The sequence below is a fragment of the Bradyrhizobium septentrionale genome (genome assembly GCF_011516645.4).
GTDB lineage: Bacteria > Pseudomonadota > Alphaproteobacteria > Rhizobiales > Xanthobacteraceae > Bradyrhizobium > Bradyrhizobium septentrionale.
In genome coordinates this window covers 5,970,219-6,026,944 of sequence record NZ_CP088285.1, presented here as the reverse complement: position 1 = coordinate 6,026,944, position 56,726 = coordinate 5,970,219, and the positions used below count along the sequence as shown (strand labels likewise).

Below are 56,726 nucleotides of genomic sequence, written 5' to 3'. Positions count from 1 at the left end.
GAGCACAGCGAGCTGCTTGTTCCTGAGATCGGTCACCAGCATCAGGCCCGGCGAATGCGTGATCGCGAACGGCAGCTTCGCACTTGCGATCACCGATTGCGGGGTCACGCCGCAGGCCCAGAACACCGGGATCTCGTCGTCGGCCACCGGCACCGCATCGCCATAGTCGGGCTTGGCGATATCCTTGATGCCGATCGCATGCGGATGACCGAGATGGACCGGCGCGCCATGCACCGACGGGAAGCGCGAGGTGATCTGCACCGCGCGGATCGCATCTGCCGGCTTGAACGGGCGCATCGACACCACCATGGGTCCCGCGAACGGCCCCGACGGGCTGCAGGCGATGTTGGTCCGGTACATTGGCACACGCAGATTGCGTTCGATATGACGGATCGGCAGTCCCTCATCGAGCAGCGCCTCTTCGAACGAGTACGAACAGCCGAGCACGAAGGTGACGAGATCGTCGCGCCAGTATTTCGTGATGTCGGTGGGCTCGTCGGCCACCTCGCCGTCGCGCCAGACCCGGTAGCGCGGCACGTCGGTGCGGATGTCGAGGTCGAGGCCGAGCGCGGGGATACGGGGATCGCCGACATCGGACATGCCGATGATCGGGCACGGTTTCGGATTGAGCTGGCAGAACCGGTGGAAGGCGCCGGCGAGCTTTTCCGGCAGGATCGCGAGATTGCCCTGGACGAACCCGTTGGCGAGACCGGCTGTCGTGGCCGAGGCCACACCGTCACGGCAGGCGCGCCGCGCCTCGACGCTTGCCGGCACCGGTTCACCCTGAGATCGCTGCACTGCCGCAAAAACAGTCATGGGAGCCTCCTGCCCATAATCTCGACAAGGACAAACCAACACCAAGCGTGATATAATGTCTAATCGTCCTTTCTAATCAAAATCGATAAGTCGAATTTATCGATCGGGGATATGCTTCTAATGACGGACTTCCGCTCGATCGAAACCTTCCTCTGGGTCGTCAAGCTCGGCAGCTTCCGCGGCGCCGCCCAGCGGCTCAACACCACCCAGCCGGCGATCTCCCAGCGCATTGCCCAGCTCGAGCGCGAGATGGGCGTCAAGCTGTTGAACCGCGACCATCGCGTGGCCTCGCCGACGCCGAGCGGCCGGCTGATGATGACCTATGCCGAGAAGCTGATCGGCCTGCGCTCGGAGATGATGGCGGAGGTCGGCGACCGTTCGGCAATGCGCGGCGCGCTGCGGCTCGGTGTCGCGGAGACCATCGTGCACACCTGGCTGCCGCGGCTGGTCAAGAGCGTCAACGAAATCTATCCGAACCTGTCGCTGGAGATCGAGGTCGACATCACGCCGAACCTGACCCCGCGGCTGCTGGCGCAGGAGATCGAACTCGCCTTCGTGCTCGGACCGGTCTCGGCCTCCGGCGTGCATAACCATGTGCTGTGCGATTATCCGATCGGCTTCCTGGCCAGCCCGGCGCTCGGCCTCGGCGACGGCCCGGTGGCGCGGCAGGATCTGGCGCAGTTTCCGATCATCACCTTTCCGCGCAAGACCCAGCCCTATGAGACCGTGCGCGCATTGTTCAACGCCCCCGATCTGCCGCCGATCCGGCTGCATGCCTCGACCTCGCTCGCAACCGTGATCCATATGGCCAATGAAGGCCTTGGCATTGCGGTGATTCCATCGGCGATCGTCGAGAACGAGCTTGCCGACGGGCGGTTGCAACTGCTCGATACCGACCTCAAGCTGCCGCCCCTCACCTTCACCGCAAGCTGGCTCGCCTCCCCCGATGCGGTCGCCATCGAGCGCGTCGCTCATCTCGCCAGGCAGATCGCGCAGGCGAGCGTGGCGGTTGACGCGGTGGAAGCGGCGCGTCATTGAACAAGTGCCGGATAATCAAACGTCATTCCGGGGCGATGCGTCAGCATCGAACCCGGAATCTCGAGATTCCGGGTTCGGCTCTTCGAGCCACCCCGGAATGACAGCTGAAATGGACTGACGACATGAGCCGAGCCGCGACCAACCTGCAGATCGATTCCGCCCGCCTCTGGGGCAGCATCCACGAAACCGCGCAGTTCGGCGCAACACAGAAGGGCGGCGTGCGGCGCCTGACCCTGAGCGCCGAGGACAAGCAGGTGCGCGACTGGTTCCGCAAGGCGTGCGAGAACGCCGGCCTCGAAGTGCAGGTCGATGCGCTCGGCTCGATGTTCGGGTTGCGGAAAGGACGGGATATGTCGAAGCCACCGATCGGCGTCGGCTCGCATCTCGACACCCAGCCGACCGGCGGCAAATATGACGGCATCCTCGGCACGCTGGCCGGGCTCGAACTGGTGCGCACGCTCAACGATGCCGGCATCGAGACTGAGCTGCCGATCTGCATCTGCAACTGGACCAATGAGGAAGGCTCGCGCTTTGCGCCGGCGATGATGGCCTCGGCCGCCTATGTCGGCGATTTCACCACCGACGACATCCTGTCGCGCAAGGACGCCGAAGGCGTCACGGTGGCGCAGGCACTCGACTCGATTGGTTATCGCGGCGATGCCCCGGTCGGCCGCCAGAAATTCACCAGCTTTGTCGAGCTGCATATCGAGCAGGGCCCGATCCTGGAGGCCGAGGGCAAGACCATCGGCGTGGTCGATTCCGGCCAGGGCGTGTTGTGGTACGACGGCAAGATCACCGGCTTCGAGAGCCATGCCGGCTCGACCCCGATGCCGCTGCGCCGCGATGCGCTGGCGACGCTGTCGGAGATCGTGCTGGCGATGGAAAGCATCGCCAAAAAGCATGGCCCGAAGGCGGTTGGCACCATCGGCGAGGCGGTGATCGCTGCGCCCTCGCGCAACGTCATCCCCGGCGAGATCGCCTTCACGGTGGATTGCCGCAGCGCCGATGCCGCGATCATGGATGCGCTGGATCGCGACCTGCGGGCAGCGGTCACCGAGATCGCCGCGCGGCGCAAGGTCGAGGTTCAGCTCGATCTGGTCTGGCGCAAGGCGCCGACGCATTTCGATCCGAAGCTGGTCGACGCCGTGGAGAACGCGGCCAAGCAGCTCGGCTATTCGCATCGCCGCATCACCTCCGGCGCCGGCCACGACGCCTGCAACCTCAACACGGTGATGCCGGCAGCGATGGTGTTCGTGCCCTGCAAGGACGGCATCAGCCATAACGAGCTGGAAGACGCGACACAGACCGATTGCGCCGCCGGCGCCAACGTCCTGATGCATACGGTGCTGGCGCTCGCCGGCGTCGCGTCGTGATCCTCTGATCCCCTTTACCTGGAGGTGCGCATGCGCGCAGTTTTCGTCGACGCCAATGAATCGCTTGCGGTGATCACGGAGCGGCTGGAGAAACCAGGCGGTCCGAAGATGCGGATCAACCGCAACCCGGACATCAAGCCCGACGACTATCCGGCGGTGCTCGACGGCGCCGAGATCGCGGTCGTCGATCACACTGCATTACCGACTGACGTCGCCAAGAAGTGTGCCGGCCTGAAGCATGTCGTGTTCCTCGGCACCGGCGCGCGCAGCTACATGAACCCGGAGGAGCTCGCCGAGCTCGGCATCGCCGTGCACCTGATCAAGGGCTATGGCGACACCGCGGTCGCGGAGTCCGCGATCGCGCTGATGTGGTCCTCGGCGCGCGTGATCGCGCAGATGGATCGCGAGATGCGCGCCGGCAACTGGCTGCGCGAGGACGGCATGCAGCTGACCGACAAGACGCTCGGCCTGGTCGGCTTCGGCGGCATCGCCGCCGAGGTCGCGCGCATCGCGCTCGGCAGCGGCATGAAGGTGATCGCCTGGAACCGGTCGCCCAAGAGCCATCCGGACATCGAATTCGTCGATCTCGACACGGTGCTGGCGCAGAGCGACGTGGTCTCGATCCATCTCTTGCTGAACGACGAGACCCGCGGGATGATCACGCGCGACAGGATCGCGCAGATGAAGAAGGGCGTGGTGCTGATCAACACCGCCCGCGGCGCCATCGTCGACGAGCAGGCGATGATCGATGCGCTCAACTCGGGCCACATCCGCCACGCCGGCCTCGACGTCTACAACATCGAGCCGTTGCCGAAGGATCACCCGCTGACGAAGATCCCGAACGTGACGCTGTCGGCGCATTCCGCCTTCCGCACGCCCGAAGCGAGCGAGAATTTGATCCACGCGGCATGGGAGCATTGCCGAAGGATCGTGAAGTAATTTAATTATCGACGTCGTCCTGGACAAGCGAGCGTAGCGAGCGCGATCCAGGACCCATTACCACCGGCCTGTGTCATCGCGCAGGGCGGTGGTCAGGCCTATCAAGACAACAAGCACTCGGGGTAATGGGTCCTGGCTTTCGCCAGGACGACCCCGTGATTGACAGCGCAGCTTAATCCACCATCTCCGCGACGGCCTTGCCGCAGGCCGTGGTGTCGGCGTTGCCGCCGAGGTCGCGGGTGCGCAGCGTGCGTTCGCCGAGGGTGCGCTCGATCGCGCCGACGATGGCGTCCGCCGCCTGCTTCTCGCCGAGATGCTCCAGCATCATCGCGCCCGACCAGATCATGCCGATCGGGTTGGCGATGCCTTGGCCCGCAATATCAGGCGCCGAGCCGTGCACCGGCTCGAACACCGAGGGAAAATCGCCTTCAGGATTGATGTTGCCCGACGGCGCGATGCCGATCGTGCCGGTGCAGGCCGGGCCGAGGTCGGAGAGGATGTCCCCGAACAGATTGGAGCCGACCACGACGTCGAACCAGTCCGGATGCAGCACGAAGTTCGCGGTGAGGATGTCGATGTGGTACTTGTCCCACTTCACACCCGGATACTTCTTGGCCATCGCCTCCACGCGCTCGTCCCAATAGGGCATCGTGATGGAGATGCCGTTCGACTTGGTCGCCGAGGTCAGATGCTTCTTCGGCCGCGACTGCGCCAGATCGAACGCAAACTTCAGGATGCGGTCGACGCCGATGCGGGTCATCACCGTCTGCTGCGTGACGAATTCGCGGTCCGTGTCCGGGAACATGCGGCCTCCGACCGAGGAATACTCACCCTCGGTGTTCTCGCGCACCACCCAGAAATCGATGTCGCCGGGCTTGCGGTTCGCCAGCGGCGACGGCACGCCGGGCATCAGCCGCACCGGGCGCAGATTGACGTACTGGTCGAATTCGCGGCGGAATTTGATCAGCGAACCCCACAACGAAATATGGTCAGGTATTTTCGCCGGCCAGCCGACCGCGCCGAAATAGATCGCGTCATGCTTGCCGATCTTTTCCTTCCAGTCGGCCGGCATCATCTCGCCGTGCTTCTCGTAATAGTCGTAGGAGGCGAAGTCGAAATGGTCGAACTTCACGTCGACGCCGTGCTTCTTTGCCGCCGCCTCGATGACGCGCAGGCCCTCCGGCATCACTTCCTTGCCGATACCGTCGCCGGGAATGACCGCAATCCGATACTGCTTCTTGCTGCTCATCGAGAACACCCTTGTGATTTGCCCGGCCGGCAATGCCGCCTATCCTGATGGCCCTGCAATGGACCAAACTTCGCGCCAGCGCAACGCTGCAGTGCAGTGTTGACCGCGGCGCGACCCTGCCCCACCAAATTCGCCGATATCCGTTCCTCATAACAAGCGAGACATCCCATGGATCTGCATCTGCGCGGCAAACGTGTCCTGATCACCGGCGCCTCCAAGGGCATTGGCGCGGCCGCCGCCGAAGCCTTTGCCGAGGAAGGCGCCAACCTGCTGCTCGCCGCCCGCAACGGCGACCAGCTCAAGGCGCTGGCGGAGCGGCTGCGCTCCGCGCACCAGATCGACGCCGCGACCAGCGTGGTCGATCTGCGCAAATCGGAAGACCTGGCGCGGTTGGCAAAAGAGGCCGTCGACATCGACATCCTGGTCAACAATGCCGGCGACATCCCGGGCGGCTCGATCGACAAGATCGACGAGGCGACCTGGCGGCACGCCTGGGAGCTCAAGGTGTTCGGCTATGTCAATTTGACGCGCGCGATCTATGCCCAGATGAAGGCGCGCGGCGGCGGTGTGATCGTCAACGACATCGGCGCGGCCGGCGAGAAGTTCGACGCCAACTACATCTGCGGCAGCGCCGGCAATGCGGCACTGATGGCGTTCACCCGCGCGCTCGGCGGCAAGAGCCTCGCCGACAACATCCGCGTCGTCGGCATCAATCCCGGTCCGGTCGGCACCGACCGCCACGTCACCCTGCTCAAGACCCGCGCCAAGCATCAGTTCGGCGACGAGAACCGCTACAAGGAATTCCAGAAAGGCATGCCGCTCGGCCGTCCCGCGCATGCGCGCGAGATCGGCGATCTGATGGCGTTTTTGGCGTCCGACCGCGCCGGGTATACGTCGGGCGTGATCTACACGGTCGATGGGGGGCTTACGTCGGGGTGGGGCTAGTCCGAGATCGTGCCACTTGTTCCACCGTCATCCCCGCGCAATGGCTTCGCCATTGTCGCTGGAGGAGCCGCGAAGCGGCGTCTCGAAGGATGGGCCACGGGCTGCGTCATCCTTCGAGGCTCGCCGAAGAGGCTCGCACCTCAGGATGACGCGGTCCGCTCGAACAATTGCCGGATCAGCGTCGTGATCCGGCCCTGCGGCGCCTGCATCTGGTGCATGATCGAGAAATGATCGGCGCCGGGGATCTCTTCATAGGTCAGCGGCAAGCCGTAGTGGGCGCGATGGCCGGCGAAATCGGCGGTTTGCTTGCGCAGCAGCGGCAGCTCGGCGCTGCCGACCACCAGCGACAACGGCTTTGCCGTGCCGCCCTGCTGCATCATCGGCGAATTGCGCCGCGACATCGCCTCATCAAGTCGGAGCTTGTCGTTGAGGTAGGAGTACCTGATCGGCTCGAGGTCGTAGATGCCTGAGATCGCCATGCCGGCCCGGACATTGGGGTTCGACAGCGCCATCGAGGTTAGATGCCCGCCGGCCGACCAGCCGGAGACGACCATACCATCGGCAGCGGCACCGAGGCCCGGCAATTGCTGCGCAAGAAAATCGATCCCGGCATGAATCTCGGCGACGATCTCATCGACCATCGCATCCGGTGCCAGCGTGTAGCCGATCAGCGCGACATTGATGCCGTGCGCCATCGGCCCCTCCGCAAAGATCGTGAACACTTCCTTGGCACGGGTCTGCCAGTAGCCGCCGTGGATGAACAGCAGCGTCGGCGCGCCGTCGCGGACTTTGAGGAAGTCGATCCGGTTGCGCTCACGCGGGCCGTATCTGAGATCGAGATGGTCGGAATGCTGCTGCCGCAGTGCCGCCGAGCGCTGCTCCCAGCCGGCGGCGATCTCGGCGCTGCCCTTGACGGCAACGCCGTTGTTCAGGCCGAGGTCGCGCTCCTGCTGGCTCATCGCGCGCCAGTCCAGCGCGGAAAACAACGCTGCCATCTCTGCCCCTTCGGTTCTCGTCGCATTGCCACAACGGCAGGAAATGTTCTACAGCACAAGCAAACAGAACACATAGGAGCAACGGTGCATGGCTGATCAGGGCTTGGTGAAGGAAACGGCGTGTGCCGTCGTCGGGAAACTGAAGGCCGGTGACGTCACGCCGCTCGATCTGCTCGATGTGCTGGAAAAGCGCATCGCCGAGGTCGACGGCAAGGTCAACGCCCTGCCCACACTCTGCTTCGATCGCGCCCGCAGCCACGCCAAGGCCCTGATGCAGAAGCCGGTCAGCGAGCGCGGCCTGCTCGCCGGCCTTCCCGTTCCGATCAAGGATCTCACCGCCGTGTCAGGCGTGCTGACCACGCTGGGCTCGCCGATCTTCAAGGACAACATCCCGGCGAAGTCCGACATTCTGGTCGAGCGTCTCGAACAGAACGGCGGCGTGATCTACGCCAAGTCGAACACGCCGGAATTCGGCGCCGGCGCCAACACCTTCAACGAGGTGTTCGGCCCGACCCGCAATCCCTGGGACACGTCGCGCTCGGCCGCCGGCTCCTCCGGCGGCGCCGCGGCGGCACTGGCGAGCGGCACCGCGTGGCTCGCCCACGGCTCCGACATGGGCGGCAGCTTGCGCAACCCCGCAAGCTTCTGCGGCATCGTGGGCTTGCGGCCGTCAATCGGCCGCGTCGCGCACACGCCGAAATTCGGCGTCGACCGCACGCTCGGCGTGCAGGGACCGATGGCGCGCAATGTCGAAGACCTCGCGTTGCTGCTGGACGCAATGAGCGGCGAGCATGCCGCCGATCCGCTGTCGCTGCCCGCGCTGCCGACGTCGTTCCTCTCGGCGATACGCTCCGGCAGCAAGCCGAAGCGCATTGCCTATTCGCCCGATCTCGGCATCACGCCCGTTGATCCCGAGGTCAAGGCGGTGACCCGCAAGGCGGCGGAGCGCTTTGCCGAAGCCGGCGCGATCGTCGAGGAGGCGCATCCCGATTTGCGCGAGGCCCATGAATGCTTCCACGTGCTGCGCGCGTTCGATTTTGCGATCAGCAAGGCCGAATTGCTGCGCACCAAGCGCGACCTGCTCAAGCCCGAGGTGATCTGGAACATCGAGGAGGGCCTCAAGCTCACGGTCGAGAAGCTCGAGCGCGCTGAAGCGCAGCGCGTCGCGATGACCGCGCGTGCGCTCGAATTCTTCGAGACCTACGATCTGCTGCTGGCGCCCGCGACCATCGTGCCGCCATTCCCGGTCGAGAACCGCTATGTTGCCGAATGCGACGGCAAGACGTTCGACAACTACGTCGAATGGCTCGGCATCGTCTATGCGATCACGCTGGCCTGCTGTCCGGCGCTGTCGCTGCCCTGCGGCTTCACCGCGTCGGGTCTGCCGGTCGGCCTGCAGGTGGTCGCCAAACCGCGTGCCGAGGCGCAGCTTCTGGCCGGTGCGAAGGTGCTGGAGGATATTTTGGGCGTGCGCGGCACCACCCCGATCGATCCGCGGCCGCCGAGATAAAGCAGCCTAAAGCGCGATGAGATTGGGTTGAATCATCGCCGTGCTTTAGGTCTTTGTTTGAGCATGATCTTCTCGGAAAACCGCTTCGCACTTTTCCGGATCATGCTTTATGCCTTGTCTTCCGTCGCCTTGAGCGCGACGGTGAGTGCGAGCTTGGTCTGCTCGACGATCTCGTCCAACAGCTCCTCACGGCTGATCTGGGCGGACTCGCCGGTAAGCAGGCCCTGCTCGGCCAGCATCACGATACCGTGCAGCCCGGCCCAGATCTTCAGCGCCTGCCGCTCGCGCAACAGCCCGACGGCCGGCGCCTCGAACGACTCGATCAGCAGCGCGAGCGTTTCCATCGCTGCGGTGTGCAGCTCGCTGCCAACAGGCGCGCAGGCCATGGTGCGCGATGCGAACATCAGCCGGTAGATGCCGTGGCGCTGGAGCCCGAAGGCCAGTGCGGCCTGGGCAAACCGCGACAGTTTCGATCCCTTGCCCGGCTGCTCGATCGCCTCGCGCATGATCACGTTGAACTGCCGGAACGCTTCCGCGGTCACCGCCTCGAGCAGCGCCTCGCGGTCGGCGAAATGCCGGTACGGCGCCGGCTGCGAGACGCCGAGCTGCTTGGCCAGCGCCTTGATGCTGATCGCTTCGGGACCACCAAGCTCGACCTCGCGCAACGCGGCCTGAATCAGGGCTTCGCGGAGGTCGCCATGGTGGTAGGTTTTGAACGGCTTACGAACGATTTGTCCCATTGCGGCAATGATCGCTGAATTTTTGCTTGACGCGCAAGCGCGACGATAATGTAATATGCTATAACTTGGCGGTCAGGTTAAGAGGCCGGCCGCCCAAGCAAGCTAGAACTTGCGTAATCAAGACATGAGGAACCCGGCGCGCCCTGCGGTGCGCCAGAGCCGAGGGAGAGTGCTTGCATGTCCAAGCTCAGAATCCGCGTCGACCAGGACAAATGCCAGGGTCACGCCCGCTGCAAATCACTCGCCCCCGAACTGTTCGAGCTCGACGAATACGGCAATGCCCATGAGGCCGGCGACGGGACCGTTCCGGCCGGGCTCGAGGACAAGGCCTGGCTCGCACAGACCAATTGCCCGGAAATCGCGATCGAAGTCACCGAGGAATGACGGCCAAAAGGGGCGGCCGCGCGCCTCCCGTTGAGCCCAAGCGTTTGATCGAACGAGAAGGAACGAACTGATGTCCGATTCCCCGTCCGCAACCTATCTGCCCGAACATCCCCCGGTCACCGACTGGGTCCATGATTTCGACCACACCGACCCGGTCTGGACCGACGATCCGTTCCCGATCTGGGAGACGCTGCGCTCTGCCTCGCCGGTCGTGCATACCGAGCGCTTCCTCGGCTGCTACATGCCGACCACCTATCAGGCGGTGAAGGAAATCGCCTACGACACCGAACATTTCTCCTCGCGCCGCGTCATCGTGCGCGACGTGCGCCCCGAGATCACCGCCCGCGCGCCGCCGATCACCTCCGATCCGCCGGAGCACAAGCCCGCCAAGCAGGTGCTGCTGCCGCCGTTCACGCCGGACGCGATGGCGCGGCTCGAGCCGCGGGTGCGCGCGATCTGCAACGAGCTGATCGACGAATTCATCGCCGATGGTCGCTGCGACGCCGCAGCGCGCTACACCAAGCACATCCCGGTGCGCGCCATCGCCCACATGCTCGGCATCCCCGAGAAGGACGGCGACCTCTTCATCAAGTGGATCCACCAGATCCTCGAGCTCGGCATCAAGAACGAAGACGAGCTGATGAACGGCGTGCGCGAGATGACCGGCTACTTCATGGCCCATCTCGAGCAGCGCAAGCTTGCGCCCGGCGACGACCTGATCTCGCAGCTGCTGCGGGCCAAGGGCCCCGGCGGCCAGCCGCTGACCGACGAGCATGTGCTCGGCTCGCTGCGGCTGCTTTTGATCGCCGGCATCGACACCACCTGGAGCGCGATCGGCTCCTCGCTCTGGCACCTCGCCAAGACGCCGGCCGATCGCGAGCGGCTGATTGCGGAGCCGGCACTGATCCCGACTGCGATCGAGGAATTCCTGCGCGCCTATGCGCCGGTGACGATGGCGCGCGAGGTGATGAAGGAGACCACGATCTCCGGTTGCCCGGTGAAGGCAGGCAACATGGTGCTGCTGTCGTTCCCCGCCGCGAATCGCGACCCCGCCATGTTCCCCAACGCGGACAAGGTGGTGATCGACCGCAAGGAGAACCGCCACGCCGCCTTCGGCCTCGGCATTCACCGCTGCGTCGGTTCCAATCTGGCGCGGATGGAGATGCAGGTCGCGATCGAGGAATGGCTGAAGCGGATTCCGGATTTCCGGCTCGATCCGGCCGGCAAGGTCACCTGGTCCGAAGGCACGGTGCGCGGGCCGCGTCAACTGCCTGTTCTGTTCGGCAAGACCGCCTGAGCGGCCGGACACAGCAGTTACATCGCACCACCCAATGAGGTAGCTTGCCCCGGAATCGAACCGACGAGTCCGGGAGGCTAGCTTATGACCGATCAAACCGCTGAATCCGCGAGCGATCATCTCGACATCAAGGACGTCGAGCGGCGGGTGAAGGCGATCTTCATCGGCTCGGTCGGCAATCTCGTCGAGTGGTATGATTTCTACGCCTATACGGCGTTCGCGCTGTATTTCGCGCCGGCGTTCTTCCCACACAGCGATCCGGTGGTGCAGCAGCTCAATGCCGCCGTGCTGTTTGCCGCGACCTTCCTGATGCGCCCGCTCGGCGGCTGGCTGTTCGGCTACATCGCCGACCGCTACGGCCGGCGGCTATCGCTGACACTGTCCGTTGTCTGCATGTGCTTCGGCTCGCTGATCATCGCCGTGACGCCGACCTATGCCAGCATCGGCATCGCAGCGCCGGCGATCCTGGCGCTGGCCCGCATCATCGAGGGGTTGAGCCTCGGCGGCGAATATGGCGCCAGCGCCACCTATCTCAGCGAGGTCGCCGACCCCAAGCACCGCGGCTTCTATTCGAGCTTCCAATACGTCACCCTGATCGGCGGCCAGCTCACCGCGATCATCGTGCTCTTGCTGCTGCAGAAGGTATTCCTGACCTCGGACGAGTTGAAGGCCTGGGGCTGGCGGATCCCGTTCTTGATCGGCGCCGGGCTTGCGATCTTCGCGGCGGTGATGCGGCGCGGCCTGCACGAGACCGAGGCGTTCGAGGAGGCCAAGAAGGTCTCCAAGCCGACCGGCTCGATCGTCGGCCTGTTGAACTACCCGCGCGAATTGCTGCTGGTGGTCGGCCTCACCGCCGGCGGCACCGCGGCGTTCTACACTTTCACCACCTACATGCAGACCTTCGTCAAGCTGTCGGTTGGGCTGACCGAGGACCAGACCACCTTCGTGATCTTCGGCTCGCTGATCTTCGCGACCATCCTGCAACCGATCTATGGCGGCCTCTCCGACCGCATCGGCCGCAAGCCGCTTTTGATCTTCTTCGGTGTCGTCGGCACGATCTCGACGGTGCCGATTCTGACAGCGCTGAAGGACACCAAGTCGCCGTTCATCGCCTTCCTCTTGATCTGCGGCGCCTGGATCTTCGTCGCCGGCTACACCTCGATCAATGCGATCGTGAAGGCCGAGCTGTTCCCGACCAATGTCCGCGCACTTGGCGTCGGCCTGCCCTATGCCATCACGGTGTCGATCTTCGGCGGCACAGCGCCCGCGGTCGCGCTGTATTTCAAGAGCATCGGGCACGAGGACTGGTTCTACTACTATCTCAGCGGCATGATCTTCCTGTCGCTCCTGATCTACTCGACGATGCGCGACACCAAGCACGAATCCGCGATGCATCGCCACGAATGATGGCACCACGCCAATGACCGACGACCAGGAACCGCCCGAGAGCAAGCTGACGCGCAGCAAGCAGCGCTGGGCGCGCGAAGGCAAGTTCCTCACCGGCAAGATCACCCGGCCGGACGAGCAGCGCCTGCCGCCGGGCCAGCATCTGACGGCGGACTGGCCGGTGCTCGATCTCGGGCTGATGCCCAAGGTCTCGCAGGAGCGCTGGCGGCTCGACGTCTATGGCGCGGTGGAGCAGACGATCTACTGGAGCTGGCCGCAATTCATGGCGCAGCCGCAGACGCAATTCGTCTCCGACATCCACTGCGTCACGACCTGGTCGCGCTACGACAATCAGTGGGAGGGGCTCGCCACGCGCGACCTGCTCGCCGCCTGCCAGCCGCGCGAGGACGCGCGCTTCGTCGCGCTGCATTCCTATGACGGTTATACGACAAACCTGCCGCTCGAGGACTTTGCCGCCGAGGACGCGCTGCTCGCCCATAGCTGGTCGGGCAAGCCGCTCGAGCAGGAGCATGGCGGGCCGGTGCGACTCGTGGTGCCACATCTCTATTTCTGGAAGAGCGCCAAATGGCTGCAGCGCATCGAATTCCTGACCGAAGATGCGCCGGGCTTCTGGGAAGTGCGCGGCTATCACAATCGCGGTGATCCCTGGGCCGAACAGCGCTATTCTGGCGACTGACAACCACCAAGAAAAATGGAGCCTGCCCGTGCCGCACGAACGCTTTCAATTCACCGGTGTGGACGGCCATCAGCTGGCCGCAGCACTTGATACGCCGGACGGGCCGATCAAGGCCTATGCGCTGTTCGCGCATTGCTTCACCTGCGGCAAAGACGTGCTGGCGGCAAAGCGCATCGCGGTCGCGCTCGCCGCCAAGGCCATCGCCACGCTGCGGTTCGATTTCACCGGCCTCGGCTCCAGCGAGGGCGATTTCGCCAACTCGACCTTCTCGTCGAACGTCGCCGACCTCGTCCGCGCCGCCGACCATCTGCGCGAGACGCGCAAGGCGCCGGCAATCCTGATCGGCCACAGCCTGGGCGGCGCCGCGATCCTCGCGGCCGCCGGCCAGATCCCCGAGGCGAAGGCGGTCGCCACCATCGCCGCGCCCTCCGATCCCGCCCATGTCACGCATTTCTTCAAGGACCGCATCGAGGACATCCGCACCCAGGGCGAAGGCGAAGTGTCGCTCGCCGGCCGTCCCTTCCGCATCAAGCGCGAATTCCTCGACGACGTCGCCGAGCAGAATTTGATGGCGCAGGTCAAAACGCTGCACAAGGCGCTGCTGGTCATGCACTCGCCGACCGACGACACCGTCGGCATCGACAACGCCACCAATATCTTCATCGCCGCCAAGCATCCCAAGAGCTTCGTCTCGCTTGCGGGTGCCGACCATCTCCTGAGCGGCAAGCAGGATGCCGCCTATGTCGCCGACGTGATCGGCGCCTGGGCCGAGCGCTACATCGACCTCGCGCCGCAGCCGGCGGCCGACAGCGGCAGCGCGCCGCGCAACGTCGTGGTGCAGGAGACCCGCGCCAGCAAATTCCAGCAGACCGTCACCACGGGGCCGCACCGGCTTGTGGCCGACGAGCCGGTCGCGGTCGGCGGCCAGGATTCCGGGCCCGGCCCCTACGATTTCGTGCTGGCCGGGTTAGGTGCCTGCACCTCGATGACGATGCGGATGTATGCCGACCGCAAGTCGCTGCCGCTCGATCGCGTCACGGTGACGCTCACGCACAGCAAGATCTACGCGAAGGATTGCGAGGAGTGCGAGACGCGCGACGGCATGCTCGACCAGATCGACCGTGTCATCAGGATCGAGGGCGAACTCGACGCCGATCAGCGCAAGCGGCTGATGGAGATCGCCGACAAATGTCCGGTGCACAAGACGCTGACGTCGGAGGTACGCATCGTCACCAGGGCCGCGGAGTGAGCCTGCGACGCAGCGAGATGGGCCGAGCCGTAGCAGCATGTCAGCTGTATCCCCTCTCCGCTTGAAATATCGAAAACAACCCCATGCAAAGTAGCCGGCGACCGCCGGCGTTCGACAAGGCTACTTGACACGTCGGGCAACTCAGCGATATTCTTCTAGTATTCCGAAATCGTGCAAGTGCCTCTCGCCGTCTACCCGCGCGGCGCGCGCTTGCCGCCCAGGCAGTTCGCCATGATCCGGACCGCGGCGCCGATCTCGTTCTCGCGCCAGGCGGCAAAGCCGAGCAACAGGCCATAGTCGCGCGGCCGCTCCAGCGCGAGGCTCGACAGCGCGCGCACTTCGACACCGGCGGCGACCAGCCGCGTCACGGCGTTGCGGTCGTTGGCGCCATCCTTGAAACGGGCGATCAGCTGCATGCCGCCCGGCGGGACCTCGGCCGCGAGCACCTCGCCGAGCTGCCGCGCCAGCGCCGCGGCGAGGTGATCCCGCCGCGCGCGATAGATCCGCCGCATCCGCCTGACATGCGCCAGGAAATGCCCGTCGGCCATGAAACCAGCCAGCGCCTCCTGGACATGCACGGAGGCGTTCAGCCCGAGATGCCGCTGCGCGATCTCCATGGTCCGCGCCAGCTGTGGCGGCACCACCAGATAGCCGATGCGGATATCGGCGGTCATCGCCTTCGCGAACGTGCCGACATAAAGCACGCGCCCCTCGCGATCGAGCCCTTGCAGGGCCGGCATCGGGCGGCTGTCATAGTGAAATTCGCCGTCGTAATCGTCCTCGACAATCCAGGTCTTGCCGGGCTCGGCCGCGGCCAGCAGCTCAGTGCGCCGCGCAACCGGCATCACCCGTCCGGTCGGGTGCTGATGCGACGGCGTCGCGAAGATCAGCTTTGGCGCACGCGCGCATCATGCCCCATTGATCTAGCCTGACGCCGACGACGTCGGCGCCGGCCGCGCGAAACGCCGCCGCGGCGCCGGGATATCCGGGATCCTCGGTCCACACCGCATCGCCAGACACGATTGTGGTCGCCGCGACCAGCGTCAGCGCCGCCTGCGCCGTCGGCAGGATCAGGATCTGGTCGACCTCGGCGTGCACGCCGCGGTTGATTTCGAGGTAGTCGCGCAAGGCTTCGCGCAGCGCTGGCCGGTTGACCACGGTCTGGTCGTTGAAGCGGCGGCGCAGCGCGCTGCGGCGCAGGCAGCGCGCCCAGATCTCGTGCGGAAACTCGCGCGCGTCCGCAAACCCGGGACGGAGCGGCTGGAATTCGGCCTGGTAGGACAGCGGCCAATCGGCCTCGGAGAGCTGCAAGGCCCAGGGCGACAGCAGCGGCTTGCGGGCGGCGTCCCGCCGTGGCGCCGGCATAGCCTTGGCAAAGCGCGCCTCGATATCGTCGGTGACCACCGGCCGCCGCCGCGCGGCGACGCGCAGATAGCCCTCGGCCGCGAGCTGCTCATAAGCATGCGTCACCGTGTTGCGCGACACGTCGAGCTCGGCCGAAAGGCTACGGCTCGACGGCAGCATGGCGCCGCTCCTGATCCGGCCGCTTGCCATCAGCGCGCGCAGCTGCCCCGTCAGCTGCGCGGCTAGCCCGGCATCATCCGACCGCTTCAGCGCGAGCAATTCGGCGAGGATCAGTCTGGCTCCTCAAATCTATCTAATCTGGCCCTTTCGAGAGAGCCAGCATGATCCTATTCACAAGCGGTATCGCCTGCAAGGACGCTGCCGTGGATCAATCGCTGTCGCCGGCCAAAGCCGCCGGTTTGTTCGTCATCGTGGTGCTGGCGTGGGGCATCAATTGGTCGGTGACGAAATCGCTGGTCCAGGCGGTGCCGCTGCTGTGGACCGCATCGATCCGCAGCTGGGTCGCGCTGATCGCCCTGCTGGTGATCCTGCGCGCCAGCGGCAATCTGATCATTCCGCGAATCGCCGATGTCCCTGTCGTGCTCAGCGTCGCGCTGCTGCACATGACGTTCTTCTCGACACTGACCGCCGCCGGCCTGCGCTATCTGCCGGCGAGCAAGGGCGTGGTGCTCGGCTACACCACGCCGCTCTGGGTCGCTCTTGCCGCCGGTGCCGCACGAACCGAACGACTCGGGACGCTGAAGCTGGTCGGGGTCGCGTCGGGGCTCGCGGGACTCTGCGTGATCCTCAACCCGGCCTCGCTGGACTGGAGCAATCTGCACATCATCGCCGGCGCCGGCATGATCATCCTCGCCGCGATCTGCTGGGCCGCCAACATCATCTATATCCGCTCGCACCGCTGGATCGCGACGCCGCTGCAGCTCTTGCTGTGGCAGGTGCTGGTCGCGACGCTGGTGCTGACGATGACGGCGCTGGTCACCGAGGGCGTGCCCGAGGTGACCTGGTCGCCGCACCTCGTGCTGCTGTTCCTCTATTCCGGCTTCATCGGCACGGCGCTGGCCTATTGGGCGATGTCGATGGTCAACAAGAGCCTGCCGGCGCTGACGACCTCGCTCGGCACCACCGCGACACCGATCGTCGGCATCGTCACCGCGGCGCTGCTGCTCGGCGAGCCGATCGATCTCTCGCTGGCGATCGCCGCGGCCCTGATCGTCGGAGGGATTGCGCTGAGCTCGCTCGCGGATGCGCCGTCGCGTGCGCAATTAGGGCCTGTACTCATGGATTCGTCACGTCCGCTTCGGTCTCGGAAGCTGACGTCAAAACCGACGTCGCTGCATGTCGGCCTTGGGCCAGAAGCGGCAGCCGCCAGGAGGCCTATTTCTTCTTCTTCATCGCCGCCGTGACGTACGGTTTCTTGGCGGCTTGAGCCATCCACGAAAGCACCTGGTCGTCGTCGAACTCGTCCATGGCGGTCAACTCGACGCCGCGGGTGGCCTTACCCATTCTGAACGGTGTCACTGGGGGTTCCGGTTGTAGTTCGTTGCCTCGGATGAACATCAGCTTCAGGTGACCGACGAAGGCGCCGGAAGAGAAGCACCACCCATCGGGAACGCCATAGTAAGCCATTCCCCATTTCACCGCGCGTTTGAGGTCGGGGATTGCCTTGGCGGCCACGGCATCGACATGTTTGGCGATGCTCTTCTGCGGTTCGGGAAGGCTCTCGATATAGGCAAATACCGGCTTGTCGCCTTCGGCCGCTTTCGCGGGACTCGCCTTGCCGGTCATCGCTACCAGAAGCTCGACACTTTTTGCCTGTGGCGTTCTCGTGTCTTTTTTTACTGCCATGGCCCCACCGATCTAGTTCGTGATGCGGCAGCGGATATACGGCCCACAACCGACCTCGTTTCGACGCTAAGCCTATCCTTCTCTACCGGCGGCACAATGACAGCTCTGGGTCCAGGCCGTGTGAAAACTCCGTCTCTGCTATTATTCTCCAATGAATCGGTGGGGACGGGCGATGGCGGGATTCGTGGAGGGGGTTGATCGCGGGCAGAGCACGTTGTTTCCCGCACTGCTCGACGACTACGTGGCCGAGGACAATCCGGTGCGTGCGGTTGATGTGTTCGTCGAGGGGCTCTGGATAAGCTCGGCTTCGTTGGCGTCCAGCCACTCGACATGGGGCGACCCGGCTACCATCCCGGCATGATGCTCAAGCTCTACATCTACGCCTACCTCAATCGCGTGCCGTCGAGCCGACGCCTGGAGCGGGAATGCCAGCGCAATATCGAGATGATCTGGCTGACCGGGCAGTTGGCGCCGGACTTCAAGACCATCGCGGATTTCCGCAAGGACAATGGCAAGGCCATTCGTGAGGTCTGCCGCGAGTTCGTCACGCTGTGCCGCAAGCTTGATCTGCTTGTTGGAGCGAGCGTCGCCATCGATGGATCGAAGTTCAAGGCTGTCAATGCGCGAGACAAGAACTTCACCGAGGCGAAGATGAAGCGGCGCCTCGAGCGGATCGACGAGAGCATCGCCCGCTATCTCTCGCAGCTCGAGACCGCCGATCGGCATGGCGATACAGTGCCAGAGGCGAAAGTTGCGAGGTTGAAGGGCAAGATCGAGAAGCTCAAGGAGGAGACCGGTCGGCTCAATGCGATCAATGCGGAGATGATGAAGAAAGAGGACAAGCAGATCTCGCTGACCGATCCTGACGCGCGCTCGATGGCGACCAGTGGCAAGGACACCGGGATTGTTGGCTATAACGTGCAGATTGCAGTTGATACGCAACATCATCTCATCGTGGCTCACGAGGTGACCAACGTGGGCACCGATCGCCACCAACTCGCCAAAATGGCCGGGCAGGCACGCGACGAGATGGCTGTCGAAACCCTCGAAGTCGTGGCAGACCGCGGCTATTACGATGGAGAGGAGATCAGGGCCTGCGAGGAAGCCGACATCACGGTGACGTTGCCGAAGCCGATGACTTCGGGCGCCAAAGCTGCTGGCCGCTTCGGCAAACAGGACTTCGTCTATGTCGCCGCCGAAGATGTTTATCGCTGTCCCGCCGGCGAGCAACTAACTTATCACTATACGAACGTAGAGGATGGAAAGACACTGCGTCGCTATTGGACAAGCACCTGCAAAACCTGCGCGCTAAAAGCTCAGTGCACGACAGGCCCCGAGCGCCGCATCTCACGCTGGGAGCACGAGGCCGTTCTGGAGAAAGTTCAGGATCGGCTCGACCACAGCGCCAATGCAATTGGTGTCCGCCGTCAGACAGTGGAGCATCCGTTCGGGACGTTGAAGTGTTGGATGGGAGCAACGCACTTTCTGACGAAAAAGCTGCCAAAGGTGGCCGCCGAGATGGCGCTCAACGTGCTCGCCTACAACATGAAACGCGTGATGATGATCCTGGGCGTAGGCGGATTGCTGGACGCGATGCGGGCGTGAGGCCGACCTCCGCGCGACCAAGTCCGCGCCTACATGAAGTTCCTGGTTGCCACTGGGCTCGCTTCCACCGAATTAGAAGCTCGGCGGCCGTGAAATGCACCAGTGCGCCGCAGGTTACGCGATTTTCACACGGCCTCGGTCATAAGCCGCCGATAACTACCGAACCGGGCAACTTCCGCTTTATGACCGAAAGTCGCCGGTTATGAGTAAGCGCCCTAGGCCGTCGCGAGCGGCCTGATCCGCAAAGCGCCGCGCAGGCCGGCGCCGGTGCCGAGCATGATGCCGGCGATCGCGATGAAGGATGACAGCGACAGTGTCGACAATCCGGTCAGCCCCTGCCCGACCGAGCAGCCGAACGCCATGACGCCGCCCGCCCCCATCAGCGCGGCGCCGCCTGCGGAGCGCAGCATGTGCTGCGGCGACCGATAACCTTCGAGCTCAAAGCGTCCGGTGGCAAGCGCCGTAATCAGGCTGCCGGCAAACACGCCGAACACGGTGACGATGCCGAAATTGAGCGTCGAGCCGGTCGACAGCATCACATATTGCAGCGCGTCGGCGATCGGCGCGACGAAGGTCAGCGACGTCACCGGCACCGGATTGAAATCATCGGCGCCGAGATAGCCGGTCGCGTACCAGCCTGCCGCCACCAGCAGACCGACGATCAGGCCGGCCGCGATCTGGCCGGGCGATTTTCGGAACGGAGCATGGGCGAAGGCAAAGATGATCAGGACGGCCGCGAGCACCGAGGCCGCGATCATCCGCGCCGGCACTGCGCCAACGCCGACGGTTGTCAGCAACACCGGCACCGAATTGGCGGCGACGGTGGCCTGCGAGGCCTGCACCATCGCGATCCGTGCCGGCGCAATCAGGCCCTTGAGCGTCATCTCGGCGAAAATGCCGAGCACGATCACGACCACCAGGGAACGCAGGTTGCCGCGCCCGAGCAGCACCAGTGCCCGCGAGCCGCAGCCGTTCGACAGCACCATGCCGTAACCGAACAAGAGCCCGCCGAGGAACATCACCGGGGCCGAGAATGACGGTTGCAGATAGATCGACTTGCCGAGATCGACGAGGCCTGCCGCCGCCAGCAGCTGCGAGGCCGCGATCGCAACGCCCATCGCCAACGCGTAGGTACGCGCCAGTCGGCCGTCGCCCTCCGCCCACCAGCCGCGCAGGCCGCTCATCATGCAGAAGCCGCTGACGAGCCCGACCGAGCCGTAGATCAGGCCGATGATCAAGGCGGCGAGGATGACGATCGTGGCGGAGTCCATGGAAGTCCCTCAGGGTTCGTCCTTGCGAGCCAACCGGTCGGCGCCACAAACTGACCTCCCGGCTGTGTCTATCTGGTTCCGAACAAATTGCTAGAGCTGGCTATTGCCGTCGCTATGTCTTGCCGCCTGGCATCTACGCGCGTTCCTTCCCAACCTCGATTGAAGGAGATTGTCACTTTGTCAGGATTCGATCGGACACGACAGTCCGTCTTCCACGATAAATCGCCGAGCTTAATCTCCACCAATTCTCGATCATCATACGCGCGCTCGATTGATCGGAAGATTCGCTCGGTTTCATCGATTGATAGCGAGACCGACATCGTGAAGTCGAGTCCCACGGACATCAATTTCACCTCCGACTCCGGGACTGACACAAGGAAGTATACTCCTTGCGTCAAATTGATTTGTTTGAAAGTGGAGAGGTACGATGACCTTCGCGACAGGGCCTCGGAAACTTCATTTCGCAAGAATCGCATAAGGGTCCGCAGAAAAATTTGGATATTTCGAAAAATCATGCGGTGCCCGAGTTCAAAACTGGCAAGGGTGGCGTGGCATGATGGTAGCAACCTAATCGCGATCTGCAAAATTACTCCTCAGGCCGATTTGATATCCGCTTCGGGTCGGGCTCGGAATTGCCGTCCGTTTGCCTCCACACAACGGACATCGACCAGGGGCATCCGTCCTTTCAAGCACCCGCAGCATGCAAAGACGGTGGCTCACGGCCGCAGGATCACGCGGTCGCGCGACGATCCCGCCACGGCAACAAACGCCGCCTTGGCCTGTTCCAGCGGATAGATCGCGCTCGGCTTGATCTGGAACGGCTTCAGATGTCCGCCGGCAAAACCCGGCGCGAGCTCGCGCAGCACCTCGCCGGTCGCAACCGACGACAGCGCGAGCGTGTCGATGCCGACATAGGTGTGCTGTCCGCGGTAGAATTCGAGGATGTTGAACTGCACGATGCGGTCGACCGCCGCGATCAGGATCTGCCGGCCGCGCAGCGCCAGCGACTTGTGCGCGGCCTGGAAATAGGGATCGCCGACCGTGTTGTAGACGATGTCGGCGCCCTTGCCGCCGGTCAGCTCGCGCACCCGCGCGGCGACATCGGTGGTGGCGGCATCAATCACCTCGACCGGCGAATTGCTGTGGCCCTCATAGGGCTCGCGTTTGCGCACCACGCCGAGCACGCGCGCGCCGTGCCAGCTCGCGATCTGCACCGCGGCCTGGCCGACCTTGCCGTTGACGCCCATCACCAGCACGGTCTCGCCCGCCTTCGGCAGTCCGGCGCGGCGCAGGCCTTCCATCGCGGTGACAAAGGGCACGCCGATCCCGGCGGCCTCGTCCCAGGAGATGCCGGCGGGCTTCTCCACCACGGCATCGCGCTCGACCACCAGATGCGTGGCGTGGGTGCCGTCGCGGCGGATGCCGAGGTCACCGGACGAGCCGAACACCTCGCGCCCGATCAAGCCCGACGGACCGTCGATCACGACGCCGGCGTAGTCGCGGCCGGAGGTGCGCGGGAATACCGCATAGGGCATCAGGCCGGTGGCGGCCTTCACGTCGGACGGATTGACCGCGGCAGCCTTCACCTCGATCAGCAAATCGTGGGCCCCACGCGACAGCGCGTGCGTCTCGACCACCGGCGCCACCGCGGCCGCATTCTCCGCCTTGGTCATCAGGCGCACGCAGCGCGCTTCGACCTGATCAGGATTGGGATGGAGAGCCGACGGCATGGAGATTCCAGTCTTGGTCGTTTTGGCGTGACGCGAGGCCACGCTCCAACGCCATGACTAATCGACTGACCGTTCAATTCAAGGGGCTTGTTGCGGGAATGCGAAGCTGCGTCCCCACCTGCACTGTCATCGCCCGGCCTGTGCGCAATTGCGCACATGGACCGGGCGATCCAGTACGCCGCGGCCTCTCGGTTCAAGCACCCCGGTCTCTGGAATACTGGATCACCCGCATGCGCGGGTGATGACACCGAACTAGCTGTTTGTTGCGGGCACTAGAGCATCGGTTCTGATTGGATCAAAACCGAAGCTCTGGTTTGTTGTTTTGACGCGTTTTCTTCACGCGAACCGGTGTCCACTTCGCTCGAAAACGCTCTGCCGCACTGCGACGACCGCGTGTCACAGCTTGGGCGGCGGCGCCGTGCCCAGGATCGCCTCGATCGACAACCCGAGCCCGAGCAGTCTGGCATCGCTGCCAACCGGACCATCGATCTCGAGCCCGACCGGCAAGCCGCCCGGCGTCATGCCGGCATAGAGCGACAGCCCGGGAAGGCCGGCATTGCTGCCGGGATCGGTGTTGCGGATCATGGTGCCGAAAGTCGGCGCCGGCTCGCCGCCATTGACCGACATGTCGCCGGACCCGTTCTTTTCATCGATGACCGACGCAGGCGCGATCGTGGTCGGAAACAGGATGGCATCCAGTTTGTTGTCACTGATATAGGCGGCATAGATCGCCTGCAGCGCCGGCCGCTGCACCTTGATCGCATCATAATAGGCGGCGCCGAAGGCATCCGTGGTGATGGCCCCGAACGCGCCGATGACGTCGGGGCTGGCGACCTTCGCGGCGATATCGGCAAGCGTGATTCCCTCGATCCCGGAGGCGGCGAGCCAGGCCGGGATATCGGCGATCGGTTCATGCAGCGCGACCACGAAGGACACCTTGCCGTTCTGCTCGAACAGGTCAGGCATATCGACATCGACCAGCACCGCGCCAGCCGCCGTGAACCGGGCGCAGGCTGCGCGGGCGACAGCCTCGACGTCGCGATCGAGGCCGCTCCAGAAACAGGCGGGAATGCCGAGACGCACGCCGCGCAACGGAATGCTCGTGGCCAGCGGCGTGCCTGTGATCACGGCATCGAGCAGCGCGACATCGGCGACCGTGCGGCCCATCGGGCCGACGGTGTCGCGGGTATGGCTGATCGGAACCACCTGATTGTCGTCGTGATAGCGCCGCTCGGCGCCGCCATTGCCGACCGACGGCCGCAAGCCGACGGTCCCGGTCAGCGCCGCGGGCACGCGGGTCGAGCCGCCAGTGTCGGATCCGAGGCCGCAGGTGGCGATACGCGCGGCGATTGCAGCAGACGTTCCGCCCGACGATCCGCCCGGAATCCGGCTGGTGTCGTACGGATTCCTCACAGGTCCCGCGAACGGCGCGAGATTGGTGCTGGTGATGCCGAAGGCGAGCTCGTGCAAATTGGTCTTGCCGATAACGATAGCACCGGCGTCGAGCAGCTTTTGCAGCGACGGCGCATTGCGCGCAGGCCGCGCGTGTTGCAGCGCCGGCGTGCCGCCCGATGTCGGCAGATCTGATGTGTTGATGTTGTCCTTGACGACGATGGGCAGGCCGGCAAGCGCACCGGTCCGTGCGCCGGAATCCACCTCGCGTGCCGCAGCAAGCGCGCCGTCCCGGTTCAGCAGGATGAATGCGTTGAGGTCCTTGAGCCGCTCGGCGCGATCGAGCGCCGCCTCGACCACGCTGACCGCCGTCACCTTCCCGTCGCGGATATCAGCCACGATCTCAGCGGCGGTCGTTTCAGTCGAATTTGCCATCGAACCCTGCGCCCTCTTGCTTTGGGCGCAAGGCTAGGCCTTCGGCCGCTTGTCGTAAACACGTTTCGCCTTGCCGAGCGAACGTTCCAGCGTCTCGGGGGCGACGATGCGGATGCGGGTGGAGATGCCGATCGTGTTCTTGATGAAGCCGGAGAGCTTCTCGGCATGCGCAGTCAGCCCCTCGCCGTCCCAGCTCTCGGGCCGGGCTTCGGCGAGCACCGTCATCTCGTCCACGCGGCCCTCGCGGGTCAATTCAATTACAAAGTGGCCGCCGCACCAGTCGGTCGCCAGCAGGGCTTCCTCGATCTGGGTCGGAAACACGTTGACGCCGCGCAGGATGATCATGTCGTCGGAACGGCCGGTCACCTTCTCCATCCGCCGCATGCCGGGCCGCGCGGTGCCGGGCAGCAGCCGGGTCAGGTCGCGGGTGCGGTAGCGGATGATCGGGAAGCCCTCCTTGGTCAGCGAGGTGAACACCAGCTCACCCTTCTCGCCATCAGCAAGCACCTTGCCGGTCAGAGGGTCGATCACCTCGGGATAGAAGTGATCCTCCCAAATGTGCAGGCCGTCCTTGGTCTCCACGCATTCCTGCGCGACGCCGGGGCCCATCACCTCCGACAGACCATAGATGTCGGTGGCATCCATATCGAAGGCGTGCTCGATCTCGACGCGCATCGCATTGGTCCAGGGTTCGGCGCCGAAGATGCCGAACTTCAGCGACGATTTGCGCGGGTCGAGGCCCTGCCGCTTGAACTCGTCGAGGATCGCCAGCATGTAGCTCGGCGTCACCGTGATGATGTCGGGCTTGAAATCGTTGATCAGCTGCACCTGCCGCTCGGTCATGCCGCCGGAGATCGGGATCACCGTGCAGCCGAGCCGCTCGGCGCCGTAGTGCGCGCCGAGGCCGCCGGTGAACAGGCCGTAGCCATAGGCGTTGTGCATCAGCATGCCGGCGCGGCCGCCGGCGGCGCGGATCGAGCGCGCCATCACATCCGCCCAGGTATCGATGTCGGCCCTGGTGTAGCCGACCACGATCGGCTTGCCGGTGGTGCCAGACGACGCGTGGACCCGCACCAGCTGCTCGCGCGGCACTGCGAACATGTTGAACGGATAATTGTCGCGCAGATCCGTCTTCACCGTGAACGGAAATTTTCCGAGATCGGAAAGCTGCCTGAAATCGGACGGATGGACGCCGGCGGCATCAAAACTCTTCTTGTAATGCGCGACATTGTCATAGGCGTGCTTGAGCGACCAGGCGAGCCGCCTGGTCTGCAGCGCCATGATCTCGTCGCGCGAGGCGCGTTCGGCGGCGTCGAGCTCGGCGCGATAGCCGCCATTCCTGACCTTGAGCTTTGCCGTCACCATCACATGTCTCCCGAAATCATGATGCCTTGATGTCCGTATCCGGCAGCCAGGTGCCTTGGATCACCCGCGAATGTCCGCGGAATTCGGCGATCACGCTGTCGCCGGCAGTGACGCGCATGTCGTAAATTCCAGAACGGCCGCTGCGCGAGATCTCGCGCGCGCTCGCAACCAGACGGTCGCCGAGCTTGCCGGGCCGGATGAAGGTGATGTTGCCCTGCGCCGCCACTGCGCGATCGTTGCGGCTGTTGCAGGCAAAGGCGAAGGCGGAATCCGCCAGCGTGAAGATGTAGCCGCCATGGCAGATGCGCTGGCCATTGACCATGTGCGGCTGCACCGTCATCGCCATCACGGCCAGCCCCGGCTTGATCTCGACGAGCTCCATGCCGAGGCCCTTGCTGGCGTCGTCTTCCTTCCACATCGCATCCGCACAGGCGCGGGCCAAATTTTCCTGCATCAAGTCCTCGGGCGATAGCGTGGCCTTCACGTTCACATCGAACTCCCTGTGCGCGGGCCCGTTGCAAGGGCCTCTTGGTGTCACGTCAGTGTTGGGCGCGACGCGTGACGCGTCAACGCGCAGAAAGAATCAGACGTGGTCATAGTCGACCACGACCTTGCCGGAGTACGGCTTGGCCTGGCAGGTGAGGATGAACCCCGCCTTCAGCTCCCACGGCTCCAGCGAATAGTTCAGATCCATCGGGGCCTCGCCTTCGACCAGCTTGGCGCGGCAGGTCGAGCACATGCCGCCCTTGCAGGCGAACGGAAGATCCATGCCGGCGCGCAACGCGGCGTCGAGGATCGACTCGCCGTCGGCCACCGGGACCTCGCGGCGCTTGCCGTCGATGATCAGGCCGGCGATCGCCTTCGGCGGCGCGCCGGCGGGAATGACGACCTTCGGGCGCGGCTTGCCGCCGAATTCCGACACGAAGCGCTCGACATGGATGCGCTCATCGGCGATGCCGATCTCGCGGCAGGTGGCCTCGATGGTCTCGCTCATCGCGGCCGGGCCGCAGACGAAGACGTGATCGACGGTCGCAGCCGGCACCAGCGAGCGCAGCAGCACGCGCACCTTCTCGCCGTCGAGCCGGCCGTGCAGGATCGGAATGTCCTGCTCTTCGCCCGAGATGACGTGGAACACCGACAGCCGCTGCATGAAGCGGTCCTTCAACTCCTCCAGCGCCTCGCGGAACATGACGCCTTCGGTCGAGCGGTTGCCGTAGAACAGGAAGAAGCGGCTGTCCGGCTCGCGCGCCAGCACGCCCTTGATGATCGAGAGGATCGGCGTGATGCCGCTGCCGGCGGCGAAGCCGACATAGGTCCGCGCTTCGCCTTCTGCATGCGCGACGCCGAAACGGCCGGTCGGCGTCATCACGTCGAGCTCGTCCGAGAAGGCGCCGCCATCGACCTTCTTCACGGCGATGCGCAGCTCGCCATCGTCGGGGCCGGAGCAGATCGAGTAGGAGCGGCGGACTTCCTCGCCGTCCATGGTGGTGCGCAGCGTCAGATATTGTCCCGGCGCGAAGCGGTAATCGCCTTGCAGATCGTCAGGGATCGCAAAGGTCATCGAGATCGCGTCCGACGCCTCGCGGCGCAGATCGCTGACGGACAGACGGTGGAATCGTGGTGTCGACATGGTCAATGACACTTGAAGTAATCGAAGGGTTCACGGCAGCTCTTGCAACGCCACAGCGCCTTGCAGGAGGTCGAGCCGAATTCGGACAGCAGTTCGGTATCGCCCGATCCGCATTGCGGGCACGCCACCTGCTGCGCGCCGAACAGCGCGCGGCGCGAGGAGCCCGGCAGCGGCGGCGCGATGCCGTATTCCCTGAGCTTGCGGCGGCCGTCCTCGCTCATCCAGTCGGTGGTCCAGGCCGGCGACAGCACGGTGCGCACCTTCGGCCGGTGAATGCCTTCGCGCTCCAGCGCCAGCTCGATCTCGAGCGCGATCATGTTCATCGCCGGACAGCCGGAATAGGTCGGCGTGATCGCAACCTCGACATGACCGTCGTGGACGGCGACATCGCGCAGTACGCCGAGATCGGCGATGGTCAGCACCGGGATTTCGGGATCGACCACCTGCGCGGCTGCGCTCCAGGCGCGCCGGCGCAGATCGGCATCGCTGAGTGCCACCGTCACCATGTTGCCCCCGGGAAGGTCCGCTGCATCGACTGCAGCTCGCTGAGGAGATGGCCGAGATGCTCGCTGTGCCGGCCGCTGCGGCCGCCCTGCTGCATCCAGTTGCCGGATGGCAGCGTCAGCGTCGCCTCGTTGACGATACCTGTAACCGTCTTCAGCCAGCGCGGCTGCAGCGCCGCCGGGTCGATCGCGATGCCGGCATCGATCAGGCTGCGCTCGCCGTCGTCGACCGCGAACATCTCGCCGGTATAGGCCCAGAGGTCGTCGATCGCGTCCTGCGCGCGGCGATGGCTCTCGTCGGTGCCGTCGCCGAGGCGGACGATCCATTCCGACGAATGCCGCAGATGATAGGCGCTCTCCTTCTCCGACTTCGCCGCGATCGCGGCGAAGGTCGGATCTGACGACGCCATCATCGCGCGCCAGTAGAGATCGGCAAACGCCGCGTAGAAGAACTGCCGCACCATGGTGCGGGCAAAGTCGCCGTTCGGCTGCTCGACCAGCAGCAGATTGCGATACTGCCTGACGTCGCGCAGATAGGCGAACTTGTCTTCGTCATTGCCGCGGCCTTCGACCTTGGCAGCATAAGTGTAGAGCTCGCGGGCCTGGCCGAGCAGGTCGAGACCCATATTGGCGAGCGCCATGTCCTCTTCCATCGCGGGCGCATGGCCGCACCATTCGGAGAGGCGATGGCCGAGGATCAGCGCATCGTCGGCGCGGCGCAGCGCGTAGAGCACCAGCGGCGTTTCGGAGACTTCGATATTGGCGGTTGCCATCTAATCAACTCGCTGTTGGGCCGTCATTGCGAGGAGCGAAGCGACGAAGCAATCCATACTTGCTTCTTGCTTTGCGGTCCGATGGATTGCTTCGCTTCGCTCGCAATGACGAGCGGGAGCGCAGTCACATATGCCCGACTTCGTCGGGGACGTCGTAGAAGGTCGGGTGGCGGTAGATCTTGGACTCCGCCGGCTCGAACATCATGCCCTTCTCGGACGGGTCGGACGCGGTGATCGCATTCGACGGCACCACCCAGATCGACAGCCCCTCGCCGCGGCGGGTGTAGATGTCGCGCGCGGCCTGCAGCGCGAGCGTCGAATCGGCCGCGTGCAGCGAGCCGACATGCTTGTGCGCAAGACCGTTGCGGCTGCGGATAAAGACTTCCCAGAGCGGAACGTTCGGCGTGGCCATGGCGGCGCTCCCTTATTCGGCGGCTTGCGCGAGCTGGCGGCTCTTGCGCTTCTCGGCATAGGCCATCGCGGCTTCGCGCACCCAGGCGCCTTCCTCATGCGCCTTGCGGCGCGCGGCGAGGCGATCGCGGTTGCAGGGGCCGTTGCCTGCCAGCACCTGCTTGAACTCGTCCCAGTCGATCGGGCTGTGTTCCCAATTGCCGTTGTCGTTCTGCTTCATGCCGGGATCTGGAATGGTCAGCCCGAGGAACTCGGCTTGCGGCACGGTGGCGTCGATGAATTTCTGGCGCAGCTCGTCATTGGAGAAGCGCTTGATCTTCCATTTGGTCGAGGTGTCGCTGTGCTGGCTCACCTGGTCCGGCGGACCGAACATCATCAGCACCGGCCACCACCAGCGATCGAGCGCGTTCTGCGCCATCGCCTTCTGCTCCGCGGTGCCGCGGCACAGCGTCACCATGATCTCGAAGCCCTGGCGCTGGTGGAACGACTCCTCCTTGCAGACGCGGATCATCGCGCGCGCATAGGGCCCGTAGGAACAGCGGCACAGCGGAATCTGGTTCATGATCGCAGCGCCGTCGACCAGCCAGCCGACCGTGCCGATGTCGGCCCAGGTCAGCGTCGGATAATTGAAGATCGAGGAATATTTCGCCTTGCCCGAGAGCATCGCGTCGACCAGCTCTTCGCGCGAGGTGCCGAGCGTTTCGGCGGCGGCGTAGAGATAGAGCCCGTGGCCGCATTCATCCTGCACCTTGGCCAGCAGCGCCGCCTTGCGGCGCAACGACGGCGCGCGGGTGATCCAGTTACCCTCGGGAAGCATGCCCACGATTTCGGAATGGGCGTGCTGGGAAATCTGCCGGGTCAGCGTCTTGCGATACGCCGCCGGCATCCAGTCGTTCGGCTCGATGCGCTCGTCGGCATCGATGCGGGCCTGGAACTGACTGGCACGGGCGACATCCTCGACGCCGCGATCGTCGCCGTCGGATGAGTTGAGCGCCTGCGTATACATGGCCGACCTCCCAGTGTGTTGTTGGGCGGTAATATATAACACAAATTTTCGAATGCAAGAAGTTTTTGTAATATGTTCAGATGCCCTCGAAACGGCGCGCCACGGCCCCGTTGGGCTTCGGCAGCGGCCCGGCCTCGTTGGTGGCATGGTCGTCAAGCCATTGTTCCGACGGCGAAAGCAGCCCGCGATAGATCTCGCCGCAAAGTTTCCGCGCGGCCCTGCCCGGCCAGTCCTTCGGCAACAGCTGATACGGCAGCAGCGGATCGCGCAGCACGACCCGGCGGTAATGGTGGATCAGCAGAATGCGTGCGGTGAAGGCGTCGGCGTCGCTCAGCCTCTCGCCTCGGATGATCCAGCCGTGCAGCGGCTCGAACGTTTTCATGAACTTCAGATAGGCGTCCGCGGTGCGATCGAGCGGCCAGCTTTCGCTCAATAGCCGGCGCCCGCTGTCGTCCTCCGCCGAGACTTCGAGACGGATCGCGCGCGACGCCTCGTCGGGAATCGGCACGCCCGAGGGCGCGACCCACACGCCGGGCAGCGGGCTGCCGAAGCCGGCATTCTTCAGCGCCTCGCGCGCGGCGTCGCGGTCTTCGGCATTGCCGATCAACAACAGCTCGAAGCGGCCGGTCCAGTCCGACGGCGGCGGATCGTAGATGTGCCGCGTCGCGGTGTCGAAGGTCTGCCGTCCCCTGGCGTTCAACCGATAGAAGCTGTTGCGGCCGACCTTGTTGCGCTCGAGCCTGCCGTCGGCGGCGAGCCGCGACATCGCGGTGCGCACCACATTGCCGTCGATGTCGAGCGACTTGAAGAATTCGAGCAGCGTGCCGAGCCACACCGAGCCGCCGCGCGGCACGATGGAATCGCCGAACACGGTGATGATGATCGAGCCCGTGCGTGACGGCTCGCGCTTCAACTGGTCGACGATGCGGGCAAGCGGCTGCGGCATGCCCCAACGCATAGCGCGTTTTGTCGATTCACGACAATGCAACCGCTCTAGCTTCTCCCTCTCCTCGCTCTTCGCGGGGAGAGGGTTGGGGTGAGGGGCTGCTTCAGCAAATTGGGTAGGCGCGAGTGCGCGGAGACTCCCCCTCACCCGGATCGCATCTGCGATGCGCTCCGGCCTCTCCCCGCGAGCGGGGCGAGGCAAGAAAGAATCCTTACCGATTCGGATCCGGATAGACGACGCTGCGCCAGCCGCTGCGATCGAACGGCGCCCACTCGCCTTCCTTCTGCGCGAGGCGATCGGCGACCGCGTAGACCACGGCCGGATGATGGCCCATGCCGCAATGGCTGCTCTCGACCTCGATGCTTTCGGTCATCGACGAACTCTGCTCGCGGCAGCCCTGCCAGGCGCAGACGCCATCGGTGCGGCTGAACACCGCGGTGGTCGGCACCGGCGGCGTGCTGGCGAGCGAGCCGCCGAAACGCTGGTCCTCTTGCTCGGCGCGGCGGCCGCTGGCCATCTCGTAGACGCGCCAGGCATTGGTCGATTTCGGGCCGGCGGCAAACGGGCTGCCGAGCGTGATCACCTGGCGCACGCGCTCAGGCATCATCTTGGCAAGCTGGCGCGCATAGAGGCCGCCGAGGCTCCAGCCGATCACCGAGACCTTGCGGCCGCTGGTTTCATTCATCTCCTGCAGCAGGTCGACCATGCCGTCCTGCACGCCGGAACGTAGCCCGAGGTTGCGGCCCTGGCGCCAGCCGCTGACGGCGTAGCCCTTGCTCTTGAGGAAGTCGCGCAGCGGCCGGGTCGACATGTCGGAAGCAATCAGCCCCGGCAGCACCAGCACCGGATGCCCATCGCCGCGTGGCGCGAGACTCAACAGCGGCAAGGCACCAAGAAAGGCACCGAGCTCATGAATGGCGCGGCCTTCCAGAAACATCAGCGTCCTGGACGGCGGGCGTAGCGACTGCGCAGCAACGGACATTTCAACTCCTCTTCGGCACGGCCCCTGACGTCGCGGCGGCCGGCAATGGAATCAACAGGAATGGGTCAACAGGATTGACGCAAACCGGGCGGAATCGTTCCGCAACGCAACAATCAACCTTGAAAAGCTAGGGAACCGATCACTTTCGTGCAAGCGGTCCGGGTCACACTTGCCACAACTTAAGTGACCTCCGTGCCCAATCGGTCACAGCAGCCGCAGCACATATTCCAGGGTGTAAAGCGCGAGCCCGGCAAGTCCGCCGATCAGCGAGCCGTTGAAGCGGATGTATTGCAGGTCCTTGCCGACATTGACCTCGATCAGCTGCAGCAATTGCTCCATGTCCCAGCTCTTCATCTGATCGGCGATGAAGGTCGAGACGCCGCTCTTCTGCTCGGCCACCACCGTGCGCAGGATCGCGACCAGACCCTGGTTGATCTCGCCGCGCAGCTCGGCGTCGCCATCGAGCGCATCGCCGGCTTCGACGAACATTCTCGCCAGCTGATGCTGCAGCACCTGCGACTCGCCCGAAGCGCTGCGCTCGATGAAGTCCTTGACGTTGGCCCAGATGGTGCGGCCGAGATTGGCGAGCTCCGGCCGCGCCAAGAGGTCGCGCTTGAGACCTTCGATGCGATCGGCAAACGCCTTGTCGCTGCCGAGCCGGTCAACGAACGACAACAGCATGCGGTCGAACTCGCCGCGGAACGGATGCTGCGGATCGTTACGCACCTCCTCGAAGAATTTCGTGGCCGAGGCGATGATCCGGTTCACCACGAATTTGTCGGCGCGATACAGTCTCAGCAGCGTCGGCATCTCGGCGCGGACCTTGTCGCGGATCACAGCCATGGTCTCCTGCTGCGTCAATGTCTGGTGCAGCACGCGCAGGATGTCGTCGAGCAGGCCTCCATGCTTGCCCTCCTGCACGAAGCCGCGCAGCGCGCCGGCCGCAAGCGGCGCGAGATCGATCGAGAGCACCTGCGTCGTGATGCGGCGGCTGATGAACTGCATCAAGCCTGAGCTCTCGGTCGCCGCGAACGCTTCGGGCAGCATCCGCAGCACGAAGCGGGCAAGATCCTCCGATCGCTTGCGGTCGCGCAGCCAGTCGGCGATGAAAGAGCCGAAGTCGATCTCGCGCAGCTTGGCCTCGACCGGACCGGATTCCAGGAAATTGTTCTCGATGAATTCGCCGAGCTTCTCGGCGATGCGTTCCTGATTGCTCTGGATGATCGCAGTGTGCGGGATCGGCAGCCCCAATGGCCGCTTGAACAGCGCGACGACGGCGTACCAGTCGGCGAGCCCGCCGATGGTGGCGGCCTCGGCAAACGCCGCGATGAAGCCGAACACCGGATGCGTCGAGAGCAGCGCCTTCGACGCGATGAAGATGACGAAGGTTGCCGCCAGCACGCCGGTCGCCAGCCACTTCACGCGCCGCAGCTCGGCCGCGCGTTCGGCGTCGACCGGCGTTGCGATGAGGGCGGCTGGAAGGGTCATGGGGATCGGAGGAGCTCTCGCACTGGCAGCACACTAGCCGTCATTGCGAGCGAAGCGAAGCAATCCATTTCGCCGCTCGCGGAGAAATGGATTGCTTCGTCGCTGTCGCTCCTCGCAATGACGGCAGGCGCGACGTCAACGATGTATGAGAAGCGTCGGCAAAAAAGAAGGCCCGCAAAATGGCGGGCCTTCGAAAAGGGCAGTTGGTCAGCGCGAGCGCGATCAGGCGGTCTTGCTGTAGACCTTGGCGAAGTTGTCCTGCGCGGTCTTCGCACCGTCGGTGACGAGCTTGCCGAGATACTCGGTGGTGGCCTTCGCCCGCGAGACGAACAGTTCGCCACGCGCACGGACCAGCTCCGACTGGATCTGGGCGGCTTCGCTCAGCGACTTGGCCGACGCGAGCTTGTCGATGCCGGCGAAGAACGCCTCGGCGTCCTGGTAGAGCGCCTGCTGGATGTTGCGGCTGATCTTGGCGGCTTCGGTCACCGAACCGGCAACGGCGGTCTCGATCACGTTGGTCACCTTCTCGGAGCCGGCATACGCGTCGGCGGCGCGGGTCTTGGCGGCCTCGGCCTGCTTCTTCACGAACTCACGGGCGGCTTCCGGAACTTCCAGGTTCTGGAGCTTGGTGAACGCCTCGGTGACGGGCGCGAAGGCTTCCTTGACGCTGTTCAGCACGGAATTGGTTTCGGTGGTCATTGGGGTCTCTCCATCCTCAGGTTTGAGCTATGGGCTCACCCCGTCCGGATTGGCCCGGGGCAAAAGTGTTATGACACATCCAATGGTGCGTCGCAACATAGATGTTGCAGCGCGATATCACGAACCCGTGAGCAGCGTGAATATCAGGCAAACTGCCTGTGGAACTGGCAGTTTGAGGTATTTAACCACCTCCAACCGCGCCGGGCAGCCCATAAGCCTCCATCTGGGCCCGAACCTGCGCCACATTGTGCCCAAGCACGACGATGTCGTGGGTCTTGCCCTCGACATCGCGGACATGGTCGCGCAGCAAGGCCTCCGCCCTGAAGCCGAGGCTCTCGAACAGCGCGATCGCCGCCCGCTGGTCGACTGTCATCTGCACCGAGAACTTCTCCAGCCCGGCGCCGAGCGCGATGGCGAAGGTCTCCTGCGACAGCGCCCGGCCAACGCCCTGCCCGCGCACATCGAGTGACACCACCATGCGGATCTCGCCGACATGCGGCGACCAGGAGTGCGGATCGCGCACCAGCGTGCCGCAGCCGACCACCTTGCCGTCCTTGATCGCGACCAGGCTCGTGATGTCGCCGCGCTCGATCTCGTTGACCCAGGCCGACAGCACCTTCGGCTGGCTGATGTTGCGCGGCAGGAACAGCAAATCGTGCGTCGGCAGATTTTGCGCGAAGGCCAGCACCGCGGCCTCGTCGGCCCTCGTCATCAGGCGGAACTCGATGTCGCCGGCCTCGGTCTTGACGTGGCGCGGATAGGAACGTTGTTCGGTCATGTCGATCTCTTGCCCAACCAGGAGTCCAGTTTCGGCCACAGCCGCTTGATTGCATTGGCGCCGGCGACCAGCGAGACGTGACCGCCTTTCAGCATCACCTCCTCCTTGTCCCCGGAGCCGATCCTGGGGATGAGGTGCTTTGCCGCGTCATACGGCACGATGTGGTCGTGCTCGGCGACCGCGTGCAGGATCGGCACCTTGATGTTGGCAAGCTTCGCCTCGCGGCCGCCGACCGTCATGCTGTCGTTGTAGAGCTTGTTGTCCCACATCAGGTTCTTGACGGTCTGGCGAAAATATTCGCCGGCCAGCGGCAGGGTGTCGGTGCCCCAGCGATCCATCATCCGGTAGCCCTTGACGTACTCGTCGTTCCAGATGTTGTCCCACAACTGCACCTGGCTGAATACGCGCGACGCCGGCCGCAGCATGTCGAACGACGTCATGATCATGTCGCCCGGCACGTTGCCGACGCTGTCGACCAGCTTGTCGACGTCGAAATATCGCCGGTCGGAGAAATTCTGGAACAGCTTCATCTCGCGGAAATCGATCGGCGTGGTGAAGCAGATCAGGTTCTTCATCGGCCCGTCGTTGAAGATCGAGCCGTAGAGCAGCGACAGCACGCCGCCGAAGCAATAGCCGATCACCGAGACGTCCTGCTCGCCGGAGTCCTGCTGCACGCGGCGGACCGACTCCGGGATGAAATCGAGGACGTAGTCCTCCATGCTCAGCGTTTTCTCCTCCGGCTTCGGCGCGGTCCAGTCCAGCATGTAGACGTCGTAGCCGCGCTTGAGCATGAATTCGATGAAGCTTTGGCCCGGCACCAGATCGAGGATGTAGCCGCGGTTGGTGGTCGCCATCACGATCAGGATCGGCACGCGATAGACTTCGCTCGCCATCGGCCGGTAGTGATAGAGGTTCATGGTGCCGCGCGAATACAGCACGTCCTTCGGCGTCGAGCCGAGCGAGGGACCGGAGCTCGATATGTACTCGACGCCCTTGATGCTGCGCTGGATCGCGCGCTGCACTTCGGACTGCACCCGCTCCGCGATCGAGGCGACATCAAACCCCGTGGAAGCGTTCATTTGGGCTCTCCCTCGGATGGCGGGCGTTTGGTGCGCGGCGGCCGTGGCGTTGCGCCGAAGCCATCCCCCGGCGCCAGCGAATTGTGGTGCACCTGCTGCAGCAGCGTCTTGATCTCGTTGAGCTGGTTCTCCATCGACTGCAGGCGCTCGGCCATGCCGACGAGCTGGGCGCGGCTCGGCAGGTTCATCGCCAGAAGATATTTCTCCATCAGCTCGCCGAGCTGCCGCTGCGCGCCCGCCGCGGCGCCGCCGGCCTGATTCATCAACTTGGAGAATTCGGGCGAGGCCATTAACTGGTTGCCGAAGGAGTTGAACCCCTTCTCCATCTCACCCATCATCGTCTGCCAGATCACGGCAGGGTCGTTGCCCTTGTCGGCCATGCGGCGCTCCTCCTCACCAAATCCGAGCGCTTGCCGCGCTTCCGCTTGTTTCCACCATACGACACTGTTGCCGTGGATCGGTCAACAGCACGGCACGACCCACGGCGTCGAAGCCCTTCTGCGCCGCATCAAAGCGTGGCATAGAGGTTCCTGACGCGATACCAGCAGGGGATGCCCGTGACCACGCTCGCCCATCAGCCGCCGCAGCTCGCCCGCGCCAATGGCATCGACATCTGCTACGAGATTTTTGGCGATGCGAATGCCGAGCCGCTGCTTTTGATCATGGGCCTCGGCGCCCAGATGATCCATTGGGACGACGAATTCTGCCGGCAGCTCGCCGCGCGCGGCTTTCGCGTGATCCGATTCGACAACAGGGATATCGGCAAATCCTCCCGCCTGAGCGGCGGCAAGCGGCTGTCCGCGCTCGAACTGCTCAAGCTGCGTTTCCTGAAGATCCCGGTCGCAGCGCCCTACCGGCTGATCGACATGGCGCGGGACACCGTCGGCTTGATGGACGCACTCGGCATCCGCACCGCGCATCTGGTCGGCGCCTCGATGGGCGGCATGATCGCGCAGGAGGTTGCGATCACGTTCCCCGAGCGCGTGCGCTCGCTGACCTCGATCATGTCGACCACGGGAAACCCGAAGATACCCGGGCCGACCCGCGAGGCGACCGCGGTGCTGATGGCGCCGCCACCGAAGAGCAAGGAGGAGTACTTTGCGCGCTTCGGTCAGACCTGGAAGGTGCTGCGCAACGGCTCGTTCCCCGAGGATGAGGCGCTTGATCCCGAGCGCGCGCGACGCACCTTTGAGCGCGGCCTCAATCCGGAAGGCGTCGGCCGCCAGCTGCGCGCCATCCTCGCCTCCGGCAGCCGCAAGGAACGGCTGCGCAGCGTCAAGGCGCCGACGCTCGTGATCCACGGCACCGTCGATCCGCTGGTGCATCCCGAAGGCGGCAAGGACACTGCGGTCTCGATCCCGGGTGCAAAGCTCGTGATGGTCGAGGGCATGGGCCATGCGCTGCCGATCCCAATGTGGCCGCAGATCATCGACGCCATCGACAAGCACGCGCATGGCGCGGCGGCGAAGGCGGCGTGAGGCAGGTAACTGCTGGTAACCATGTGAGCCAGGGTGCGTTCTTCCGGGCGCCGCATGGAGGCTGTAGAGAGCGCAGTGCAGCGTGCGGGTCGCGCGCCACCAGCCTCGGGAGTCCCCAGATGAACACCATCCTCCGGCCGCGGACAGCGGTCGCCGCTCTCCTCCTCGCGCTCGCGTCATCCACCGCGATGGCCGCCACCAGCGAAGCGCAGCAGGAAGCCAACCGCAAGGCGGTGCTGGCCTTCTACGAGAAGGGGCTGAACCAGAAGGACGCCGACGCCGCGCTCGCCTATGTCGGCAACCGCTATGTGCAGCACAATCCCGGCGCGGCCGACGGCCCCGACGGCTTCCGCAAGTTCATCGGCTTCCTGCGCGAGAAGTTTCCGAACTCGCACAGCGAGATCAAGCGTTCGTTCGTCGACGGCGACTACGTGATCCTGCACGTCCATGCCGTGCGCGAGCCCGGCACCCGCGGCAATGCGATCGTCGACATCTTCAAGCTCGAGGACGGCAAGATCGTCGAGCATTGGGACGTGGTGCAGCCGATCCCGGAGACTCCCGCCAACAGCAACACGATGTTTTAATGCTTGGTTTCCGTCATGGCCGGGCTCGTCCCGGCCATCCACGTCTTCTGCTGATGAGATTAAAGACGTGGATGCCCGGGACAAGCCCGGGCATGACGACATCGGATGAATCTACCGGCTGCGGCCGAGCCAGCGCTGTGTGGGGAACAGCTGCCACTGCCAGCGCCGGGCGGCCTCGCCCCACACACCCCTCGGCATGAACAGCATGATCAGGATGGCGAGCGTGCCGAGCACGACCAGATACAGGCTGCCATACTGGGCGAGATAGGTCAGGAGCCCCCAGAGCAGGAGCACACCGACCATCGGGCCTTCGATGGTGCGCACGCCGCCGATCACCACGATGAAGATCACATAGGCGGTCCAGTCGGTGACACTGAAGGCAGCGTCAGGCGATATCCGCGCCTTCTGCAGATAGACCAGCGCACCGACCATGCCGGTCGCGAACGCAACCGCGATCCACAGCACGTGGCGAATCCGCGCGGTGCGGACGCCGACGCTGCGCGCCGCCGCCGCATTGTCGCGGCTTGCCGCCAGCGCAAGGCCGAGCCGCGAGCGCATGAAGGCGTAGATGCCGAGCGTCACCAGCACGGCGATCAGCAGCGCAAGCCAGTAGACAAGCACGTCGCGCGCCGCCGCCGGTCGCAGGCCGAGCAGCGCCTGCACCGCCTTCAGTCCAACCATCTGCGACAGCTCGCTCGGCGAGATCGACATCCCGGTGCCGCCGCCGAGCGACTTGAACTGGGCGCAGATCAGCCGCAGCGCTTCGGCGGCCACCCAGCTGCCGATCGCGAAATATGGCCCTTCCAGCCGGAACAGCAGCGGCCCGAGCACCGCCGCGACCAGCGCCGCGAACAGTCCGGCCAGCGGGATCGCCGCAACGGGATCGAGCCCGGCCATCACGATGCCGGCAAACAGCGCATAGGCGCCGAGCCCGACAAACGCTTGCTGCCCGACCGACACCAGCCCGCCCCACCCGGCCAGCACGTTCCAGAGCTGCGCCAGCGTCAGCATGGTGAAGACGAAGATCAGGTCCTGGATCAGGTTGCGCGATGCGATCGCGGGCAGCACAGCCAGCACCACGAGCAGCGCGATGCCGGCCACGGCGGCAATGCGCGACAGCCGCGTGCCGACCCGAACCTGCCACACCGGCGCATCCGCCGGGCGCTCGTCCCGGCCTGCCGGAATACGGATGCTTTCGACGCTCATGTCCGCCTCGCCGGGAACAGACCGCGCGGCCGCACCATCAGCACGGCAAGGAAGGCGAGATGGCCGGCCAGGATCTGCCATTCCGGATTGATCCGCGCGCCGATCGCCTGAGCGAGCCCGAGCACGATGCCGCCGGCCAGCGTTCCCCACAGGCTGCCGAGGCCGCCGATGATCACCGCCTCGAACGCATAAAGCAGCCGCGCCGGGCCGATCGACGGATCGAAGCTGGCGCGGATGCCGAACACGATGGCGGCGATCACCGAGACCGCAAGCGACAGTCCGACCGCGATGGCGTAGACATTGCGCTCGTTGACGCCCATCAATTGCGCGATCGCGGGATTGTCGGCGGTGGCGCGGAAGGCGCGGCCGAGCGAGGTGCGATAGAAGATCAGCTGCAGCAGCGCGACGGCGGCGATCGCCGTCACCAGCGCTGTCAGCGGCGCCAGCCCGACGCTCAGGCCCGGGGCGAGCGTCACCGACGAGGATTCGAAGGCGCCTGCCTGCAGCCGGCGGCTGTCGGCGCCGTAGCCGAGCAGCAAACCGTTCTGGATCACGATCGACAGGCCGAAGGTGACGAGCAGCGGCGGCAGGATGTCGTCACCGAGCACCCGCTCCAGCACCAGCCGCTGCAGCACGAAGCCGAGCGCGAACATCGCCACGACGACCAGCAGCGATGCGGCCGCAAGCGGCAGGCCGAGCGCGGTGGTGGCGCTGAGCACCAGGTATGCCGCGAGCAGGATCAGATCGCCATGCGCCAGATTGACGAGACGCATGATGCCGAAGATCAGCGACAGGCCGAGCGCGAACAGCGCATAGACGCCGCCGAGCAGCACGCCTTCGATGATGGTGTCGAACCCGCTCATCGTTCCCTCACGTTCCGAAATAGGCCGCGCGGATCGTGTCCTGATCCACATCCTTTGGCCGTCCGCTCAGTGTCACCCGTCCCTCCTGCAGGCAGTAGAAGCGATCCGCCGCCCGCAGCGCGCGGGCGATGTCCTGCTCGACCAGCACGACCGCGGTGCCGCCCGAGCGGATCTGCGGCAGCATGCGGTAGATGTCCTCCACCACGATCGGCGCGAGGCCGAGGCTGATCTCGTCGCACAGCAGGACCGACGGGTTGGACATCAGCGCACGGCCGATCGCCACCATCTGCTGCTGGCCGCCCGACAGCGCCGTCACGGCGCCGCGCCGCCGCTCCTTCAGCACCGGGAACATGCGGTAGACCGCGGCGAGATCCCACGGCGTGGTGCGTTCGCCGCCATAGGCGCCGATCAGAAGGTTCTCCTCGACGCTGAGCGAGGGAAACAATTGTCGGCCCTCCGGCACCAACGCGAGGCCGAGCCGCACGATGCTGGCGGCCGACGCGTCGCCGATCGCCCGTCCACTGAGGCGGATGGCATCGGGGCGGCTCTTCACGAGCCCGGCCAGCGACTTCAGCATGGTCGACTTGCCGGCGCCATTGGCGCCGATCACCGCAACCGCCTCGCCCTTATTCAGTTCGAAGTCGATGTCGAACAGCGCCTGGAAGTCGCCGTAGAACGCATCGAGCGCCGTGACATTGAGCAGCGCGGTCATGCCGGCACGCCCATATAGATGGTCTCGACCTCGCGCGAGCGCATCACGTCGACTGGTGCGCCCTGGGCGACGACCTTGCCGAAGTTCAAGACAACCAGCCGCTGCACCACGGCGAGCAGCGCGTGCACAACGTGCTCGATCCAGATGATGCCGACGCCTTCGGCGTGGATGGTACGGATAGTCTCGACCAGTTCATGACATTCGGCATCGGTGAGGCCGCCGGCGATCTCGTCGAGCAGCAGCGTGCGCGGTCGGGTGGCGAGCGCCCGCGCCAGCTCGAGCCGCTTGCGATCGAGCAGCGGCAGGCTGCCGGCAAGCCGGTTGGCCTTGGCCTCGAGGCCGGTCAGATCGAGCATGCGGCCGCAATGCTGGACCGCGTCCGCCTCCGACAGTCCACCGCCAAACAACGCGGCGACCGCAAGGTTCTCGAACACCGAGAGATGGTCGAAAGGTTGCGGGATCTGGAATGAGCGCCCGATGCCGGCGCGACAGCGTGCCTCGGGCGAAAGACCCGTAATGTCGACGCCATCGAGAACGATGCGGCCGGCATCCGGCCGCAGCAACCCGGTGACCAGGTTGAACAGCGACGACTTGCCGGCGCCGTTCGGACCGATCACGCCCAGCGCCTCGCCGGAGGAAAGCGTCAGGTCGATCGCGTCGGCAACGGCGATGGCGCCGAACCTTTTCGAGATGGCATGGAGTTCGAGCATGGTCGCCCACTGGATGGTTTCGGCGGAGAGGAGATGCGCGGCACTGCCACGCATCTCCTGTCTTCGTTGAAGCAGCTGGCTTCTGCTAGCTCAGCGCCTGCATGTCGCCGCCAAGCGGGATCTGCGGCGCCAGCTTGTTGTCGGTGATCACCATGTTGTACTTGTCACCGTTGAGCCGCCATTGGCCGCCGACCAGCGGCGTCTTGGCGATGTTCTTCGCCGCGAATGGCGGCACGGCGCTTGAGCCGAACGCGACCTGGCCCACGATCGTATCGAGCTTGGTGGCGCCGATCGCCTTCGCGAGCGCCGCGCCGTCGGCCGGGTCGCCGGAGCGCTTGATGGCGTCGATCGCGACCTCGAACAGCGAATGCACGAAGCCGATCGGCTGGGTCCATTGCTTGCCGGAGGCCTGCTCATATCCCTTGGCGAGATCGGCCGCGCTGACGCCGCTGAGGCTCGATTTGTAGGGATGCGTCGGCGTCCACCACACTTCGGTGGAGATATTGTTGCCGCCCTTGCCCAGCGCCTGCACCGACGCCGGGAACAGCAACGCCTTGGCGACCGACACGACCTTCGGCTTCAGCCCCTTTTGCCGCGCCTGGTTCCAGAACGTGGTGAAGTCGGGCGGAACGATCACGCCGGTGATGATCTCGGCATCGGCGCCGCGGAACGCAGCGATCTGCGAGCTGAAATCGTCGGTCAGATTCTGGAAGCGGCCGGGATCGGTCAGCTTGAAGCCCTGCTTGGCCATCACGGGCGGGAAGCCGATCGTGGTGTCGCCCCAGGCGTTGCCGTCGGCATCGTTCGGAAACAGCGCGCCGACCGATTTGTTGGTCGCGACCTGGCTCCACATGCTGGTGAAGACGCCGATCACGTCCTCGAGCCCCCAGAAATAGTGGAAGGTGTATTCGAACGGCTTCCAGCTCTTCGGATCGCCCGGATTGGCCTGCCGGCCGATGAAGTTGGTCTGCCACGGCGCGACGGAAGAGATGCACGGCACCTGCTCGAGCTCGCACTGCGTCGCCACCGGATTATTGGTTTCGGGCGTGGCGCCGACCACGATCAGGCTGACATTGTCGCGGGTGATCAGCTCCTTGGCGACTTCGGCGGCGCGGTTCGGATTCGACTGGCTGTCCTTGGTCACCACCTCGACCGAATAGGTCTGCGATCCGACCTTGACGCCGTCCTTGATGAACTTTCTGAACTCGCCGAGCACGAAATCGTCGGCTTCGGCGAAGGCCGCCAATGGTCCGCTCTTTGGCGAGACATAGCCAATCTTGATCGGCTTGTTGGCTGCCCGCACTGACGGCGCGAACAAGGTCGTCGTGCCGGCGGCCGCGAAACCACCGGCGATGCCCTGCAGCACGCGGCGGCGATCGAAAGACATCACGTTCAAGTGGTCCTTGGCGTTCAAATGGTCCTTGGTCATCTTCCCCTCCCTTGAGGCGAGCCGGTTTTCACACCGGCTGCCGTTCATTCCGTTCTGAAAAACTACCGGCGTCGCGCCGCATCACGCGGCGGCGATGGACTTCGTCTGCGCCTTCGCGCTGCGGCCGAGGATCTGGCCAAACACGTCGAGCAACACGTCGGAGGCGTCAGCCGCCGCCTCCCTGGTGCGCCAGGCGACATACGTGTCGGGACGCACCAGCACGCAGCCGTCCTCGTCGACCTCGCTCTGGCGATACCAGTCCGCATAGATGTCGAGTGCGTCGCAGCCCTGCGGGCCGATGGTGACGACATCGACCGGCAGGCCGTAGGCCTTCTCGACCGCGGCAGCGGCCGTCTTCCAGCCGTCGCCGCCGATCCCGGTGAGCAGCGTGAAGCGGCCCTTGCCGGCGAGATCGAGCGTCGACTTGCGCTGGCCCTGATGCTCGACCCAGACATGCGGCAAATGCGCGCCGGGCCAGGTGGTGGCCTGATGATAGAGCTCGTGATCGCGGGTGAAGGGCGGCATCGGCGTGCCATCGGACATCACGGCGGTCGAGCCGTAGCGCTGGTTCATCTCGACGCCGTGGCAGTTGAACTCGTAGCTCTTGTTGGCGATGGCCTCATAGAGCTTCTTGCGGCGTGCCTTGCCCTCGGCGGTCGGCGCCTTGCGCGCGGCGATCGCCTTGCGCGCTTCGGCCGGATCGGTCGAGGCGACGAGCCCCACCGCCTCGAAGATCGGCGGGAAGTCGCCGATGCTCTTGTTGGCGCGGGTCACGATCTGCTTGCCGACCGGCTGGCGCTCGGCCGAATAGGTCTCGAGCAACGATGGCGCGGCGTGCCCCTCCAGCACCAGCTTGAGCTTCCAGCAGAGATTGTAGGCATCCTGGATCGAGGTGTTGGAGCCCAGGCCATTGGTCGGCGGATGCCGGTGCACGGCATCGCCGACGCAGAACACGCGGCCGGACGTGTAGTGGCCGGCATACATCTCGTTCACAGTCCAGGTCGAGGTCGAGGTCACCTTGACCTCGAGCGTCTCGTCGCCGACGAGATTGCGCACGATCGAGATCGCCTCGTCATTGGAGAGCTTGCGCTCGCCCTGCTCGATGTCGTAGCCCCAGATGATCAGCCATTCGTTCCACGGCCGCACCATGCGGATCAGGCCGGCGCCGATGCCGCCGATCTCGGCGCCCGGCTGCAGCACCCAGTACAGCACGCTCGGCCGGTGCGCGACGTATTTGCTCAGATCCGCCTGCACGATGATGTTCATGCTGCCGGCGCGGCCCATCTGGCCCTCCATCGGCAGCCCGATCACCTCGGCGACCCGGCTGCGGCCGCCATCGGCGCCGATCAGATATTTGGCGCGGATCTGGTAGGTCTCGCCGGACAGGCGGTCCTTCACCGTCGCCGTGACGCGGTCGGCATCCTGCACCAGGTCGACGAACTCGGTATTGAAGCACAGCGAGGTGCCGCGCTGGCCGGCGGCCTCGATCAGGATTGGCTCGAGGAAATTCTGCGGCAGGTCGCAGATCCGGGTCGGGCTGGCGAGGTCGTAATCCGCCTTGCGCGAGGGATGATTGCCCCAGGAATAGAGCCGGCCGAACTCCTCGCCGGCGAGACTCTCGCAGAACACGTTGTTGGCCATCAGGTGCTGCGGCACCGCCTGTGCGACCGCCTTGTCCTCGAGGCCGAGATCGCGCAGCACCTCCATCGCACGCTGGTTGGTGATGTGAGCGCGCGGCGTGTCGGCCAGCCAGCCGTATTTGGTCACCATGATGTGCTTGACGCCGTACATGCCGAGCAGCGCCGCCGCCGTCGCGCCGGCCGGGCCACTGCCGACGACAAGCACGTCGGTCTCGATCGGTTTGCTGGTCATCATCCTCTCCCTGGTCGTCTTGTTGGTTGCTATCGCTATTCCGCGGCCATCATCGGCTTCGGCACCAGGCCCGCGCCGGGCCTCATCTGGAAGTCGTAGGTCATCAGGTGCCACGGCGCGGACACGCGGTCGCCATTCGGCAACGCCGGTTCGTTGCGCGGCTCGACGCGTGCGATGAGCTCATCCTTGACGCCGAACACCACGTCGCTGCGCAGATATTGGTCGCCGTCGAGGAAGACGTGGGTGATCAGCGGCTCGTAGCCCTCGGCCTTGACCAGGAAGTGGACGTGCGCGGGCCGCATCGGATGCCGCTGCGTGGCGGTGATGAGATCGCCGACCGGGCCATCGGTCGGGATCGGATAGCTGCACGGCAGGATGGTGCGGAACGAGAAGCGGCCGTCGGCATCGGTGACGAAGCGTGCGCGCAGCGATGGGCCGTGGGTCGCGTAGTCCTCCTTCTGCGAATCGTAGAAGCCGTCGTCGTCGGCATGCCAGACATCGATCTCGGCAGCGGCGAGCGGCTTGCCGGCGAGGTCGGTGACGCGGCTCTGCACGAACATCACTTCGCCGTCGATGCCTTCGGAGATGTTGGCGCCGTGCGGCGTGACGCGGTGCTCGCCGACATAGAACGGGCCGAGCACCGTGGTCTCGGTCGCGCCTTCGCGCTCGCGGTGATTGACCGCATCGACCAGCATCGAGACGCCGAGCACGTCGGAGAGCAGGATGAACTCCTGGCGCAGCGGCGTGCAGGTCTGGCCGGTGCGGGTCAGGAATTCGATCGCCTGGTTCCATTCCTCGAAGGTGAGCTCGGTGTGGCGCACCAGATCGTGCAGCGACTTGACCGTCTCCTCGATGATGAACTTCAGCCGCTTGTTCGGGGTGTTGGCGAAGCTGCGAAGCACCTCGTCGGTGAGATCATGCTCGTTGAAATTGGCCATGGTGTTTCCTTGATCTGGTGAAGGTCAGTGCTGCACGGGCGCGTCGCCGCGCCAGGCGGCCGCGATCAGTTGCTCGATCGGGGCGCGATCGACCAGTCTGGGGTTGGCATAGGGGTTGCGCACCGCCATCTCGGCGGCGCGAGCGATGGCGCCCTCAGGCATTCCGATGTCGGAGAGCGCGCGCGGCAGCGCGAGCTGCCGGGCAAGGTCAAACAGGCCCTGCGGTGCGTTGGCGCTGTGCAGCGCTCGCGCGACGCGGGTCATCGCCTCCGGCGCGGCGGCTGCGTTGTAGGCGGCGGCGTGGGGCAGCACGATCGCGTGGGTTTCGGCGTGTGGCAGGTCGAACATCCCACCCAGCACATGGCAGAGCTTGTGGTGCAGCGACATGCCGACCGCGCCGAGGCAGACGCCGCATAGCCAGGCGCCGTAGAGCGCATCGCGCCGCGCGCCAGGATCGGCAGGCGCCGTCATGATGCGCGGCAGCGCGCGGGCGAGCGCGGCGATGCCTTCCTCCGCCATCAGCGAGGTCAGCGGATTGGCGTCGGGCGCATAAAGCGCCTCGACCGCGTGGGCAATCGCGTTCAGACCGCTGGCGGCGGAGATGTGCGGCGGCAGGCTAACGGTGAGATCGACGTCGTAGATGACGGTGTCTGGCACCAGATCCTGGGAATGCTGTGTGGTCTTGATGCCGTTGGTGGTCTCACCCAGGATCGGCGTCATCTCCGAGCCGGCATAGGTGGTCGGCATCGCGATATGCGGCAGCCCGGTGCGCAACGACAGCGCCTTGCCGAGCCCGACCGTCGAACCGCCGCCGATTGCGACCAGCCCGTCGATGTCGTGGGATTCGACGATGCCAAGCGCTTCGTTGGTGACCTCGACCGGCGTATGCATGCGCGCGCCGGCGAACAGGCCGGCGAGCCTATCGCCTAGGCCGGCGCCCAACTGACGTCCGAGATCCTGCTGCTCGCTTGTGGTGAGCACCAGCGCCCGCTTGATGCCAAGTCGCTCCGTTTCCTCGCCAAGCCGCGCCGAGGTGCCGGCGCCGAACACCACACGATATTGCTGCGAGCAATAGGCAAAGGCGCCCTGGCCGCCATCACCGGCTGCCGCAACGGCTATGGATGCGCGTCCGGCATCGGGCATTGCGACGCTCATGGCATTCCTCCCGGGCCGGCGAACCGGCGATCTCGTCTTGTTGGGAGAATGCTAGCGGCGGGCGGCCGCGGCGGGCCTGCACGAAACCGGAGAAAATCTGCACAAAACCGGAAAAATCATCCGTCGAGACGGGGCCGGCTGTGCGCCCGCGCCTGACCCAGTCGCAAATCGCCGGGAGCTAGGGCGCGTACTCATAGATCCGGGATGTCCGCTTTCAAGAGGTAGAGCGGAGGGCGGCCCGACCGCAAGGATGTCGTCTTGTGACCCACAACCGACATGCACCGGAGATGGGGCCATCAACGAGATGCCGCCTCCGCAAGGGAGACGGCGCTTCGCGCACCCAAGCCTTAGACTACCTTGGTGACCGGCGGGATCACCCACGATCCATCGATGATCGAGGGATTGTTTTCGTCCGGCCAGTACAGGCGCAACATCAGGTGAAACTTTCCCTTCGGAGCCGGAAGCCAGTTGGCCTCCTTGTCCGAGCCGGGGCTTTCGTTCTGGATGTAGATCACGAGTGTACCGTCGGGCTCGTATTTGGGGTTGGTCCTCACGCTCATCGAATAACGGTTGATCGGGTTGGCGATGAAGAACATGCCTTCATCATACATAGTCAGCGACCAAAAACCCTTGACCGGCGGCAGCAGTCCTTTTTCGAAGCGCAGGATGTACCTGTATTTTCCGTCGTAATCCTCCAACAGCGAAGGCTTCATGGAGGTCGGATAGATGGCGTCCTGCGGCCGGTTGCAACCAAGCCCGAGGGCGGCGATCAATGCGCGCTGGAGGTAGTTGGTGCCATAAAGGCCCGCCTTTGTGGTGAATGACCAGCCGTTCTGCCGCGTAATTTCGCCATCCCTGCTGAGGAAGTGTAGCATGATCCGATCGTACGAGAGCTGCGGCAGCCGCTTATCCCAACGGCTGTCGAGAGCCTTCGGGTCGAAGCTCTGCCCCGCAACGAGGCCGATCCGCTCGAACCGTTTCAGGGCGGGTGCGTCTGCCGGTGCAGGTGGATTTCTTTTCAGCAGATCGGCCAGCAGCGTGAAATACTCGGTGGCCGAGAGACGGTTGACCTGATCGCGCACTGCCATCTTCATGTCGATGGATGGATCGACCTTGCCGGGCGGCGGGGTGTAGTCCTTGCCCCAAGTGCTCAGCGGCTGCAACTTGAACTGGTCCTGCAACGCGTGCACCTCGGCATAGTCTTGCGGGGTGCCGGTGCAATAGATGCGTCCAAGGAGCCATACGATGGCGGTGGGCGACCTGAGCTGCGACATGCCTGCCGGGACCGTGCCCGACCAGCCGGGACCCGTGATCAAGAAGGTCTGGGCTTGCGTGCCTGTGGTCCGGGTTCCGGGAACCTGAAACACATCTGTCCATCCGCTCAGGAAAGGCAGCAGGAAGTAGCGGCCTTTCATGTCGGGGGAGCTCAGCACCCAAGGTTCGTCGCCGACATCGAAGAACGCCGTCGTGTAGAGCGTGTCGGCATTCGGGGCGGTAATGTCGCGGAAGCTGGCGTTGGGGTATTCGCGCAGCTTGATAAGGGTACCCATCGGCCCGCGCGTGCCCTCGGGCTTGGCGACGTTGGTGATCACCCGCCGCGTCATCTCCATGGTCACGAGCGGATAGCCGAAGATGTAGGCATCCGATGCGACGACGAAATCCTCGGTCCCCTCGACGACGTCCGTCAGCGGGCCGTCCCATGCCCGGCCCGGCAAGGGAATGAGCGCAGCGGCCAGCCCGAGCCCGCCCAGAGCTACGGCACGACGGCTGAGCATCGGGTCGGTGTGGTCTCGTCCCGCGTGGATGCCATCGGTCGCGGTTTTTTGAAAATCGCATTTTTTTTTGCATGGGGACCCTCATCAATTGATACGCAACATACGCAGCACGTAGAAAAGATCAGACATCGCAACCGCTCATACTTTGACATGGATCAATGCAGGACTGCGTGTCATTCTGGCCCTTTGCAGACATTCACTTAGGCATCGTGGATGTCTGCTTTTGAGGGCACCTCGGACCTCGCTATCCCGCGCACGCGCGTACCAGATCTATGAGTACGCCCCTAGTGGCTGCGCCGGTATCGTCCCGGCGTCACGCCGGTGAAGCGGCGGAACATGCGCGTAAAGTGCTCCTGGTGGGAGAAGCCGCAGGCCAGTGCGATGTCGGCCAGGCTGTGCGTCTCGTCGGCGAGCAGCGCCCTGGCGCGCTCGATGCGCAGATTGAGCACGTATTGGTAGGGAGAAATGCCGCTGGTCGCCTTGAACAGGCGCACGAAATATTCGGTGCTGCGGCCGCAGAGCTCCGCGAGCTGGTCGAGCCGGATATCGGTATCGAGATTGGTGTCGACGAATTCGCGGATCCGCGCCATCTGCCTGTTGCTGAGCAGGTTCGGATGCTTGCCGGCCTCCACGCTCGGCTTGTGGAAATTGATCGCGACAAAGCGGTTGGCGATCGCCTGGGCGATCGGATCGACGAACAGCGACGAGGCCGGCAGGCTGCTGGTGATGCTGTCGCCGATCGCCGCAGCCAGATGCTCCAGCACGGCATCCTGATCGCCGAGCATCGGCGCGAGCCCGCCGATCAGGCTGGGGGCCCCGTCCCGGCCCGCGAACAAATCGGACCGCAGATAGATGTGGGTGGATTCCAGCGCTTCGTGCAGGACGACGTTGCAGGCATGTCCCGCCGGCAGGAAGAACACGCCGCCGCGCGGAATCTGTCGGGCGACCGACTTGCCGTCCATCACATAGGTGATGTCGACGGGGCCGCCCCGATGCAGCACCATCAGATTGTCGGATAGCGCGTGGAAGTGCCCATCAAACGGCCGTTCACGCTGGACCGAGGCATACGCGGACGACCAGCCGAGCCCCTCGCTCGAGCCGCGGAATTCGGCCTGGAAGCGGCTCAGGATCCCGTGCGTCTCCTGCACCCCAAAATTCGACGTCGCCTGCATCCGACAGACCAAGGGCTCGAGGCTTCGGTGCCGTCGAGTGAAGCCCAGCGGCCCTCGATTTTCAATACAATCGAACCGAACGGCAGCCCCGGCAGCCTTGCTGCGTCGCAACAGCGACGCCTGCTATTCCTTGACCGCGATCCAGATCACGTGGCGTACGCCGCGGCCTCGGCCGGTGGCGCGCACGGCGATCTCGTTGACGGCGAACCCGGCCCGGGACAGGGATTTCGGGAATTTGGCATTCGGCCCTGATGACCAGACTGCGAGCACGCCGCCGCGCCGCAACGCGGTGTGCGCGACCTTGAGTCCGGAGACATCATACAGCCCGTCATTGGCCTTGCGGGTCAGGCCTTCGGGGCCGTTATCGACATCGAGGAGAATGGCATCGAAGGTGCGCGGATGGCGCTCGATCACGTCAGCAACGTCAACCTCCTGAATGCTGACGCGCGTATCGTTCAGGCTGTCGCCGAATATCTCCGCCATCGGGCCCCTCGCCCAGGCAACGACTGCCGGCACCAGTTCGGCCACCATGATCTGCGCTTCGGGTCCGAGCACGGCGAGCGCCGCCCGCAGCGTAAAGCCCATGCCGAGGCCGCCGATGAGAAAATGCGGCTTCGCGACCTTTTCTATCTTCTTCGCAGCAAGGGTCGCTAGGGCTGCTTCCGAGCCCGACAGGCGGCTGTTCATCAGCTCGTTGGTGCCGAGCATGATTGAGAATTCGCGGCCGCGCCGCATCAGGCGCAATTCACCTTCGGTGCCGGGAATGCGCGCGGTATCGATCTTTTCCCATGGAATCATGCGGCGGCTTGTAGCATGGGCGTCAGGGCGGGCGAAGCTAGCGTCCAGAGAATGCGAAATAGTGACTCACGAATGGCGCAACAAACTCGGTGTCGTCCCTGCCTAGTGCGCAATTGCGCACGGGAGCAGGGACCCATAACCACCGAAGGTGATTGTTGCGCGACACTGGGGCCACGGCTTGCTTCAACAACACAACCCTGTGGTTATGGGTCCCTGCTTTCGCAGGGACGACGATGGGGATGCATCACGGTCATCCCAGGCCACAAGCCTACCCACCGGCCCAGACGTCCAGGACGTAGCGGTTCCTGGTGCCCATCTCCTCGATCCAGCGCGCAGCGGCATCGGCGTCGACGCCGGTGCGCTCGCTATAGATCGACATCAGGGTCGCCTTGACGTCGGGCTCCATCTTGCTGCCGTCGCCGCAGACATAGACGATTGCGCCCTTCTGGATCAGCTCCCAGATCCGATCCTTCTGCGCGGCGACGAGGTGCTGCACGTATGTCTTCGGCCCGTCGGCGCGCGAGAAGGCGGTATAGAGTTCACTGACGCCGTCGGCTGCAAAAGCTTTCAGCTCATCTCCATAGATGAAATCCTGCTCCGGATGGCGGCAGCCGAAGAACAGCATCGCAGGGCCCAGCGCAGCCCCATGCGCCTTGCGCGCGGCGCGCTCCTGCAGGAAGCCGCGGAACGGCGCCAAGCCCGTGCCCGGCCCGATCATGATGATCGGCACGGCGTTGTCATCGGGCAGGCGGAAGCCGGCCTTGGTTTCCTTGATGGTGGCGTGGACGGTGTCGCCGGCGCGGCGGCGCGCCAGATAGTTCGAGCAGATGCCCTTGTAGATGCCCCGGCCTGAGCTTGCGGGGGCTTCCACCACGCCCACCGTGACGCTGCAGCGCTGTGCCTCGCCGGCCGGAGACGACGAGATCGAGTAATAGCGCGGCGCCAGCAGCGACAGCATTTCGAGATAGAGGTGGAACGGCAGCTCGCAGGCCGGATATTCCTCAAGCAGGTCGAACACCGATTTGCGCTTGGACAGCACCTCGGTGCGGTAGCGCCCGGCCGAGGCCTCATCGTCGCCGACAAAGGCCATCAGCTTCGGCTTGGTCACCGGGCAGCGGGTGTGCTCCGCCATGATCTGGATCTGCTTGCGGGTCGCGACCTGCTGCAGCTCGACGAACTCGGTGAGCAACCGCCCAACCGACACCGCGTTGCCGACCGGCAGCTGCGCGCGGCGGCCTTCACTGACTTGCAGACGGATCTGGTCTGCCGGCAGGAAGCCGAACCGGCGCGCAACGGAATCGACCAGGGTCGGATCGTTGCGCGGCACCACGCTGAGATGATCGCCGACGCGATACCTGAGATTGGGCGGCAGTTCGACCTCGATGTGCCGGGTCGAGCGCTCCGACGGATGGGCGCCCTCCTTGTTCTGCAGCTCGTTGTTGGCGAGCACCTTCATCGGCACCGCGCCGCCCTGCGTCACGATGGTGTTGACCGCGCCCTGCGCCACCGGCTCGATCGCATAAAGCGGCTCGTCCTCGGCGGTGCGGGTGAAATTCCAGTCGATGCCGAATTCCTTGGTCGCGACCTTCGCCGCCTCCGGGAACCATTTCTGGAACTGGCCGTCGAGATCACTGCGCGCATCGCCCTCGCCGCGCGGATAGACGGCGCGCGCGCCATGCCTGGTCAATTGCTCGTCGATGAAGCGCGGCACCGACTGGTAGGTCGCGGCCCAATCGCTGTTGCCGCAGCCAAACACCGCATAGCGCACCTTGGCGAAGGCGTCCTTCGCCAGATCGCTTTCGAGCCATTTGACGAATTGCGTGGCATTGTCGGGCGCCGCCCCATTGTAGGAGGCGCAGATGATCAGGACGCCGCCCTCCTCCGGCAGCTTGCCGACATAGTCATCCAGCGGCCCGAGACGTACTGCGAAACCATTGATCTCGGACAGATCCGCCATCCGGGTCGCGAGCTCCTCGGCCGAGCCGAGGTTGGAGCCGTAGAGCACCAGCATCGGCGTGTTGTGGCCGGGGCGCGTGGTCGGCACGCGCGGCGCCTTTGGCGCGGCCGCAACCGCGCCCGTGCTTCCGGCGAACGCGCCGCGATCCCTATCGTCGCGCGGCCGCACCTTGATCCTGAAACCGTCGGGCTTGACCGTCAGCGTCTCCTTCAGATGCATCTGGTAGCGATGCACGTCGAGCAGCTTGAAGCGTTGCAGGATCATGCCGATCGCGAGCGCCGCCTCGTGCATGGCAAAGCCGCGGCCGATGCAGGCGCGCTGGCCGTTGCCGAACGGCTTCCAGGCGTTGATCGGGCGCTTGGCCTCCGCCTCGCGGCTGAAATTCTCGGGATCGAACACGTCGGGTTTCGGTCCCCAGACCGAGGGGTCGCGATGCAGCGCCATCACCAGCACGGTGATGAAGGTGTTCTTCTTTAATTTGTACTTTCCGCCGATGGTCTCGTCGCTGAGCGGCGCGATGCCGTAGGCCGGCGCGGGCGGCCACAACCGCAGCGCCTCCTTCAGGCATTGCGTGATGTAGGTGAGCTGCGTCACCTGCTGATAGGTCGGCCTCGCATCGAGGTCGGGACCGAGGACGCGGTCGACCTCCTCATAGGCCTTCTTAAGCACCTCGGGATGCTTCATCAGCGCATAGATCGTGCACGACAGCAGGCCGCTGGTGGTCTCGTGGCCGGCGATCAGAAAGGTGTTGATCTGGTAGCGGATGTTGACGTCGTCGAGCTGCTCGCCGGTCGCACGGTCGACGCCGGTCATCATCGCAGCCAGCATGTCTTTCTTGTCGCTGGTCACGTCGGCATTGCCGCGCCGCTCCGCGATGATCTCGTCGACCATCTTGTTCATGAAGCCGACGTCGTCAGCGAGCGTCTTGCGCCGCTTCTGCATCCACAGACCCTCTAGCGGCAGGCCGCGGGTCATCATGATGGTCTCGAGCGAGCGCACCAGCGATTCCACGAAGGGGTGGTAGTCGCGCCGGTAGAACGAATTGAAGCGATAGTCGAAGCCGCAGAGCCCAATGGTGTCGAGGGTCAGCGCCGTCATGTCGTGGACGACCTCGATCTCCTCGTCGGCGTTGAGGCGCTCCCATTTCTTGACCAGCTGCTCGGCGATATCGACCATGCTCGGGTGGTACGACTGCATCGCGCGGTTGCCGAACGGCTGCATCAGGATGTTGTGCGCCTTGCTCCAGTTCGGCTCCTTGGTGTCGGCGGTGAACAGCCCGTCGCCGCCGACCGCGCGCACGCGGCGCAGCGAGCCGCGCACCGCCTTGTCGAAGCGCTTCTCGTCGGAGAGCTCGTCGACCAGATCGTGACCGGAGACGATCACGATCGGCGACCCCATCATGTCGAGCCAGAAGATCGGCCCGAGCTCCTTGGAGAGCTTCACCAGATGCTGCACCGGCGCGGTCGAATCCAGCGACAGCATGTTGCCGACCACCGGCTTCGTCGGCGGATGCGGGATCGGACTCAGTCTGTTGCCGGACGCCATCTTCGAAGTGCCCCCTCATTACCCGCCGTCATTCCTGCATAACGGCTTCGCCGTTATTGCTCGAGGAGCGCGCATCGCGCGCGTCTCGAAGGATGGCCGCTTGCTCCAGTCCCTCTCATCCTTCGAGCTGCGCCGAAGTCGGCACGCCTCGGGATGACGCCTAGCCGAATTTTCGCTTACGCCACTCAATCAGCTTGGCGCTGACTTCGTCAGGCTTTTCCTGCTGCGTCCAATGGCCGCTGTCGTGAACCAGATACTTTTCGAGGTCCGGCACCAGCTTCTCCATGCCGTCGGCGGCCGACGGCGGCAGCACCGCGTCGTTCTCGGCCATGATCATCAGAGACGGCACCCGCACGTGATGGTCCAGCCCGGCCGAGCGTTCCCAGTTGCGGGTGAAATTGCGGTACCAGTTGATGCCGCCGGTAAAGCCGGTCTTCGAGAACGTATCGACGAACACTTTCTTCTCGTCCGCCGACAGGATCGGCGTGCGCGGATCGTGCCTGGCGTCATAATTCGCGATCATCTGCGGAAACGCCAGATTGAGCCGGGCCGACGCCCCGACGCCGGCGATCGGCTGTTCCTCCGGCGTGCCGGGCGGGCGCGCCACCGGCTTGCGCATGAAGGCGTCGAAAGTCTGCTCGACGCGGCTGCCGAAGATGCGGTCGGGCTCGCGCGCCGGATCCTGGAACTGGACGATATACATATGGTCGCCGAAGCGCTGGCGGAACAGCGCGATCGGGTCCATCGGCGCACGGTCCCAATGCGGCGTGTTGACGCCGACGACGCCGGCGACCCGCGACGAATGCCTGAGCGGCATCTGCCAGACGACAAAGCCGCCCCAGTCGTGACCGACGAAGATCGCCTTGTCGATCTTGAGATGATCGAGCAAGCCGACGAGATCGCCGGTCAGGTTCTCCATGTCGTAGGCTTCGACCGGCTCCGGCCGGTCGGTCGCGCCGTAGCCGCGCTGATCCGGCGCAATCACCCGGATGCCGGCCTCGCCCAGCGCCTTGATCTGGTGGCGCCAGGAGAACGCCAGTTCGGGCCAGCCATGGCACAGCACCACCGGCGGCGTGTCGGTCTTGGGACCCGATTCGTAAAATCCCATGCGGATGCCGTTCGTCTCGGCGAACTGCAGCGTTGGCATTTCAATCATGGACGGAAATCCTATTCGGCCGCGCCCTTGATGTCGGCAGGCGGGGGCGCGAACGCCGCCTCGAGTGCATCGAATTCGAGCGGCAGCATGTCGCACATCACCTGCACATGAGGAATGATGTTGGCACCGACAATGAAGCCGAAATCAAGCTGATCGCGATAGCTCTGCACCGTGATGTTGAGCGCGACGCCATGGGTCGAGATCGAAACCGGGAAGATGTGCAGCAGCTCCGCACCCGCCGCGTAGAGCGTCTGCCGCGGCCCCGGCACGTTCGACACCGTGATATTGGTCGCCGGCGGCAGCACGTTGGAGAGGTCGGAGCGGCTGTAGAGCAGCGCCAGAATCTGCACCACGATCGGCGCGCCCAACAGCGAGATGTTGGAGACCTGCGGCACCAGGGCGCGCAGCGGATGCGACATCTCCTTGGACTTGGTGGACTGTGCGATGATGGTTTCGAGCCGCTTCTTGGGATCCTCGATATCGGTCGCGATCGAGCAGATCATGCCGAACACCTGGTTGTTGGATTCGGCATTACCCTCCTCGCGCAGCGAGATCGGCACACCGGCCGTCAACGACTTGTTCGGCAGCGCGCCCTGGCTGATCAGATAACGCCGCACCACGCCGGAGGCGAGCGCCAGCACGACGTCGTTGAGCTTGCCGCCCGAGGCCTTCGCCAGCGCCTTGGCGCGCGACAGCGAGATCGAGGTGCCTGCGAAGCTGCGCTCGGACGAGATCGCCTTGTTGAGAATGGTCGGAGGCGAGGCCATCGCCTGCAGGCTCTCGCGCGACCTGGGATCGGCGACCTTGGCGACGACGTCGGACAGGCTCTTGAGCACGGTCGGCATCGAGCCGGCGAATTTCACCGCGCTCTCGATCTGGAACATGGCATTGTCGAACAGGATCGAGCCGAGATCGCTCTTGCCAGAGCGCGGCAGTTCCAGGCTCTTCTGCGCGGCGGCGGCCGCCTCGAACGGCTGGGTCCAGAGCTGCTGATAGGCGTCGATCAGATTGGCCGCGATGTCGCGCGGCTCCTGCGCGACCTTTTTCGCGCTCGGCGGATCGATCTGCCGCGGCACCGGCGTCAAATCGTAGATCATGCTGGTCAGCGCCGCACCGGCGCCGCCGTCGATGCAGGCGTGGTGCATCTTGGAATAGAGCCCGATCTCGTTGTCCTTCATGCCCTCGAAGACGTAGAACTCCCAGAGCGGGCGGGCGCGGTTCAACAGCTTGGCGTGCATCCAGCCGACGATCCGCTCCAGCGTGGCGCGGTCGCGCGGCGCGGGCAGGCTGGCGCGGAAGATATGGCGGTCGATGTCGAACTGGTCGTCCTCGACCCAGGACGGATGATCGATGTCGAGCGGCGCCTTCTGCAGGCGCGCCTTGAGGATCGGCGCAACGTGCAGCCGCGAGGCGATCATCGCCTTAAACTCCTCGAAGAAGTCGCCCTTGTAGCCA

At 64.7% G+C, this 56,726-nt stretch carries 51 protein-coding genes and 1 pseudogene (2 of these 52 cut by a window edge); 14 read left to right on the top strand and 38 right to left on the bottom strand.

Annotation, left to right across the window (positions count from 1 at the left end; translation table 11 throughout):
• Window positions 1-816 carry the 5' portion of a putative hydro-lyase gene (locus HAP48_RS30505; RefSeq protein WP_057017644.1) on the bottom strand. 3 nt of this gene lie to the left of the window's left edge, so the window shows 816 of its 819 coding nt (coding positions 1-816); it begins with the start codon at window positions 814-816; the stop codon falls past the left edge of the window.
• Window positions 817-936: 120 nt separating this feature from the next.
• On the opposite strand from HAP48_RS30505, the gene HAP48_RS30500 reads away from it, so the two are divergent.
• The 3 genes from HAP48_RS30500 (at window position 937) to HAP48_RS30490 (ending at window position 4,166) form a co-directional block, all read left to right on the top strand.
• A complete protein-coding gene (locus HAP48_RS30500) occupies window positions 937-1,854 on the top strand; it encodes a LysR family transcriptional regulator (RefSeq protein ID WP_166203609.1) in 918 nt (305 codons plus the stop codon).
• A 122-nt stretch (window positions 1,855-1,976) separates the two neighbouring features.
• Entirely contained in the window at window positions 1,977-3,227 is a 1,251-nt protein-coding gene (locus tag HAP48_RS30495) for a Zn-dependent hydrolase (RefSeq protein WP_166203606.1), read from the top strand.
• A 30-nt stretch (window positions 3,228-3,257) separates the two neighbouring features.
• Window positions 3,258-4,166 carry an NAD(P)-dependent oxidoreductase gene (locus HAP48_RS30490; protein ID WP_166203604.1) on the top strand — a complete coding sequence of 303 codons (909 nt, stop codon included), beginning with the start codon at window positions 3,258-3,260 and terminating at the stop codon, window positions 4,164-4,166.
• Between the two features lie 172 nt (window positions 4,167-4,338).
• On the opposite strand, the gene HAP48_RS30485 is transcribed toward HAP48_RS30490, so the two are convergent.
• Entirely contained in the window at window positions 4,339-5,415 is a 1,077-nt protein-coding gene (locus HAP48_RS30485; RefSeq protein ID WP_166203602.1) for a tartrate dehydrogenase, read from the bottom strand.
• A gap of 168 nt (window positions 5,416-5,583) precedes the next feature.
• Between HAP48_RS30485 and HAP48_RS30480 the strand changes: the two genes are divergently transcribed.
• The gene (locus tag HAP48_RS30480) at window positions 5,584-6,360 is read left to right on the top strand and encodes an SDR family oxidoreductase (RefSeq protein WP_166203600.1); all 777 of its coding nucleotides are present in this window, start codon (window positions 5,584-5,586) and stop codon (window positions 6,358-6,360) included.
• A gap of 140 nt (window positions 6,361-6,500) precedes the next feature.
• Here HAP48_RS30480 and HAP48_RS30475 read toward each other — a convergent pair whose 3' ends face one another.
• Entirely contained in the window at window positions 6,501-7,355 is an 855-nt protein-coding gene (locus HAP48_RS30475; protein ID WP_166203598.1) for an alpha/beta hydrolase, read from the bottom strand.
• A gap of 88 nt (window positions 7,356-7,443) precedes the next feature.
• Between HAP48_RS30475 and HAP48_RS30470 the strand changes: the two genes are divergently transcribed.
• On the top strand, window positions 7,444-8,865 hold the full coding sequence (locus HAP48_RS30470) for an amidase (RefSeq protein WP_166203596.1): 1,422 nt from the start codon (window positions 7,444-7,446) through the stop codon (window positions 8,863-8,865).
• Window positions 8,866-8,972: 107 nt separating this feature from the next.
• On the opposite strand, the gene HAP48_RS30465 is transcribed toward HAP48_RS30470, so the two are convergent.
• Window positions 8,973-9,605 (bottom strand): TetR/AcrR family transcriptional regulator, encoded by a 633-nt coding sequence (locus HAP48_RS30465; RefSeq protein ID WP_166203594.1) that lies wholly within the window; start codon window positions 9,603-9,605, stop codon window positions 8,973-8,975.
• 177 nt (window positions 9,606-9,782) lie between these two features.
• Between HAP48_RS30465 and HAP48_RS30460 the strand changes: the two genes are divergently transcribed.
• The 5 genes from HAP48_RS30460 to HAP48_RS30440 all read left to right on the top strand — a co-directional run bounded on the left by HAP48_RS30460 (window position 9,783) and on the right by HAP48_RS30440 (window position 14,618).
• Complete coding sequence (locus tag HAP48_RS30460; RefSeq protein ID WP_029078045.1) at window positions 9,783-9,989, top strand: ferredoxin; 207 nt, start codon at window positions 9,783-9,785, stop codon at window positions 9,987-9,989.
• Between the two features lie 70 nt (window positions 9,990-10,059).
• The gene (locus tag HAP48_RS30455) at window positions 10,060-11,286 is read left to right on the top strand and encodes a cytochrome P450 (RefSeq protein WP_166203592.1); all 1,227 of its coding nucleotides are present in this window, start codon (window positions 10,060-10,062) and stop codon (window positions 11,284-11,286) included.
• 84 nt (window positions 11,287-11,370) lie between these two features.
• Window positions 11,371-12,693 carry an MFS transporter gene (locus HAP48_RS30450; RefSeq protein WP_166203590.1) on the top strand — a complete coding sequence of 441 codons (1,323 nt, stop codon included), beginning with the start codon at window positions 11,371-11,373 and terminating at the stop codon, window positions 12,691-12,693.
• Between the two features lie 13 nt (window positions 12,694-12,706).
• Window positions 12,707-13,369 carry a sulfite oxidase-like oxidoreductase gene (locus HAP48_RS30445; protein ID WP_166203588.1) on the top strand — a complete coding sequence of 221 codons (663 nt, stop codon included), beginning with the start codon at window positions 12,707-12,709 and terminating at the stop codon, window positions 13,367-13,369.
• 28 nt (window positions 13,370-13,397) lie between these two features.
• Window positions 13,398-14,618, top strand: coding sequence for a bifunctional alpha/beta hydrolase/OsmC family protein (locus HAP48_RS30440; protein WP_166203586.1), 1,221 nt, complete (start codon window positions 13,398-13,400; stop codon window positions 14,616-14,618).
• A 191-nt stretch (window positions 14,619-14,809) separates the two neighbouring features.
• Here HAP48_RS30440 and HAP48_RS51090 read toward each other — a convergent pair whose 3' ends face one another.
• Complete coding sequence (locus tag HAP48_RS51090; protein WP_477021272.1) at window positions 14,810-15,463, bottom strand: aminotransferase class I/II-fold pyridoxal phosphate-dependent enzyme; 654 nt, start codon at window positions 15,461-15,463, stop codon at window positions 14,810-14,812.
• Entirely contained in the window at window positions 15,441-16,172 is a 732-nt protein-coding gene (locus HAP48_RS51085; RefSeq protein WP_477021277.1) for an aminotransferase class I/II-fold pyridoxal phosphate-dependent enzyme, read from the bottom strand. The genes HAP48_RS51090 and HAP48_RS51085 overlap by 23 nt, the downstream gene beginning before the upstream one ends.
• Before the next feature lie 131 nt (window positions 16,173-16,303).
• Between HAP48_RS51085 and HAP48_RS30430 the strand changes: the two genes are divergently transcribed.
• Window positions 16,304-17,386: a DMT family transporter gene (locus HAP48_RS30430; protein WP_224496682.1), complete on the top strand. Its 1,083-nt coding sequence runs from the start codon at window positions 16,304-16,306 to the stop codon at window positions 17,384-17,386.
• Here HAP48_RS30430 and HAP48_RS30425 read toward each other — a convergent pair.
• Complete coding sequence (locus tag HAP48_RS30425) at window positions 17,358-17,828, bottom strand: DUF1801 domain-containing protein (RefSeq protein WP_166203584.1); 471 nt, start codon at window positions 17,826-17,828, stop codon at window positions 17,358-17,360. The two genes, HAP48_RS30430 and HAP48_RS30425, sit on opposite strands and share 29 nt — an antisense overlap.
• Before the next feature lie 172 nt (window positions 17,829-18,000).
• On the opposite strand from HAP48_RS30425, the pseudogene HAP48_RS30420 reads away from it, so the two are divergent.
• Window positions 18,001-19,433, top strand: a pseudogene (locus HAP48_RS30420) (IS1182 family transposase).
• A 215-nt stretch (window positions 19,434-19,648) separates the two neighbouring features.
• On the opposite strand, the gene HAP48_RS30415 reads toward HAP48_RS30420, so the two are convergent.
• The 17 genes from HAP48_RS30415 to HAP48_RS30335 all read right to left on the bottom strand — a co-directional run bounded on the left by HAP48_RS30415 (window position 19,649) and on the right by HAP48_RS30335 (window position 36,301).
• The gene (locus tag HAP48_RS30415) at window positions 19,649-20,704 is read right to left on the bottom strand and encodes a YeeE/YedE family protein (RefSeq protein WP_166203582.1); all 1,056 of its coding nucleotides are present in this window, start codon (window positions 20,702-20,704) and stop codon (window positions 19,649-19,651) included.
• Between the two features lie 716 nt (window positions 20,705-21,420).
• Window positions 21,421-22,434, bottom strand: coding sequence for a quinone oxidoreductase family protein (locus HAP48_RS30410; RefSeq protein ID WP_166203580.1), 1,014 nt, complete (start codon window positions 22,432-22,434; stop codon window positions 21,421-21,423).
• Between the two features lie 396 nt (window positions 22,435-22,830).
• Window positions 22,831-24,261 (bottom strand): indoleacetamide hydrolase, encoded by a 1,431-nt coding sequence (iaaH, locus tag HAP48_RS30405; protein WP_166203578.1) that lies wholly within the window; start codon window positions 24,259-24,261, stop codon window positions 22,831-22,833.
• 33 nt (window positions 24,262-24,294) lie between these two features.
• The gene (gene paaK, locus HAP48_RS30400; protein ID WP_166203576.1) at window positions 24,295-25,626 is read right to left on the bottom strand and encodes a phenylacetate--CoA ligase PaaK; all 1,332 of its coding nucleotides are present in this window, start codon (window positions 25,624-25,626) and stop codon (window positions 24,295-24,297) included.
• A gap of 16 nt (window positions 25,627-25,642) precedes the next feature.
• On the bottom strand, window positions 25,643-26,116 hold the full coding sequence (gene paaI / locus HAP48_RS30395; protein ID WP_166203574.1) for a hydroxyphenylacetyl-CoA thioesterase PaaI: 474 nt from the start codon (window positions 26,114-26,116) through the stop codon (window positions 25,643-25,645).
• 93 nt (window positions 26,117-26,209) lie between these two features.
• On the bottom strand, window positions 26,210-27,256 hold the full coding sequence (gene paaE / locus HAP48_RS30390) for a 1,2-phenylacetyl-CoA epoxidase subunit PaaE (protein ID WP_234622334.1): 1,047 nt from the start codon (window positions 27,254-27,256) through the stop codon (window positions 26,210-26,212).
• A 2-nt stretch (window positions 27,257-27,258) separates the two neighbouring features.
• Complete coding sequence (gene paaD, locus HAP48_RS30385; RefSeq protein WP_166203570.1) at window positions 27,259-27,762, bottom strand: 1,2-phenylacetyl-CoA epoxidase subunit PaaD; 504 nt, start codon at window positions 27,760-27,762, stop codon at window positions 27,259-27,261.
• Window positions 27,756-28,532, bottom strand: coding sequence for a 1,2-phenylacetyl-CoA epoxidase subunit PaaC (paaC, locus tag HAP48_RS30380; RefSeq protein ID WP_166203568.1), 777 nt, complete (start codon window positions 28,530-28,532; stop codon window positions 27,756-27,758). Before paaC ends, paaD begins: the two co-directional genes overlap by 7 nt.
• A 124-nt stretch (window positions 28,533-28,656) precedes the next feature.
• Window positions 28,657-28,944, bottom strand: a complete 288-nt coding sequence (gene paaB / locus HAP48_RS30375; RefSeq protein WP_024579339.1) for a 1,2-phenylacetyl-CoA epoxidase subunit PaaB — start codon at window positions 28,942-28,944, stop codon at window positions 28,657-28,659.
• 12 nt (window positions 28,945-28,956) lie between these two features.
• On the bottom strand, window positions 28,957-29,949 hold the full coding sequence (gene paaA / locus HAP48_RS30370) for a 1,2-phenylacetyl-CoA epoxidase subunit PaaA (RefSeq protein WP_166203565.1): 993 nt from the start codon (window positions 29,947-29,949) through the stop codon (window positions 28,957-28,959).
• Window positions 29,950-30,025: 76 nt separating this feature from the next.
• Window positions 30,026-30,895: a phenylacetic acid degradation operon negative regulatory protein PaaX gene (gene paaX / locus HAP48_RS30365; protein WP_166203562.1), complete on the bottom strand. Its 870-nt coding sequence runs from the start codon at window positions 30,893-30,895 to the stop codon at window positions 30,026-30,028.
• A gap of 211 nt (window positions 30,896-31,106) precedes the next feature.
• Window positions 31,107-31,877 carry an esterase/lipase family protein gene (locus HAP48_RS30360; protein WP_166203560.1) on the bottom strand — a complete coding sequence of 257 codons (771 nt, stop codon included), beginning with the start codon at window positions 31,875-31,877 and terminating at the stop codon, window positions 31,107-31,109.
• A gap of 204 nt (window positions 31,878-32,081) precedes the next feature.
• Complete coding sequence (locus HAP48_RS30355; RefSeq protein WP_166203558.1) at window positions 32,082-33,365, bottom strand: DUF445 domain-containing protein; 1,284 nt, start codon at window positions 33,363-33,365, stop codon at window positions 32,082-32,084.
• A gap of 222 nt (window positions 33,366-33,587) precedes the next feature.
• Window positions 33,588-34,064 carry a phasin gene (locus tag HAP48_RS30350; RefSeq protein WP_166203556.1) on the bottom strand — a complete coding sequence of 159 codons (477 nt, stop codon included), beginning with the start codon at window positions 34,062-34,064 and terminating at the stop codon, window positions 33,588-33,590.
• A 181-nt stretch (window positions 34,065-34,245) separates the two neighbouring features.
• A complete protein-coding gene (locus HAP48_RS30345; protein WP_166203554.1) occupies window positions 34,246-34,842 on the bottom strand; it encodes a GNAT family N-acetyltransferase in 597 nt (198 codons plus the stop codon).
• Window positions 34,839-35,921 carry a PHA/PHB synthase family protein gene (locus HAP48_RS30340; RefSeq protein ID WP_166203552.1) on the bottom strand — a complete coding sequence of 361 codons (1,083 nt, stop codon included), beginning with the start codon at window positions 35,919-35,921 and terminating at the stop codon, window positions 34,839-34,841. Before HAP48_RS30340 ends, HAP48_RS30345 begins: the two co-directional genes overlap by 4 nt.
• Window positions 35,918-36,301 carry a hypothetical protein gene (locus tag HAP48_RS30335; RefSeq protein WP_029078068.1) on the bottom strand — a complete coding sequence of 128 codons (384 nt, stop codon included), beginning with the start codon at window positions 36,299-36,301 and terminating at the stop codon, window positions 35,918-35,920. Before HAP48_RS30335 ends, HAP48_RS30340 begins: the two co-directional genes overlap by 4 nt.
• A gap of 171 nt (window positions 36,302-36,472) precedes the next feature.
• On the opposite strand from HAP48_RS30335, the gene HAP48_RS30330 reads away from it, so the two are divergent.
• Together HAP48_RS30330 and HAP48_RS30325 are read left to right on the top strand one after the other, a co-directional pair.
• A complete protein-coding gene (locus HAP48_RS30330; protein WP_175612238.1) occupies window positions 36,473-37,399 on the top strand; it encodes an alpha/beta fold hydrolase in 927 nt (308 codons plus the stop codon).
• Between the two features lie 188 nt (window positions 37,400-37,587).
• Entirely contained in the window at window positions 37,588-37,983 is a 396-nt protein-coding gene (locus HAP48_RS30325; protein WP_420869912.1) for a nuclear transport factor 2 family protein, read from the top strand.
• A 111-nt stretch (window positions 37,984-38,094) separates the two neighbouring features.
• Here HAP48_RS30325 and HAP48_RS30320 read toward each other — a convergent pair whose 3' ends face one another.
• From HAP48_RS30320 to HAP48_RS30255, 14 genes are all read right to left on the bottom strand, one after another.
• Window positions 38,095-39,189, bottom strand: coding sequence for a branched-chain amino acid ABC transporter permease (locus HAP48_RS30320; RefSeq protein WP_166203546.1), 1,095 nt, complete (start codon window positions 39,187-39,189; stop codon window positions 38,095-38,097).
• The gene (locus HAP48_RS30315; protein WP_029078072.1) at window positions 39,186-40,052 is read right to left on the bottom strand and encodes a branched-chain amino acid ABC transporter permease; all 867 of its coding nucleotides are present in this window, start codon (window positions 40,050-40,052) and stop codon (window positions 39,186-39,188) included. The genes HAP48_RS30320 and HAP48_RS30315 overlap by 4 nt, the downstream gene beginning before the upstream one ends.
• 7 nt (window positions 40,053-40,059) lie before the next feature.
• The gene (locus HAP48_RS30310) at window positions 40,060-40,764 is read right to left on the bottom strand and encodes an ABC transporter ATP-binding protein (RefSeq protein ID WP_166203544.1); all 705 of its coding nucleotides are present in this window, start codon (window positions 40,762-40,764) and stop codon (window positions 40,060-40,062) included.
• Window positions 40,761-41,528, bottom strand: coding sequence for an ABC transporter ATP-binding protein (locus HAP48_RS30305; RefSeq protein WP_224496681.1), 768 nt, complete (start codon window positions 41,526-41,528; stop codon window positions 40,761-40,763). Before HAP48_RS30305 ends, HAP48_RS30310 begins: the two co-directional genes overlap by 4 nt.
• A gap of 31 nt (window positions 41,529-41,559) precedes the next feature.
• Window positions 41,560-42,903 (bottom strand): ABC transporter substrate-binding protein, encoded by a 1,344-nt coding sequence (locus HAP48_RS30300; protein WP_420869823.1) that lies wholly within the window; start codon window positions 42,901-42,903, stop codon window positions 41,560-41,562.
• 81 nt (window positions 42,904-42,984) lie between these two features.
• Window positions 42,985-44,775, bottom strand: a complete 1,791-nt coding sequence (locus HAP48_RS30295) for an FAD-dependent oxidoreductase (RefSeq protein WP_166203542.1) — start codon at window positions 44,773-44,775, stop codon at window positions 42,985-42,987.
• A 35-nt stretch (window positions 44,776-44,810) separates the two neighbouring features.
• Complete coding sequence (locus tag HAP48_RS30290) at window positions 44,811-45,713, bottom strand: intradiol ring-cleavage dioxygenase (protein ID WP_166203540.1); 903 nt, start codon at window positions 45,711-45,713, stop codon at window positions 44,811-44,813.
• Between the two features lie 24 nt (window positions 45,714-45,737).
• On the bottom strand, window positions 45,738-46,856 hold the full coding sequence (locus HAP48_RS30285; protein WP_166215284.1) for a maleylacetate reductase: 1,119 nt from the start codon (window positions 46,854-46,856) through the stop codon (window positions 45,738-45,740).
• A 359-nt stretch (window positions 46,857-47,215) separates the two neighbouring features.
• Window positions 47,216-48,643, bottom strand: coding sequence for a DUF1254 domain-containing protein (locus HAP48_RS30280; protein ID WP_166203538.1), 1,428 nt, complete (start codon window positions 48,641-48,643; stop codon window positions 47,216-47,218).
• Window positions 48,644-48,927: 284 nt separating this feature from the next.
• Window positions 48,928-49,815: a helix-turn-helix domain-containing protein gene (locus HAP48_RS30275; protein ID WP_166203536.1), complete on the bottom strand. Its 888-nt coding sequence runs from the start codon at window positions 49,813-49,815 to the stop codon at window positions 48,928-48,930.
• 123 nt (window positions 49,816-49,938) lie between these two features.
• Complete coding sequence (locus HAP48_RS30270; protein WP_166203534.1) at window positions 49,939-50,613, bottom strand: polyamine aminopropyltransferase; 675 nt, start codon at window positions 50,611-50,613, stop codon at window positions 49,939-49,941.
• A gap of 268 nt (window positions 50,614-50,881) precedes the next feature.
• Window positions 50,882-54,115, bottom strand: a complete 3,234-nt coding sequence (locus tag HAP48_RS30265) for a bifunctional cytochrome P450/NADPH--P450 reductase (RefSeq protein WP_166203532.1) — start codon at window positions 54,113-54,115, stop codon at window positions 50,882-50,884.
• Between the two features lie 160 nt (window positions 54,116-54,275).
• Window positions 54,276-55,271: an alpha/beta fold hydrolase gene (locus HAP48_RS30260; RefSeq protein ID WP_166203530.1), complete on the bottom strand. Its 996-nt coding sequence runs from the start codon at window positions 55,269-55,271 to the stop codon at window positions 54,276-54,278.
• Window positions 55,272-55,282: 11 nt separating this feature from the next.
• A protein-coding gene (locus HAP48_RS30255; protein WP_166203528.1) for a WS/DGAT/MGAT family O-acyltransferase crosses the window boundary here: on the bottom strand, window positions 55,283-56,726 show its 3' portion. Its footprint extends 107 nt past the window's final position; only the last 1,444 of its 1,551 coding nucleotides appear in the window; its start codon lies beyond the right edge, outside the window; it ends in the stop codon at window positions 55,283-55,285.

Excerpts from the sequence above, each read along its gene's own strand:
- HAP48_RS30470 (WP_166203596.1), top strand. The coding sequence starts at position 7,444 with ATGGCTGATCAGGGCTTGGTGAAGGAAACGGCGTGTGCCGTCGTCGGG.
- HAP48_RS30320 (WP_166203546.1), bottom strand. The coding sequence starts at position 39,189 with ATGAGCGTCGAAAGCATCCGTATTCCGGCAGGCCGGGACGAGCGCCCG.
- HAP48_RS30480 (WP_166203600.1), top strand. The coding sequence starts at position 5,584 with ATGGATCTGCATCTGCGCGGCAAACGTGTCCTGATCACCGGCGCCTCC.
- HAP48_RS30425 (WP_166203584.1), bottom strand. The coding sequence starts at position 17,828 with ATGGCAGTAAAAAAAGACACGAGAACGCCACAGGCAAAAAGTGTCGAG.
- HAP48_RS30340 (WP_166203552.1), bottom strand. The coding sequence starts at position 35,921 with ATGAACGCTTCCACGGGGTTTGATGTCGCCTCGATCGCGGAGCGGGTG.
- HAP48_RS30415 (WP_166203582.1), bottom strand. The coding sequence starts at position 20,704 with ATGGACTCCGCCACGATCGTCATCCTCGCCGCCTTGATCATCGGCCTG.
- HAP48_RS30300 (WP_420869823.1), bottom strand. The coding sequence starts at position 42,903 with ATGACCAAGGACCATTTGAACGCCAAGGACCACTTGAACGTGATGTCT.
- HAP48_RS30410 (WP_166203580.1), bottom strand. The coding sequence starts at position 22,434 with ATGCCGTCGGCTCTCCATCCCAATCCTGATCAGGTCGAAGCGCGCTGC.
- iaaH (WP_166203578.1), bottom strand. The coding sequence starts at position 24,261 with ATGGCAAATTCGACTGAAACGACCGCCGCTGAGATCGTGGCTGATATC.
- HAP48_RS30485 (WP_166203602.1), bottom strand. The coding sequence starts at position 5,415 with ATGAGCAGCAAGAAGCAGTATCGGATTGCGGTCATTCCCGGCGACGGT.
- HAP48_RS30330 (WP_175612238.1), top strand. The coding sequence starts at position 36,473 with ATGCCCGTGACCACGCTCGCCCATCAGCCGCCGCAGCTCGCCCGCGCC.
- HAP48_RS30315 (WP_029078072.1), bottom strand. The coding sequence starts at position 40,052 with ATGAGCGGGTTCGACACCATCATCGAAGGCGTGCTGCTCGGCGGCGTC.
- HAP48_RS30495 (WP_166203606.1), top strand. The coding sequence starts at position 1,977 with ATGAGCCGAGCCGCGACCAACCTGCAGATCGATTCCGCCCGCCTCTGG.
- HAP48_RS30325 (WP_420869912.1), top strand. The coding sequence starts at position 37,588 with ATGGCCGCCACCAGCGAAGCGCAGCAGGAAGCCAACCGCAAGGCGGTG.
- HAP48_RS30455 (WP_166203592.1), top strand. The coding sequence starts at position 10,060 with ATGTCCGATTCCCCGTCCGCAACCTATCTGCCCGAACATCCCCCGGTC.
- HAP48_RS30460 (WP_029078045.1), top strand. The coding sequence starts at position 9,783 with ATGTCCAAGCTCAGAATCCGCGTCGACCAGGACAAATGCCAGGGTCAC.
- HAP48_RS51090 (WP_477021272.1), bottom strand. The coding sequence starts at position 15,463 with ATGCCGGTTGCGCGGCGCACTGAGCTGCTGGCCGCGGCCGAGCCCGGC.
- HAP48_RS30290 (WP_166203540.1), bottom strand. The coding sequence starts at position 45,713 with ATGGCCAATTTCAACGAGCATGATCTCACCGACGAGGTGCTTCGCAGC.
- HAP48_RS30285 (WP_166215284.1), bottom strand. The coding sequence starts at position 46,856 with ATGCCCGATGCCGGACGCGCATCCATAGCCGTTGCGGCAGCCGGTGAT.
- paaA (WP_166203565.1), bottom strand. The coding sequence starts at position 29,949 with ATGTATACGCAGGCGCTCAACTCATCCGACGGCGACGATCGCGGCGTC.
- HAP48_RS30275 (WP_166203536.1), bottom strand. The coding sequence starts at position 49,815 with ATGCAGGCGACGTCGAATTTTGGGGTGCAGGAGACGCACGGGATCCTG.
- HAP48_RS30490 (WP_166203604.1), top strand. The coding sequence starts at position 3,258 with ATGCGCGCAGTTTTCGTCGACGCCAATGAATCGCTTGCGGTGATCACG.
- HAP48_RS30345 (WP_166203554.1), bottom strand. The coding sequence starts at position 34,842 with ATGACCGAACAACGTTCCTATCCGCGCCACGTCAAGACCGAGGCCGGC.
- HAP48_RS30430 (WP_224496682.1), top strand. The coding sequence starts at position 16,304 with ATGATCCTATTCACAAGCGGTATCGCCTGCAAGGACGCTGCCGTGGAT.
- HAP48_RS30350 (WP_166203556.1), bottom strand. The coding sequence starts at position 34,064 with ATGACCACCGAAACCAATTCCGTGCTGAACAGCGTCAAGGAAGCCTTC.
- HAP48_RS30305 (WP_224496681.1), bottom strand. The coding sequence starts at position 41,528 with ATGCGTGGCAGTGCCGCGCATCTCCTCTCCGCCGAAACCATCCAGTGG.
- HAP48_RS30265 (WP_166203532.1), bottom strand. The coding sequence starts at position 54,115 with ATGGCGTCCGGCAACAGACTGAGTCCGATCCCGCATCCGCCGACGAAG.
- HAP48_RS30310 (WP_166203544.1), bottom strand. The coding sequence starts at position 40,764 with ATGACCGCGCTGCTCAATGTCACGGCGCTCGATGCGTTCTACGGCGAC.
- paaB (WP_024579339.1), bottom strand. The coding sequence starts at position 28,944 with ATGGCCACGCCGAACGTTCCGCTCTGGGAAGTCTTTATCCGCAGCCGC.
- HAP48_RS51085 (WP_477021277.1), bottom strand. The coding sequence starts at position 16,172 with ATGGCAAGCGGCCGGATCAGGAGCGGCGCCATGCTGCCGTCGAGCCGT.
- paaE (WP_234622334.1), bottom strand. The coding sequence starts at position 27,256 with ATGTCGACACCACGATTCCACCGTCTGTCCGTCAGCGATCTGCGCCGC.
- HAP48_RS30260 (WP_166203530.1), bottom strand. The coding sequence starts at position 55,271 with ATGATTGAAATGCCAACGCTGCAGTTCGCCGAGACGAACGGCATCCGC.
- HAP48_RS30450 (WP_166203590.1), top strand. The coding sequence starts at position 11,371 with ATGACCGATCAAACCGCTGAATCCGCGAGCGATCATCTCGACATCAAG.
- paaC (WP_166203568.1), bottom strand. The coding sequence starts at position 28,532 with ATGGCAACCGCCAATATCGAAGTCTCCGAAACGCCGCTGGTGCTCTAC.
- paaK (WP_166203576.1), bottom strand. The coding sequence starts at position 25,626 with ATGGTGACGGCAAAGCTCAAGGTCAGGAATGGCGGCTATCGCGCCGAG.
- HAP48_RS30465 (WP_166203594.1), bottom strand. The coding sequence starts at position 9,605 with ATGGGACAAATCGTTCGTAAGCCGTTCAAAACCTACCACCATGGCGAC.
- HAP48_RS30475 (WP_166203598.1), bottom strand. The coding sequence starts at position 7,355 with ATGGCAGCGTTGTTTTCCGCGCTGGACTGGCGCGCGATGAGCCAGCAG.
- HAP48_RS30270 (WP_166203534.1), bottom strand. The coding sequence starts at position 50,613 with ATGATTCCATGGGAAAAGATCGATACCGCGCGCATTCCCGGCACCGAA.
- paaD (WP_166203570.1), bottom strand. The coding sequence starts at position 27,762 with ATGGTGACGGTGGCACTCAGCGATGCCGATCTGCGCCGGCGCGCCTGG.
- paaX (WP_166203562.1), bottom strand. The coding sequence starts at position 30,895 with ATGCCGCAGCCGCTTGCCCGCATCGTCGACCAGTTGAAGCGCGAGCCG.
- HAP48_RS30360 (WP_166203560.1), bottom strand. The coding sequence starts at position 31,877 with ATGTCCGTTGCTGCGCAGTCGCTACGCCCGCCGTCCAGGACGCTGATG.
- HAP48_RS30445 (WP_166203588.1), top strand. The coding sequence starts at position 12,707 with ATGACCGACGACCAGGAACCGCCCGAGAGCAAGCTGACGCGCAGCAAG.
- HAP48_RS30295 (WP_166203542.1), bottom strand. The coding sequence starts at position 44,775 with ATGACCAGCAAACCGATCGAGACCGACGTGCTTGTCGTCGGCAGTGGC.
- HAP48_RS30355 (WP_166203558.1), bottom strand. The coding sequence starts at position 33,365 with ATGACCCTTCCAGCCGCCCTCATCGCAACGCCGGTCGACGCCGAACGC.
- HAP48_RS30335 (WP_029078068.1), bottom strand. The coding sequence starts at position 36,301 with ATGGCCGACAAGGGCAACGACCCTGCCGTGATCTGGCAGACGATGATG.
- HAP48_RS30500 (WP_166203609.1), top strand. The coding sequence starts at position 937 with ATGACGGACTTCCGCTCGATCGAAACCTTCCTCTGGGTCGTCAAGCTC.
- HAP48_RS30280 (WP_166203538.1), bottom strand. The coding sequence starts at position 48,643 with ATGCTCAGCCGTCGTGCCGTAGCTCTGGGCGGGCTCGGGCTGGCCGCT.